Raw genomic sequence first — 57671 nt, 5'->3', positions numbered from 1 at the left:
CGTTAAAAAGTGAGGTTTAATAGTTCTATTAGACCATTGGTAATCATCAAAATCTAATTCTAGTCGCCATTGCCTATTTGCTTCCCAAGCTGCGTGTTCAAAATAATGTTCAATACGCAGAGGATGATGAAATTCATTTTCTTCTAAAATTTGTTCGTATACTGGAACAATAGCACCTTTAATTAAAGGAAATTGTTCTCTCATTAAAGTATTAATTTCTCTATAAAACAGACTTTCTTTTACTAATGTTAATGCTGACATGTTAAATCGTTTTAGTCCAGCTTTTATATACCCAATCATTATTCGTTAAAAGCTGATGCTCTTCACAATCAAAAGTTTCCTGAACAGAAAAAATATCACCCTTGTCCATAGCTTCTTTTGTCCAGATGGAAAATAAATCTGTTTTATCGTGTAATGATTTTAATTGTTCTTTTATCTTTTTAAAGCAATAGATACCACCAAACATCCCATTGCCATAAGGACTATAATTCGAATATTTACAACTTAAACAAGTGTTGATATAAATATGTGCTGGTAATTGGTTTTGTAAAGCTATTAAGGCATCTTCCATCCATTCCAACTTCTTTTCTACAGTAAATTTTCCAAAAGAAGTATGTAATGTCAAACTATTTAATTCATGGTCTAATCCATTGATGGTAGTATCATCACCTACTACTATATAGGCATCTAGATTTTCTTCAAATAGTTCTTTTGAGGTAGTGTTGTAGAGTTTTATTGGTATTGTAATTAAGAATGAACAATTTGTAACATCTCCAGAACCATCTGCTAACATCTGATAATCGAATTTTTCATGATCAATTTTATCAGCGGTTAATTGATCAAAATCAGGTCCGTCAAAATTGATACCTCTAATAGTGGTTACCATCTCACTACCATCAGATTTTATGACGATCTGTTCTGTTCCTCTTTTATCTTGGTATGTAGTTTTGTAATGTCTCATATCTGCTATTTTTCAATTGTAAAAGAAAAACCAATGTCTTTGACGGTGTGAGATGTGTCTGCTGAAACAGCTTTACACTGAAATTCGAACGTAGCTTCTTCCATACCATCTTGTAATGTAAAGCCTCCTAGAATAGTAATAGCATAAATGCCATTTGCTATTTGTATTTTTTGTCGAACTCCTAATTCGGTAGCTTCTTTTAAACGATGTAAACCGCCATCTTCTGCCCAATTCTTTAAATAGGGTACTGTTACTACACAAATTTCATTATGAATAACTTCAAGGATGTATCCTGTTTTTTCGAATACTAACGAACTTGTATCTTCTGTAAACACAGAAGTTTCATTTGTGATGTTAAAAAAAATAGTATACGGTTGATTTATAATACCACCCATCGGAATCATAACTCCTTTTTGAACTGCTACTTCAGCACTTTCATTCGTAGTAAATTCGTTGATAAGATCGTCACCCAAATGATGATCATTTTTAAAACGTAGTAAATTGGTGGGATCTGTGAGAAAAAAATAATCCCAAGTATCATTTAAACATTCCGTAAATTTTATCATAGTGTATCTTAATTAAAACTCGGGCGTCACTTTTCCATTTTTTTGAATTCCTTTTAATATCCAGAATATTCCTGATTTTAAAATATTAACGTTTGTATGGGTAATCTCTTTTTTAATTTTGCGAACTTCATCTACTTCTAATCTTGGATAGGATACTGTATAACGCCCTTCTTCTTCCTGCTGCTGAATAACTACTGATTCTTTGGCTTTGGGCATCTGCACCTCTATCATTGATTCATCTAATTTATGAATCGTAGCTTTCGGAAAATATCCTTTTAACTCTGTAATCAAATGGTCCATAAATTATTATTTATATCCATAAATGGTAAAAACATCTTTTTCTTGCTCAAAAGGGATATTCAGTTTAAGCAGCAATTGATGTATTTCTTCTGTTTCATCTAGAATTTTTGGCGATACCAAACGACCTTGAGGTATTTGATGAGTTCCTCTTATTTCTAACCATTCGATAGTGAAAAAAATAGGTAATCCTTCTTCCCAAAAACTAGACCAGTCACCTTGATATTTTGGAGGACTAGGAAAATCATGAAATGTAAATTGAGCCTTATCCCACTGAATTAATTTTTCGTTATAAGCAGGTGGAAAAGGTAATGTGGCTATACCCTCTTGCAGTTCTAACCATTTGGTATCATTCATTACAGAAGATAGATTTTTACGAGCTACAATTGTTGCTACTTGTTCCTTTAGTTTTATAATATCGATATCGTTTTCTGTGAGATATTTATATTTTTCATAGAGGTTGAACCCTAGCGCATCAACTGTTCTGTACAAGTCATTATTCCTATCATTATTTTCCATTAATCAAAATGATTATTTACTACTCCTGATAATCTAGTATTTTATAACTCACATTTTCAGACTCTATAAATGTCTTTACATCTTCCAGGTATTTCCAAATAAAACCTCCTTCATGTCTGCAAATGTAAATTCCATCATTTTCAAAAGTGATACTAATATTCGGCATCTTTCCTGTGTTGTCAGTCTTTCTGAAATCCCAAAACAGCTTATTATCAAACTCATATTTTTTATCAAATATGTTGTTCTGTTCTAATAATAGTTGAACTTCAGAAATTTGTTTCTGATTCAACTTCACTATTATTTTATATTCGAATCCCATGAATTAATCTCCCAAAGCTTTTAGTGTTATTCCTTTATCTGAAAAATATGCTATTCGCGTTCTAAACTTATGAATAACTTTGGTTTTTTCTTTATCCGTATTTGATTTAGCAGTAAGGATAGTATCTATCATCTGAATAATCATCTTTAGATGTGTTACTTTTAATAGGGTATCTCCATAAGGATCGATAAAAATTCCAGTTTGCTGAGTAAACTCTATAAATACAGATTCCAAATGGCCATATTCAGTATCATTTATCCCAAATTGATATTCATTCGTATCTATTCTATGAAAATCTAGTGCCATACTTATCGAGTAAAGACATTTCGAATTCCGTCAAAAATTTTCCAACAAGTATCTTTGTCCAAACCTTTTGGATGTTCCACTTTCCAATGTCCAATACTTGCTCTTAAGGTATTGTACATACTGAATAATTGATATACTAATTCCTTTGAAATGGTTTTTTTATCCGCATAATAATGTTCTATAGCTCGTAGGGCTTCTATGAATTTTTCAATTCGTTTTTCTTCTACATCAGCACTCATTCTAAATAAGGTATCTAATCCGTTTTGCGAATTATATTCTTTATGTATTAATTTTTTCGCTTCTTCTGCTGTCATTTCCTGATCAATTTATATGCTAGTATGCTCGTTATTAGTAACCCAATAATGGATAACAATCCGTAGACTTCTTTTGCTTGCTCATGATATACGATACCTTCTTCTGAAAAGTAGTTGCCATTTTGATCGTACGGAAGTTTGGCTTTTTCGATATACATCCATATACAGAACGCTGTAATACTTCCTATGATGATTGTGAACATGTAACCTATAGTCTTTTTATTCATATTTTACAGCTATCTTATTTTCTCCCCATCTTTTGTTTCGTTCAATGGAAATTAGCTTTCCCTTGCTGTCATACTGATAACTTTCTAAGGTTTTATCATTCAATGTTTCTTGTATCAAATTACCATGATCGTCATAAATGAAACCTAGATCTTGATCGGAGTAACTAGATTGATGATTAATTTCAATCTTTTTAATTCTATTATCGGTATCATAATTATAGGTTAGATAGGTGTGTTTGAACTCTTTGTCACTCCATTTTTTTACTTCACTTACTTTGTAGATTTGATTATGTTCGTTGTACTCTAAAATGATTTTACTCCGTTTGCTTTGTATGATTTCTGATAGTAATCCTTTGTCGTTGTACTGATAGTCTAATACTTTGGTTTTATTATTGACTTTATTGGAATTGATCTTTTGTATAGAGCATCTTACCAACTTATGTTTATCATATTCATATGTAGAAATGCGATACACTTTTTTAGTGCCAAAATTTCGATTCTTTTTTTCAATCAACTGTCCGTTATCATTGTATGTATATAGCGTATCATCGGTTTCTATTAAGAACCCATGTTTGTTGTATTTATAGAGGTTTTTATCTCCAAAATGATACTCATCTCCATCGGCGATATCATTAGGGCACACTTCTTTATATCCTGTTTTCAACCCTAATTCGTTGTAGTAAACGTTCAAGGAGCAAAGTACAATTCCGGCATCTACATATCTCTGTGTATATAGGTAAGTAGGGAAGGTCTCTGCTGAAATTTCAATTCTTCCAATGATCTCACCACTATAGATAATTTCTTCTACTTCTTTGGGCAATCCATAAGGCGTAGACTTTTTATTTTGTAGGCTAATGATTTGTCGTAGTTCTCCCTGATGATTGTAAAAGTAAATAGAGTCGTTTTGCTTTTTTATAGCAATGCTGTCGTTTTCAAAACGTATAATATCATTTTGGGCCGTACTATTAATAGCGAGCAATAGCAAAAGAATCAAACTTATTTTATATAATACATTTCTCGTCATAATGATATCAGGGTTTATACATCTGTATCGTTTTAAATTCTTTTTGATCATTAAGAATTAATTCTAGCCCCATAAAATTCCATATTCCCGCAGAATTCACTTTGTGATCCTTTGGAAACAAGATGTGATAATATTCTTTGCTAAAATCATTGTATCCGAGGTTATCATCGATCTTAAACTCCAGTTGTAGTTCTTTTTTTAATTGATCAACTGAAATAGTACTACTTTTTCCCATAGCATTGATTACCTTTTGATAATTAGTGATAGTTAACTCTCTATCTTTAATTTTCTTTTTAAGAAAATTGGAATCCAAATAATTTACATATACTACTCCTGTTAGCAGTATTGTTGAAATGGCAAATAAGATTGTTAGTAATTTAAACTTCATTTTTTCCTTTTTTGCTAGTTAACCAATCTGTTATTTTTTGAAATTCTACGGAAGAAAGTTGCTCACCATACACTTCTCTTATAGTTTCTCCAGCTTGCACTTTTTGATACTGAATAGCAAATTGATGATCTGTTGAATTATAGTTTATATATACCATTGGCAAACGGCATCGTTCGTCATAATTTTTACCTAAGGAAAGTCCTAAAGCGTTATGTGATTGACTTGGATAATACATATTCCAAAATCCTAATGTTTTAAACGTATATATCAGATCTAATAAGGGTTGAAATTTTTTATTTTCAACTTCAATCCATAGTGAACACCATTTTACCATGGTTTCCCATTGTACGAGTCGATCTTCGGACTTCATTCCGTTGATGATTTCCGTATAGCGTTCCCTGATATTCATAATTACCTTTGTTTTTGCTTTTTCCAGCGATATGGATTTTCCATTACTAAGCTAAATGATGTCAAATGAAAATCATTAGTGTCTAAATCTTCTAGATCATCTACATTATCAAAAGTTAATTCTATACCACTATTCAATCGCAATAGCACTCCCAGTTCATCTGTTTTCTTTTTAAAGTCAATATGGTGTCGGTTTAGTTCAGTCATCATATACATAAGGTTTAATTTATCGATATCTTCAAAAACCCATTTGTTAAGTTGTATTTGATGACTGCTTTCTAATTTACCTTCATACCAATGATCAGAAAATATGAGATATAATTCTTTATTTTTAAAATGTAGTTCGATACCTCCATAGGTCCAAATGTTTACTTTTTCCGTTAGGAAATCAGCATCATAATCATCTGGATCCGGGAAATTATGGATAATCCATTCTTTGGTTTGTCCTAATTGTAAACAATCGAATTTTCCAGTTTTAAAAAACTCTAACAGATCTATTTCTATGGGTGTTGGTAATTGCATGTCTCTTAAAGCATCAATATTATTCTTTTGTACTAAAGTAAGCATAGCACTTATATCGGTGAAATAGTCAATCAATATTCGCTGAGGATGAATTGATATCTGCGGATTGAAATCCTATTCTAATTTATGATGTCGATCTCCCCAAATGTAAAATGGTGATCTGGGAACTCCCATAAAAACCGCTATTTCTGGTTTCTCTAACTGATCTAAAAAGGCTTCATCTTCAATATTATTACCAGATAGATTTACTTCTTTGATACTCGACAATTTGTTTAAAACATCAACCTTTTTAAGTTCATTGGCATGTAAATTAAGAAGCTCTAAATTTTGTAAATGTTTTAATCCTTCTATATTTTCCAAATAATTTCCGGATAGATCTAATACTCTCAATTTTTGTAATGATTTTAAACTTTTTAGATGATGTAAAGAGGAATCACTAAGGTCTAGCTGTTCTAAATTTGGAGTTCCATCAAATGCATCCTCTGATATAGTGTCACCATTACATTGAATACATAATATTTTTAGTTTCGGTAAATTTTTTAAATGTATTTTAGAAGTATTTTCAATTTTTAAATGTTCTAAATTCGGAAAATGTGCTAATGAGTAAATTTCATAATCCGGTATTACTTCTAATTTCAATGTTTTTAAAGATGGAATAGAAGGTAAGGTATTTACATCAATACTTTCTCCTACTTCTAAATATTCTAGTTGCTGTAGGGTGCTCATATTGGAAATCGTACAATCTCCTAAAAGAGTTAAACTTGTTAGTTGTTTTAGAAACGCTGTATCAATAAATTCATAGCTATCACTTCCACTAAAACTTAGTTCTTTAATGTTTTGTAACGCTTTTAGCGAAAGAGTAATAGTTTCAGTCAGTTCAGGTTCAATACTCACCCAAACAAAGAGTTTGGATAGGCTCGATAAACTCAAAATGTTTTGCAAAGCTTGTAGAGATGTTACTTCCCAAAGCCTTAAGGATTCTAACGCGGTAAAGTCCTTAATAACTTCAATATTCTCAACATTATCTTCATCAATGTCTAATCTTTTTAATTGATGTTTTAAAGGGCTTAATTTTTTAAAATCTCGTAAGCCCTTTTGATGTGGATCTATCGAAAATCCTAATTGCTCTAATGCGCTAAAATGTTTTAGTACTGAACTATCTGTAAATCCAGATTGCTCAAATCGTATCGTTTTTATTTGAGAAGCTATGGGAATGAAATCTTCCAAAAAAACAGAACTATAATGAAATACTAACTTATCTACATTTGAAAAGTAAATTAGAGCATCGTTCATATGACTCACATATTGAGAAAAGCTGATGCTTTGTATATATGGAGCTAAGGATAGAAGGTTGTTTATATCGAATATTGCTTTTTCATTCTCATGATTTTCTCCCACAGTACATTCTTTAATACGAAATGTAGTAGCTGTATCTATAGGAAGTTTTTGATCAATAATTCTGGTTTTAGAATCCATCTCTAACACTTCTAAATAAGGCAATTGTACAAGACTTGCAATACTTCCTATTTGAGAACCATTCAGGTGAATTCCATGAATACCTTCTACTATTGGAAGGAAAAAATCAATATCCTCGAATTCCATTTTGGTAAGTGACAACCAGGTAAAGTTTCTGTCGGCTTGAGGTGTATAGATGACATCTTTTTCAGACGGTTTGATCTTTACATTCGTTAAGCGTAAATCATATAGTTTAGGAAATAAATTGACCTCGTAGAAATTATGAAGTGTGCAATTGGTAATAAACACATTATCTAATTTATGAGCTAATGGAAAAAACATGCTTAGGTGTCTTACTTCCATATTAAGTAGGTTTACTTGCCGTAAATACCCATCGAAATTTTCATGATCAGTACGAGGGTATAATTTATCTAGATCATTAATGACTACATTATCTAATGTAAGATTGCACAACCCTTTAAAAGAATACATAGCCACTATATTATGAACCGTACAATTAATTAGTTTAATGGTATGTAAATGCTCTGATAGTGGGTACAACACATTAATATTTTCAATAACTATGTCTTGTATGACCAGTTCGCGTAGGGTTTGATCTTTTTGCCAAACCCTATAGGTATGCATCTGATCTTCCTTTTTATAATCATATTTTTCTAAAGTAATCCCTAATTGTTCTTCTATATACTGTACTGGGTTGTTCATTTGTTATTTCGAATGTAATATTGGGTTCTCTTTTAGTATCCTAAGTCATCAGACACGAATTCAGCTTTTACATTGCTGCAAATTACCGTGCCATGTAATCCTTCCATACTATCAATTTCAACTTCAATTCCATCTTTATGATTCCGAAAATCGAGTTGGAGTATGATGTTGTTTTGAGTATAACCCTTTAATTCGTTTTCTTTTATACCACATAATGTTAGTTTCATTTTCTTGTTTACATGAGTGAGCTCAATTACTAAGATGATGTCGTTATTTTGTTCTTGAAATGCTACAATCTTATCATAATGACAAGCAGGAAACATTTTTGTTATTTTGATTACTTCTAAGGCTCCTTCAATAGAAGTTAAAGGAGAAAAAAGTAGCTGAGCTTTGATATTACCAATTATTGATTTTTCATACTGTACACTCATATACACTTCTAAGACATTCTTTTCTATAGATTTTAACGTAATGATAAAAGATTGATTTTGAGAATCTCTCGCCATCAATATATCAAAGTTGTTATACGTCAAAACCTCTTCAGATTCATACGTTAAGTGATATGCATCTTGTACTTTGAAACAATCTAAAACTTTTATGTTGCTTTCTTTTGTCAATTGCTTTTTATTTTAAAATAAAGCTCTATTCTTCCTCTTTAAATTCACTTAGCATTAATTGGTATGCAGCTTCTATTCTTTCTTTTTCTTCTTCATTATAAGTGTCTAAACTCACGGTTAGTTCTCTAGCTTTATCTAAAGGAATATTCTGATTCGTTTGCACGAAAGCTACGCATCCTAAAAAGGAAACTCCTTTGTTTTTTAATTCTGAAACTTTTTCAGAAAGAGATTTTACATCTTTATATCTGTATGCGGCGGCTTCTTTTTTTATGTCTTCTAAATTCATGAATTAATATGTATTGGTAATGGTTAATACAAAAGCATTCCTAAATCAGTCCAATTATCATCTTCCGAAACGGTATACTCGAAATCAAAAATTCGAGAACCATCATTTTGCATTTGATGTAGTCTTTTGGTTGCTTTTTCTAAATCATCTACATAGATATCAGTTTTAAAGCCTTTGTATTTGGTTTCAAAACCTCTATCTGCTTTTTTTATAATTACTATATGCGCTACGCATACTTCACGAAGTTTTTCTTTAAAATATGCTTCGACATCATTAAAGCGCATTGTTCGTAAATCAACTTCTTCCGACTGAATGACAAAATGATATTTACAGATGCTTCTAAACTTGTAGAAAGCATAACTAATATCTGTCCAGCAAAGTCTGCTTACTTCTGGATTAGACAAGGTATACATAGCAATATCCTTCTCAGGATAAACGATAGTATGATTGTTTTTAATGGTATCCCAATTTACTTTTAAGTTTTCATTTAATACTTCTACTATCCTTCCAAAACCTATTCGATGCTTTCCTTCATAAAATATAAAACATACGTTTTTACACAACTTTCCTTTAAATATCTCTTTATTGACAATAGAAATTTTGGTCATCACCCCTTTTTCTCCGGGTTGAACGGTGTCCTGATTTACATAGATTTGCTGCCCAGTAGTTATATGATCTGGATATTCATTAAATTTTATATGAGGTCGATAGCCCGATGATACAGCATTTTTTCTACCACTTTCATCAGGATGGAAAAACTTCAATTCTGCAATGAAATCAGTAGTAGAAAAAACAGTCGTATCTTTTATTCTAAAAGAAATGTGTTTAAGATCAAAGATCTGAAAATCATGTATAATCCAATCTTTATGTTCAACACTCCAATTATAAGCATCCAGTTTTTCTGTTATATCATCTAATAATTCTCCAATAACAAAATTATTTACCAGTTCCTCAAATTCGGTTATAATACCGAGTAATTCAGTATCAAAAGAATGAGAAAGTATGATTCCTTGTACTAGGTTATCCGTACGGCTTTCTACTTTAATTTCTGCCTTCTGTTGTTTCGTTATGTCTTGGATGATTAACTTCATTTCTTACAAAACCTTGATGCATACAATTTTAATTTTTCTTGCATGTCTTCATGTAATATTTCCATACTAAAGTTCTTTGTTCCTTCTAATTTAATCATGGTTTTGTCCATAGATTCATCACAGGTATAGATATAGGTTTCATAATATTCATCAGACAATTGTTCGTTTACAAACATCTCTACTTTGAAGGTTACCTTACCATTATCTGGATTGGATACTATTTGGTGTTCAGAATAGGTCATTGCACAACCAGAACCACAAGAAATCACAAAGGAATTATTGGTTTTTTTAGAAGATATTAAAGTAATATTTTGATCATTATAAGAAAACGTATCTGTATACATATTTTCTTTTACACTTCCTCTTCGTGTATTGATGCCTGTGAATTGATAATCTATCTTTATGATTTGCTCTGTTATATCTGTAGTTATATAAATCTCATCAAATGTTGTTTGTATGGTTGCGGTATTGGGTATTGTTGGGCAGCTTTGCAATTTTTTTAATGCTAAGGTGTCTGTTGAAAACCATGTCCTCAAAAATCCAAGATGTTTCTCTGAACATTGATATCCTAATTTTAACTGAGTTAATATTTTACAGTTAAGATTACTTCTGTTTTCATTTGCTTTCCCATCCCATTCGCATTCATTTCCGATAAAAGTTGTAACGTAGCCTAAAGCAGCTCTTTCGGGTTCGGTAATTCTCCCAAGGTATTCATTGTTTAAAACAATGGTGTTAATGTCTGTTCCTAGCGCTTCATCATACAATGTTTCTCTCCATAAAACTTTTATTTTTTGATTGGTGAATTGTTCAGCATTGATTTTTTTGAATGAGATCAAAAATGGTTTTGTGTACGTGATTTCGGGATCTCCTGCTTCTTCTAGGATTTTTAATTCCCATTTGATTTCTAATGTATCTCCTGTAGCAAGTTGAGAAATACCATCAATAGTGTAGCATATGTCTGTCGTATCCTTATTTTTCTTTGCTAAAAAATACCAGTAATCATAATTATCATCAAAGCTTATAAAGTTAATTGTATCAGTATAGGTTTTACCTAATTCAAGATATTCGTTTGGTCTCAGTTTGCTAGATAAGAGGGTAAGACTATCTTCTTTTTTTTCTGGTTCCTCATTGGTCAAGCTATCATTTTTTGTTTGTTCTTTTGTTAACTCTGTATTAGAGGTTTTTTTTTCAGAAGTTTCAGAATTGTCTTTGCAGGCATTCAGACAAATGCATAAAGCAATGATGGTAGGAAAAAGTATTTGTAATTTTATGTTCATGTTTCTTTATTTATATCCATAGATTTTTAATTCAGCTTTAGATGTTTCATATTCAAATAGCTTCCCTTCTTGAAGCTTTTGTTCTAATTCTTCAATATTTTGAAATTCAGTTTTTAATGAAATTAATATCCATTCAATCTCTCTCAATTCGAAAACACCCCAATATTCTTCTATATATTTTTCTTTAATCAAATTATTAGAGTTAGGTATGGAGAATGTTCTAATTTTAGCATCTAAAAGTAGTTTCACTGTACACTCAAATTGAAAATTTATTCCCTTCAATATAGCGAATAAAGCTTTCCATTTTGTTGTATTCATAAAGCTTGCTTTTAGAGCAATTTCTCTTTCTAATTTTTGTTGGTGTTTTTCAGCTTTCAATCTTTTAGTCATTTAAAAACTTCTAGTGTTTGGAGAAGACGTATTCTTATTTCAGTTTTATTTGTCCCTTGAAACAGTCTGTTTCTCCATGGATTTCATCTTTACTGTAATATTTTGTTCTGTATATAAAGGAAGTTTCATTTATCCAATAAAACTCTTTAATAACACAATGGTCATCAATCAGATCAAATTCAGTTAGATATTCAAATTCTCCTTTGACTTTTCTTTGAAAAAAGTAGGAGATACATTCTTGTCCACCAAAGATTCCATTTAAACGAAGCGTTTTTTGAGGTGAATGTACAAAGTAATCTGGGTTTCCAATAGTTCCTTCTGTTTCACCAGTTTTAATCGAAAACGTTCTATCACTTGTATGTCCTCCTTCTAATACTAATATATCATATGCTGGATAATATCCAGACCATCCTTTTGAAAAGCCAATTTCCTCAGAGAAGAATTCATTTAGTATAAGCTTTTGTCCGTTACTAATGGTGATACTTTTGATTTGATCTTCTCTTTTGTAGTCCTCATTCTCAAATTGTGTTACCCATTCTACTCGATTCTTTAATATCGTTTTAATCGAATCTAAATCACCAATCTTTTTGGATTTTTCAATTGGTTTTGAAGCCTTTTTAAACAATTCATCATATTCGGTTTTAGGTATTCTTGATGAGTTAATAATGGCATCGTTTTCATTTTTTTTTAGGTATCCATCAAAAACAAACCCTTCTTTTTCGTGAGTGTCAGTTTCTTTAGATATGATATAAGGGTAGTTACTATACTTTATTTTAATCCATTTTCCAGTGATTTCTATTCCATTATCGATAATGGTCATTTCTTTATCTGTATCAGCTATTTTCTGCACTATAACTCCATAGGGAATCTTAGCCATTTTTTTTGCAGATAATTTATTGCTGGAACGTACATTTAATCCACTTTTTGCAGTGACGAAATAATAATCTTGTGCGTTTCCACTCACAAAGAATAGTATTAATAGTGTAATCGCAAATACTCTTATAAATATCATTTTATCTAATAACATATCATTCTTTATAAAACGAATCGATCAAGTCGAACATTTCTTGTCGAGTTGGATCTTCAGGAAATTTTTTGTTTAAAATTTCATGGAAAAATAGTTTATAATCAGAAACTAGTTCATTAAAATCTTCATTAGTCAATTGATCAAAATCTTTTATACTATCAGGAAATGCTCGCGACAAAATTTGGTCATAAATATCTTCTTCTGGCATATGTTTTTGCCAATCGTCTCCTGTGTTTTCCCAAATACTAATCAATCCTAATAGACGTAATGGATCACCTCCTGCAAATTGCCTTGTACCTTTAATAGCCCAAAAATCAAAATTCTCTTCATCCGCATGTGGAAGCACAAATATTTTATAACCTTTGGATTTTACAATGCTTAGTGCCAAATTATATGTATTCATAGCATCTGCTATTTTGCAACCTTTTTCCATTACTAGTTATTTAATCTCGTTTACTATTAACACTGTACTTCACCTGTTTTTAGATTAATCGTTCGTGCTTTTGCATAGGATACCTCCATGTTTTCAAGATCCCAAGTTACATCTACACTAAAAAGTAATACAGAACAATTTTCATTGTCACTACTTTTTCCAATGATAGTGCCTTTAGCATCTTTTAAAACCACAGTAACTTCAGAACTTGTGCCTCCATCGCCAGGCATGGTAGATGAAAAAATATTCGGTTCTTTAGTAATAACTAATTGATACTTCCCATCAGGACTGTAATACGTTCTAACTTCTTTTAAAGCTCTATATTGGTTATAGATCAGCCAAGACGCAGTAAGCAACAAAAAAATCACTAAGAATGGTAGATTTTTCTTATTTAGTTTCATAATACTCGAAAGACTGTTTAAGGTTATATTTTCTTATAATTTCCTTTTCCCAAGAAAGGTACTCCTCTTTAAAATCATTGAAATCACTTGGGATTCCTTTTAACCAATACATATGACCATGAAGACAATTCATAGCCCAATGGTATTCTAATTCATGTCCTAAAAGCTCTACTTCGGTGCGAGATTGAGGAGCTTTTTTTAAAAAAGAAGCATCTAATTTTTCCTGAGCTTCGGCATACGTAACTTTTCCATATTGTACCATAATATGTTTAATCAGTTCGCAGAAAGAGTAATGGTTAAAGATTACAATCTCTTCCTCATCTTCAAATCTCAAGTTATCCTTTGGATGTTCCGATTTCATAATGCTGCCGCTTCTTTAAAAATGTACGCTACTACTTTTCCGTTTTGGTGTGTAATGTTTCCTATGATATTTTCATCTTTTAGTTTTAATTGTAATTGGTTTGCATATGTGTTTTCTATTTCCTTTGCAATAAAATCCACTTGTATAGCATCATTAGATGCTAGTTTCCAATTATAGGTTCCTATTTTGTGATTAGATTCTTTATTACAAGAGGATATTTCCATTTCGGATATATGTATTTGTGTTTCTTCGAATTGAAGTATTAAATAGATTTCACTTCCAGCGCAAGGGTTATCATCTGGAGTTTCCTCATAGATAACACCGACTTTTGCGATCAATTTTTTATGTAAATGATTTTTCATTTTCTGGGAAAATCCAAAAGAAAAACATAGGCCTAATAATATGGTTAAGAGGAAGTTTTTATTTTTCGTAATAGTATATAATAGATTCATTTTTCTTGTTGATATTGTTTTAGTATAATTCGATTTCCCAATCCTCGTACGGAGGTGCTACTTTAAAATTAGGATCACAATAGGATCGAATATAGTCTACAGCTCTTTTTTCAGCATATTTTGCGTTTAGTACGGTACCTTCTGAATCTAATTCAATAACATTAGCGAATATCGCATATGCTTGTTCTATAGCGCTTGGTTCTTCTCCATATAATTTAAGGTAATCAATATCTTTCAATTGATAATGCGTGCCGCTTGCCATAAAATATGCAAAGGTTCGTAAAGCTCCACTAAAGGATTGACTTAACTTCATTTTTTAATTTCTTTATAGATTTTTCCATCAAATTTTAGGACCACATCTTTCTGAGAAAGAATAGAATCAATTGGATTGCATTCTCCATTTTTATCTTCAGCAAAAATGCGTTGTGTATTCTTAGTTTTAATTACTAAATCAAAAAGCTCATTAGTTGTAACGTTGTCAACAACCAATGAATTATCGATTATGTTGAATTGAGCATGACACGAATTAAGATTTACTTCTCCCGTACTTTCGTAAATGGTATAATTATCCAATATTTTTTGGATACCAAAATCATCTTTCATGAAAAGAGATAATGTGGAGGTATTATAAGGATTTGGTTGTGATTGTGTTCTGTGTTTTAGTAGAACACCAAAAGCACTTTTTGATTCGGATAATTTATAATGTGTCGTATCTATAGAAATACCATCAATAAATACAGCATCCGAAAACCAGCCATTTGTTTCTGAACTTTCAAAAAAATTATGAGTAACCTTGCCATTTTTAGGGTTTACAATAACAATATGACTGTTTAATCCATACGCTTCATCGTCATCATCGTATTCTTCAGCAAGCTCAGATAGCACCATAATAAGCTCGTTAATGTTAGCGGAACTAATTTTCGTTCCTTCTAAATGCACTCTAGGTTTTTCTAATCCTAATTGTTGTACTACTTTTTCAAAAAGTTCAGATTCTTGTGATGTTGTATTAACCGAGTTTGTTACTACTGGTTTAATATTACCATTTTCAGTTATTTCAAAAACTTCGATGGTTTCTTTCTTTTCATCCATCCAATCTATATAGGTGGTAGTGATGATGTTGTTTTCAATTTTTGACTTTCTTTGAAAAGCTCCTTCAGCAGTTTCATCATAAGCGATTACTTTAGCATCTATGATGTTTCCATCTATATTATAATTAATGAGCTGCGATTCCATTTCATTTTCTCCCTTAAAAATGACAATCACTGCCGAGTAAAATTCTTCTGAAAATTCTAGTTTGTAAGAAGGAGTAGCTTTATAATTATATCCTTCTTTATAAAAATTAGGATATATTTTATAGAGTTGTAAAGCCGCTACTTCTTCTTTAGTATAAATCTTGAAATCATCCTTATAGCTGTCAAAGGTTGTACTATCAACAATGGGTGTTTTTCTTATAGACAAATTTTTGATAATGCTATGGAAAGTGGGATCTGTAAATGATTTTTGTATAGTTGTTATGGGGGCTTTTTCCACGAGTGTGTCTTTAACTTCACTCTCGGTTTTTGTTTTTTCTTTTGGTTCATCCGTACAACCTAATATTAGAAATATGAATAGTATATAAATAGTTTTCATCGTATATGGTTGTTTACTGAATTGGTTTCTCTTGCTTTTATTTAAATTACATTTTTATTTCTAGAAATTATGTTTTATCATATCTGTTTTCGATACATATCCATTCTCATAATAATCTAGCTTTCCACAAATGCTTGTATTCGTGTTTTTACAATCTGTCATTGTAAATATCGCAAGTTTGTATTGCGGATACATGGATAAATCTTCAACGATCATACCTCCAAGATCTTCTTCATTATCTATGAAATATGCTGTTCCAGAATCTCCAAAAGCTAGAGGATTCCAATTTTTATAGTATGTATAAAAACGCAAGGAATACTGAAAACTATCTTTAAAATCTGTTTTTTGGTGATATTCTATTAAATTTTGTCTCACCACCTTTTTAATAGCCTTGTGTAAACTATCTTTTTCTTCAACAGCGTGTTTCACCAAATATAAATCTGGATATACTTTAGATTGAATAAATTCCATGTTCACAAAAAACATTCGATGGATAACAAAACTTAGGCATATGAATACAACTATCTATGATATTATGGTTACTCTTAGTTTTTTTGCAAAACACCATTTTAATAATCGATACACTAAAAACAGAGATGTCATGATTAGTGCGATCACAAATAAAATGAGTATTATTTCCATCTGATGCTTCTTTGTTTTAGTGCTTTTTCGCTTTATTCTGATCTAATACTAAGGTTTCGATTTTATCTACTATTTCTAGTCTGTTTTTGCTTTCAAAAGAAAATTCTGGCATTAAATTTCCTGGTACTTTTTCAGTTATTTTCTTTTTAGTATTGTACTTTTCAATAAGTTGATAAACTTCCAAAATATAGCTGCCATTAAGATCACCTTTTGGATACCATATCAACTCTATGTTTTTATTAGTTTGTGTATTAGAAATCGATAATAAAGTTGAACTCGAAAACTCATACAAACAATTTTCTTCATTAATATCTTGCTCGTAAAACAAATTCCAATGTACTTTCCATCCTGCTGGGATTCTTAGAGGTTGTAATTTCATATCACTATTTTTAATCCCAAACACGCATCGAAAGTCCGCAATAACCAGTGGCTATATCTAAAACATCATCGGCTCCATCCTGGATAGATAGGTTGTCAGGATTTTCTGTTTTTATTTGGTTTAATAATGCTACAACTTTGTTTTGTGTTCCTCCATTATTTTTATAATTCATCAAAATATCACGAACTTCTTGCGTAAAAGCATTCCCTTGTTTAATATGTTCCAAGAGTATTTTTTTAAGTTGTTCTGTATTCATTTTTTTAGATGACATCTATTACTTTTTCTAATAAAAAGTGGGTGCCTGCCACAATCAATGCGATAAAAAAGAGCAATACCACTCGAACTAACAGAGCGTTCTTATTATTTTGTAATTTCTTTTTTGGATAAAAAATATCGAACAGGATGAAAAAGAGTGCTATAACGATACCCACAGCAAGTCCTACATAAAATAACCCTAAATTATAGAAGATGTATAGTATATATCCTATTCCTTCTTTTGTAATGTTAAAAGGTCCGACAAGAATTCTCATATAACAAATACCTAACATTATGGATATAATTGTCCAAAAAATGTATGCTATTATTTGTTTAAATATCTTCATTAATTGATGTATAGGTAATTTTTCAATCTTTTGTAAAAACGATTTAATAATTGCACATTATTATAAGTTAATCTAGGTTAAGTTATTACTTTACATACAATTGTTTGCAGTTCTTCAAAAACCTTTTTCTGAGAAGGAGCAAGAATAATATCTTTTATTTTTCCCGTCAGTATTTCAATAATATCTCTTCTTACTTTCACACTTTTTCCAAAATATGCGTGCATCATTTTGTTTGGTATAATATAGTTAATTTTAACTTCATTAGTGTTTGTTAAGTAGAGTTTAATAGCATGCATTGCACTTTTTTTGATTACAATGCATTGCGCCATTTGTCCATTTGAATCTCTCCGTACTTCCCAAGAGTCGTATTCTTTTGTAGCACTAAGTGTGGATATCGTCTTTATAACTTCATACAAAGCATCTAAAGAAATGTATTCGTTTGTGGTTGTAATTATTTTTTCCATTTTGAGTTTATTTTAATAATGCATTTCGATTAGGTTTCCATCTAAATCATAGTTGAATCTAAAGTTGGTGTCTCCATCTTTAGGTTTTAGATTCACGTGGTATTCTGTTTTAGAAGCATCTCCATTTTTAGGAAACTTTATAAAAGCTATGTTTAGCAAAGGGTTTTTAATGCCTTTTTCGTTTTGCAATTGGATACTGGATTTTTCGACCAATTCGCCTAGTTTTGGTAGATTGATTTTGTTATTTAATTGAAACATAAAGTCTGCTGCCTTACTTCCTTCTGGTACTTCTAAGGATATTTCAGAGTTTTGTTTCCAAGTAGCTTGTAATAAATTCCATTGTCCCATTTTTAAGGATTCTGGTGCTTTAGTAACTGTAACACTTACAATATTTCCAACAGCTGTATTATGGGTGATAGATAGTTCGGTGAAATAAGCATTGTTGCCAAATTTGTCTTTCAATTCTTTTTCTATGGCAGCAAAACCTTTTTTATCAGTAGTATATTCATCTCCAGATCCACAAGAGATGATTATTATTAGTATAGAAATGATGATAGCTGCATTGTGTATAACTTTCATAGTAGTGTTATTTTAGGTTAACACTGCTAAAAGTATAGTGTAGAGTTGCATTAAAAAATAGAGAATCTATTTTCGCTGCTTTAGAATCTATAAGTGTGGATTTTTATAAAAAATCTGTAAATGTGAGGTGTTAACTTTTATTCCAGCGTAAGAATAGCTCTAGGAACTGTTCTTTTTTTCGAGTGGATACTGGTATCTTTTTTCCGTTTTTCAGATAGATAACACCTGACTTATCATATTTGTCGATAAAATTTAAATTAACAATAAATGATTGATGTGGTCTGGTGAAATGAGTTTGCAAAAGACGCTCCTCAAACTCTTTTAACGTTTTAGAAACCACATATTTTTTGTTATTGTTACAATAGAAAGTGGTGTATCCTTTATCTGATTCACAAAACAAAAGTTCTTCTAGATTTATAACTTGAAAGCTATCGTGTAACGAAAGTATAATTTTGGAGTACTCATTTTTTAAAGCATCTTTGGCAATTTTTAACTGTTCTTTTTGGGTATTGATGGGCAGTTTAGTAACTTTCTCTAGTGCTATTTCCAATTCTTCGATGTCAACAGGTTTTAGCAGATAATCTACAGCTCCAAATTTTAAGGCTTGTAATGCATGTTCTTCAAACGCAGTAATAAAAATAACTTTAAATGACAAGTTTTCCGTCTGGGTTAGGAAATCAAAACCAGTGCCGTCTGTAAGGTTAATATCTAGAAAAACCAGTTCTGGCTTACAGGCATTTGCTACAACTACAGCATCTTTTACAGATCCGCATTCTCCAATGACTTCTACAGGTGTTTCGATAAGTTGCAATAGATTTAATAAGCCTTTTCTGATAAATTCTTTATCTTCTATAATTAGTGCTTTCATAAGTCTATTACTGTTTTATAAGGTATAACCAAAATAACGATTGTTCCTTGCTCATTATATTTCTTTCGATCTTCTATCACTACTGAACCTCGTTTTTTGAATTCTTTGGAGAGCATCTTCAATCGTTCAGAGGTTATGGCAGTGGATACTGAATTTTTATGTTGGTTTGTACTTGGTTCTTTTGCATCGATTCCTATCCCATTATCTATAATTTTGCAAATCAAATCTTCATCTTTATACAATATCTCTACTTCAATGATTCTTTTCTCAGGTTGATTCTCAAAAGCATGTTCGATTGCATTTTCTACAAATGGTTGAATTAACATTGGTGGAATTTGAAATTCAGAGGTATCAATGGTGTCCTCAACATGTATACTATATTGGAATAAAGAATTTTCTAGATTTTGAAGCGCCAAATAGTTTTCTACAGCTTTTAATTCTTCTGAAAGGGAGACTGTTTTTTCTCTAGAGTTTTCTAAGATGAGTCTCATTAGTTTAGAAAACTTAGATAGATAAGTAATTGATTTTTTTTCTTCTTTATCCAAAATCATCCCTTGCAAGACAGACAAAGAATTAAAAATAAAATGAGGAGTCATCTGAGATCTTAATAATTTTTGCTCGATTAGGATGTTTTGATTTTTAGCATTTACATGTCTCAATTTCAAAATGAAGATAATACTTCCTAAAACGATGGATATTAATAGGATGATGATAATCGCGATAAAAGAATTTCGTTGCGATTTCTCTAAATCGTTGGTGGTGGTTTTTACAGTTTGCGTAAGCTTGAGTTCTCTTTTTTCAGCGGATTCTAATTCGTTTTTATATTTGTATTCATACTCTATTTCTGTCATCTTCTGAATATTTTCTCTGTTATAAAGACTATCATCGAGTACTTTTAGTTGTTGGTTGCTGATATACGCTTTTTCGTGCTGTTCTAATTCTTTGTTTATTTTGGAAAGTAATTCATAAGCATTTCTTTCATGAATTAAGAATTTATATTTTTGAGATAGTTGAGCTCCTTTTTCGGCATTAGTTAAGGCTAACTTGTATTTTTTCATATAGTAATATACCAGAGACATACCAATGTAAGATTCAGTCAAATCATATTGCTTTTGGCTAATCGTAGTTATTTTCTGTGCTTCCTGAAAATTAGCTAAAGCCTTTGGATAGTTTTTAATTCCTATATAAGCATGTCCTAACCCATTAAGACTAATTGCTAACTGTTCATTATTTTTAATCGTTCTGCTAAATTCAATAACCTCTGTGAAATAAGGGATTGAGTTCGCAAACTCTTTTTTATCAATAAAGATAGCGGCTATATTATTTTTAATAGCATAAATACTTCTGGTATCACTATTACTATTTTTTATTGCCAGTGCCTGGTTGTAAAAATTTAATGCCTTATCATACAATTTCTGTTGCCTATAAATGTTACCAATGTTATTAAAAGACTTGAAAATGCTGCTGTAATCTTTATTTTTTTCGGCAATTTCTAAGGATTTGTTTTGGTATTCTAGGGCAAGAGGGTAATTTCCTTGATCTTGATATACAATGGCAATTGCATTTAAACAAGTAATGATACCATATTGATTCTTGGTATTGGTATATAGCTGCAATGCTTCTTGAAAATTGGTAAGCGCTTCTTCGTTTTTTCCAGTACTGGAAAAAATACTACCAATATTATAAAGATAATTCGCTAGATTTTTTTTCTCACCAAGTTTCTGATCTATTTCTAAAGCTTTTTCAAAATATTCTAAAGCCGGTTGAAGGTTTCCTCTGTAGTTATTTAAAACTCCCATCGCATTATAACAACCCGCTAATCCTCTTAAATCACCTATTGCCGTATATAGTTCTATAGCTTTTTCATAATTTCCAATAGCTATTTGGTAATTACTTCGTTCCATATAGGTGATTCCCTTCATATAAAAACTACGAGCTTTTCCTTTTGTGGATTGTATTTCGTCGGCTAGTTTTCCAGCTAATTCAGCATATTCTAAAGATGTAGTTGGGTTGTTTCGATAGTTATAATAGGCTAGATTATTTAGTATTCTTACACGAATTGTATCTTTTTGAAGATGAATTTTTAATTCATTTTTCAGACTATCAATAACGTTTTGTTGGGCTTGTATGCTTTTTGGAATAGATACAAGCAGTAAAAACAAAAAGATAATCTTGTAATAAGAATACATAAGTTGTAGATCGTAGTTTTTAAAAATCCTTGAAAATAAAAATACACATAATCTAAATAGCATGGTTGATTTACGTCTATTCCAAATAGAAACAGCTTTTTAGGATACACTAAAAGTTGATTCCCGAACGATTAATTCTGTTTTGATTTCGATAGTTTTTTTTACAATAATATCGTTATCATTTTCATTTTCAATTTCCTGAATGAGATATTTTGTTGCCGTTTTTCCAATAGTATTTCCTGGTTGATTTACTGTGGTAAGATTGGGCTTGATTATGGTTGCGTTTCTAGAATTGCTAAAACCAACAACGGCAATATCCTCAGGGATTTTAATATTAAACTTATTCAGAGTTTGTATGACACCAATAGCAGCACTATCCGTTATGGCGAAAATTGCATCGGGTCTTTTTTTAATACTCAATAAAATATTAGCCATTCTTTTTCCTTGTGTTAAAGAGATGTCATCAACACTAATGATTATTTTTTCATCAACTTCTATTTGATGTTCTTTTAAAGCTCTTAAATATCCTGCATATCTTTTTTCTGAAGTATATGAGAATTCTCTTTCTTTAATGATTGCAATTCTTTTCTTACCTATATTAATGAGATGTTCCACAGCATTAAAAGCAGCTTCTTCATCATTGATGGTAATCTGAGTACAAGGAATTTTATCAGAGACTTTATCGAATAAAATAAGTGGAAGTGTATCTATAATAGGTAAGATATTTCCAATATCTCTGGTCATTTTTGTTAAAGACGCTAATATACCATCTACGCCAAACTGTATCATGGTATGGAACATTTCATTTTGTTTATTGACATCATCGTTGGATTCTGAGATAATAACACGGTATCCTTGTAATGAAGCTTGTTCTAGAATACCTCTAACGATTGTTGCAGTAAAATAATGAGTAATGTTAGGTACAATTACACCAATGATATTTGATTTATGTTTTCTAAATCCTTTAGCGAAAATGTTAGGGATGTAGTTTTTGGATTGTGCAAGCTGTTTCACTTTGACTTTAGTTTCTTCACTTATATCAGGATGGTCATTTAGCGCTCTAGAAACTGTAGAAATGGAGAGGTTTAAAGCCTGCGCTAACATTTTCATGGTGGTGATTTCTTTTTTCATAATGTGGAATTCATGGAATCAAAATGCAAACGTTTGCGAAAACGTTTGCATACAAAAATGATAATTTTTTAGTCTTTTTTATAAGATTATAGCAATAAATTTAAATCATATTTCACATAAACACATTTATAATGAAAAAAGCTATCACTTTATTACTGTGTGCATTTAGCACAATAGTAGTATTCTCGCAAACAGAGATTTCAGGAACTGTTACAGATAACGCAGGTGTGCCTCTTTTAGGAGCGAACATCACTATTTTAGATAGTAATTCAGGAACTGTATCAGATTTTGATGGAAAATTCAGTTTTTCTACAAATCTTACCGGTTCAAAGAAAATACAGGTTTCTTTTTTGGGGTTTAAAACCTATACAGAATCCATTGAGCTTAATGGAACACCAATAATACTTCAAATTACCTTACAAGAGGGTAATACCCTAGATGAAGTTGTACTTACTGCCTCTTCTACGTTTAGATCACAAAAGCAGGCACCTTTATCCATTAGCTCTAAAGGAATAGAAGAAATCACAAAGTTATCAGCCAATAGCCAGGCAGATATCTTAAGAGATGTACCAGGTATTACTGCAGAAGGTGGAGGAGGAGAAACCGCGACGAACTTATTCGTAAGAGGACTTCCTTCTGGAGGTCAGTATGTATTTAATCCATTGCAGTATGATGGAATGCCACTAATCAGCACCTTTGGTTTAAATTCTTCCGCACATGATGTATATGCTAGACCTGATATCGGTTTCAAAGGAGTAGAATTTGTACGTGGTGGTGCTGCCGTACTATACGGTGCTGGATCGGTTGCTGGTATTATAAACTATACAAGTAAAACAGGGGATACGAATGATGAAACTTTAATTAATGTTGAATATGGAAATAGGGGAAGACTAAAAACAGACTTTTATACTGGAGGAAGATTAGGTGGAGAAGATTCTAATACTTATTACGCCTTTACAGGTTTTGTAAGAAAAGATAATGGTCCTATTGAAACTGGATTGGATACCAGAGGAGTGCAGTTTAGAGCGAATATTAAAAAGAAATTTAATAATGGTTCTTTTACAGTGCATGGACAATTTATCAATGATAGAGCACAGTTCTTTTTACCATTGCCGCTACAAGGAGGATCTAGAGAGCGTATTAGAGGAAATGACGGAGATGAAGTAGAACAACTTTTATCAGGAGAACTAGCGAATACTTCTTTTCTAACACCAGGAGGCGTATATCAAAGTCCTATCGATGATGGTGTTTTTACTCGCGGAGGATATCTTTTAGCAGATTTTAATTATAACCTAACCGATAATTTGAAGTTTAAAGCGAAAGCAAAGTATGCTAATTATCAGCACAATTTTGCTTTATATGTAGGAGGTAATGGTAATTTCGGAAATCCAATCACATTGGATAATTATGTGGCTGAAGTTGCTCCTGGCAACACAGGTTTTGATGCTACTTATCAAGGTGGATCTGGAGAGCAGATTAATGGAACCGATTTGGTGGTAGAAAACCTACACGTAGATCGTTTACGACCGATGACCGATTATTCAGGAGAAGCAAACTTAATACTGAAATCAGGCGATGGAAATCATACTTTTACATTAGGTACTTTTCTGGGAAGAACGGAAGCCGAAGATGTGAATTTTCAATACAGAGTACTTTCTGAATTTAATAATAATCCACGATTGGTAAATTTAAGTTATACCGAAGCAGGAGGAGGTAATGTGATTTATTCTGATGGAGGGTTGTATAACAGAATAGGTATGACTGCCAATAATTTTCTAACTCAAAGTAGAACTGCTTTTTATTTTACTGATGAAATGGTATTTGATAAATGGCGTTTTGATGTTGGACTTCGTATCGAAAATACAAAAGGTACTTTTAGAAGAGGAGGATTAGAAGAAACACAGGTATACGAGGATCCTGAGTTAACAGCAGATTTACAAAATGTAAGTTTTGCAGATGGTAGTTTTACAACTGGTGAAATTGATGATACAGCTTGGGCGATTTCTTTAGCTGGATTATATGAGTTGACAGAATCTACTAATCTGTATGCGAATTTTTCTAGAGGATTCTTCTTTCCACAGCAAAGAGGTTTTGCACCTACACCAGGTATTAGAGATACGAATTATGAAGCAGAAACTATTATTCAAGGAGAGTTAGGAGCTAAGTTTGGAACAGGCGCTTTTTCTGGTTCGGTAGCTGGTTACTTTGTCAACCTCAGTGATCGTATCAGAATTGATCAAGCCATATCTGGAGGACAATTAGTAGACCAAGCCAGAAGTGAACAAACAACGAGGACTTTTGGATTAGAAGCTACAGGGCAATACCGATTAATAGATGATCTTACTATTAATGCGACACTTACCTATCAGAATCATGAGATTACTAAAAATGAAACAACAGACTTAGTAAATAATACTACATCTACTATTAATGAAGGAAATGAAATCGGTAGACAACCTAACTTTTTAGGAAGTTTGGGAGTCAATTATGATAATTCCAAGATTGACGCCAATTTTACCTTAAATCATACGGGTGCTAAATTTACCGATGATTCTAATAACGTAGAACTAGATGCTATTTCTATAGTAAGAATTGGAGGAGGGTATACTTTCGAAACGCAAAATTCGAACTCTATAAGAGTTGGACTTTCTGTATTTAATTTGTTCGATAGTGATGGACTGACTGAAGGTAATCCTAGAGCGGGAATAGCTGGGCAATCGGCAGATGGGGAATTTTTCTTTGGAAGGCCTATTCTACCACGTAGATTTTTCCTAACCGCTACCTATAGTTTTTAAACCATTTAATGAATTTATGATAACTAAGACATCACTTGTAGCTCACTGCAAGTGATGCACTTTTATTAATCCACAAGAATTGTTATGAAACCATTAGAGAAAAAAGCAATTGAAGTTTTGAACAAAAACTGGAAAGGTAACTTTAGTATACCATGCGAGAATTTATATCCTTTTCAGTGGTTTTGGGATTCCGGTTTAATTGCAATTGGCTTTGCGCATTTTGATATGTCCAAAGCGGAAAAAGAAATTTTTACATTACTAGACGCGCAGTGGGATAATGGTTTTATTCCGCATATCGTTTTTCATAGTGAAACGGATTCGTATTTTCCTGGAGCTGATTTTCATCACTCAAGTTTGCATCCACAAGCATCCAAAAAATATAAAACCACAGGGATGACCCAACCTCCGGTAACAGGATTTGTATTGGAGGAATTATATAGAATTAGTTCTGATAAAGAAGCGACTCTTAATTTTATAAAGACGGTTATTGATAAAGTATATTTTAATCATGAATATTTTTATAATAACAGAGATCCTAAAGATGAAGGATTAATTTATATATACCATAATTGGGAATCAGGAACAGATAATTCTCCGATCTGGGATGATATTTGGGAGACTATGAATCCTCCAGAGTACACTTTTGAAAGAAGAGACACTACACATGTAGATGCATCACAAAGACCTTCGAAGAGAGAATATGATCACTATTTACATATTATAGAAATAGCAAAAGAGCATAACTATAATGACCAAAAAATTGCAGAGCTATCGCCATTTTTGGTACAGGATCCACTATTCAATGCTTTATTAATAAAATCTAATGAGTCCTTAATTAAGTTATATCATCTTATAGAGAATAATGAGGAAAAAATTAAACAATTACATAACTGGCAGAGCAAGGCGATACATTCATTCAATACAAAATTATTTGATGAAGAAGTTGGGGCATATATACATTATGATCTAAGGAATGAAAAGCCTCTTAAATATTTGTCTTCATCGTCATTCTCACCTCTGTTTGCAGGTATTCCGAATAAGCAAAGAGCTACTTCTATGATCAAGTTAATGCTGGATAAATTTGGAGGTGATCATCAATATTTATGCGCTTCTTTTGATCCCACTAGTGATCGGTTTAATCCTAAGAAATATTGGAGAGGACCTGTGTGGATAAATCTAAATTGGATGTTATATCGTGGGGTATCAGAATATGAATATGTTGATGTTGCGGAGCGTATCAAAAAGGATAGCATTGAAATCATAGAAAAGAATGGATTCTATGAATATTTTGATTCTAGAAAAGAAATCCATGAAAAAGAAAATGCAGGATATGGCGGTAACAATTTTTCTTGGAGCGCGGCATTGCTTATTGATTTAATTCGTTCGTAAAGATCATTGAAATTAAAAATGGGAAAATGTTAGATTTTTCAAAAGACTATATACTAGAAAATGATACGGTAAGATTGTCTCCGTTACAAAAGAAACATGTAAAGGAGCTTTCTGTGCAATCAAACGATCCTGATATCTGGACTTATTTGTTAGAAAAAGGAAGAAGTTTTGAGCAATTAGAAGTATATGTTTCTCAGGCTTTAGAGAATAGAAAGGTCTCAAAAGAGTATCCGTTTATAGTATATGATAAAATCCAAGGTAGATCGGCAGGAACAACTAGATTGTATGATTATTCCGAACAGTTAAAGATCATCAAATTGGGGCATACATGGTATGGTAAAGATTTTAGAGGGACTACGGTAAATAAGAACAGTAAGTATCTGTTACTAGAATTTATTTTTGAAAATTTAGAAGTAGAGCGTGTTGGATTTGGTGTGCATGAAGAAAATCAAGTAAGCCTATCTGCATTAAAAAGTTTAGGTTGCATAGAAGAAGGGGTGTTACGAAATTTTATCCCTTCTTTAGACGGAACAGGAAGAACTGATATTGTTTTATTGAGTATTTTGAAAAGTGAATGGATGCATTCTATAAAACCTGAATTACGTAAGAAGTTAAATATAAAAGCATAAACTTATGAATTATATAGATTACATCATTATAGTTGTTTATTTACTGGCTTTTTTGGGAATAGGATACTTTTTTAAGGAAAATAAGAATTCTAAGGATTACTTTCTAGGAGGACAATCCATGAGTTGGTTTCCTCTTAGTTTGTCTACGATGGCCACACAGTTGTCCGCCATTAGTTTTATTTCTGCGCCAGCATTTGTGGGTTTAAAAGAAGGAGGAGGATTGCAATGGTTAACATATGAGTTTGGAGTTCCATTAGCAATGGCTTTTTTGTTGGTTGCTATCATCCCTTCATTATATAATTCTGGTATTGTTAGCGTTTATGAATTTTTAGAAAAACGTTTTGATGCTTCATCCAGATTGTTAATAAGTTTTGTATTTCAGATAAGCAGGTCAGTCGCAACTGGTGTTATGGTGTATACCATGGCACTTATCTTACAGGCTACGATAGGGATTGATTTCTGGATTTCTGTATTGTTAATTGGTATCATAACAATGATTTATTCGTTTCAAGGAGGAATGAAAGCTGTGATTTGGGGAGATGTCATACAGATGTGTATTTTGTTTTTTGGGATCATTGTTTGTTTAATATATGGTATAAGCGAATTAGGAGGTTTCGAAAACTTCTTAACTCATGTCGATAAGGATAGGCTAACTGCAGTTGACTTCTCGAAATGGGGTTTCAATAATGCCGATAAAAATGACGAATTTGGTTTTTGGCCTATGGTGATAGGAGGGATCTTTTTATATGCTTCTTATTATGGGACAGACCAAACACAATCTCAGCGATTACTATCTGCTAAAGGGATGCCTACTATAAAAAGATTATTATTGGCTAATGGATTACTTCGGTTTCCAGTTACACTTACGTATTGCTTAATGGGATTGGTTCTAGGAACTTTATTGATCCAAGATATAGGTTTTCAGGAGCTAATGGATGTTGTCTATCAAGATAACATCAGTAGTTTAGAAGGGAAGCGTGCAGATCTAATGGTACCAGTATTTATTATAAAATATCTTCCTAATGGTATTATAGGAATTCTAATTGTGGCCATTATGTCTGCAGCCATGTCATCTTTAAGTTCTACTGTAAATTCATTATCGGCAGTCACTTTAGAAGACTTTATAAAAAGGTTTAAGCCAGATATGCCAGATAAGAAATATGTTACGTATTCTAGATTGCTCTCAGTTTTCTGGGGATTGGTATGCTTGTTTTTTGCATTTTTTGCTGGAAACATTGAAGGTACGGTAATCGAAGTGATTAATAAGATTAGTTCTATATTCTATGGACCTATTTTGGCAGCATTTATATTAGCAATTCTTACGAAAAAGACGCACGCAATTGGAGCTAATATTGGTATTGTAGCAGGGGTGCTTTTTAATATGTTGCTGTGGTTATATGTGCCTGAAGTATTTTGGTTTTGGTGGAATGCGATAGGTTGTATTGTTACTATCGTTGTTGGATATACTTTAAGCTTGGTGATAAATGGAACCCAAAAAGAAGGTTTAAAGGTTGTATTCTACAAAGAAGGGAAACGTGAAGTTATCATACTTTTAGTGTATTTTGTAATTATATGTCTTTTAGCATTATCTATTGTTAAGATTTTAAGCTAATTTGTTTACTATGAAGATAGTTTTAGCACCAGATAAATTTAAAAATTCACTAACAGCTATGGAATTTTGCTTGGCTGTAGAAAGAGGTATTAAATCAGTTAAATCAGATGTAGATATTGTAAAATTACCATTAGCTGACGGCGGAGATGGCACGATAGAGGTGGTGAACTATTATTTAAACGGAGAAACGGTAACCATAGAAGTAAATGATCCTTTTTTTAAGCCTATAAAAGCATCCTATTTATATTCAGAAACTAGCCAAACTGCATTTATCGAAATGGCAGAAGCTTCAGGAATGAAGTTATTGAAAGAAGAACAGTTTGATTGTAAAAATGCAACGACTTATGGTACTGGAGAAATGATTTTAGATGTCATAAATAAAGGAGCGACTAAGGTGATTTTAGGATTAGGAGGCAGTGCTACAAATGATTGCGGTATTGGTATGGCGGCTGCTCTTGGATATCAATTTTTAGATAAAAAGAATCAACCACTACAACCAATTGGAGCGAATTTATCTAAAATAGCATCGATCAATACAGATGGGGTTACACCTAAATTAAGTCACGTACAATTTCAGATTGCTTGTGATGTAACAAATCCATTGTATGGAAAAAATGGAGCCGCATTTACTTATGCTGCGCAAAAAGGAGCAAATTCACAGGATATTGAAATGTTAGATAAAGGATTACAAGACTTTTCGGTAGTGTTACGTGCTGTTTTTAATGTAGAACCACAATCTGTACAAGGAGCTGGTGCCGCTGGTGGAATGGGAATTGCGTCTAAAGTATTTTTAAAAGGAACCTTAGAACCTGGTATTGAGTTAATCAAAAAACTTGCAGGATTTAATGAAAAAATAGAGGATGCAGATTGGATCATTTCTGGAGAAGGGAAGTTAGATGATCAAACACTATTAGGTAAAACAATTCAAGGAGTTACTACGGCAGCAAAAGATAAAAATATTAAAGTAGCAGTTTTTTGTGGCATAATTGAACTAAATGAAGATAATGTCACCAATTTCAATATTTCGTATGTAGATGAAGTCATAAAATATGCTACAGGAATAAAAGATGCAATGAGTAATGCAGATCACTATTTAGAAGAAATCGCTAAAAAGTTTATGAGTAAATTTTAGGAAGATAGAAGAAACCGTACTCTTTTATAAAGAAGTCTGTTGGTGATTTTTATATAGGTACTTAGTTGAATATTTATTCAATGTTAGGGAATACAATTTTTACACTTACCTGTTAAGAGTAAGGCTGCAGATTCTATATTGTACTTATAAACTTCAGGAATGGAAATACTAATGGGCAAACACTCAGTTTTACCACATTCATTACATTGAAAATGTGGATGAATATCCGAAGGATTTGTATGTGAGCAATGAGTCAATGCATACCATCTAAGTCCATCTTTTCCAATAAAGGAATGCAAAGTACCTTCAATTTCTAGACGATCTAGAATGCGGTATACAGTGGATTTATTCATTTCGGTTTTGAATTGCTCCACCAATGCTATCGTAGAGATAGCAGTTTCGCACTGATCAAAAGCGTGAAGTAATCTATTCACAGATTTAGTTTTTCTAACTACTCCCATAGAAACAAATTTATCGCAACTAAGTTGCACTAGCAAATTTTTTTTGATTACTTTTGCGACTTGGTTGCAATAATGTATGTTTGATTTGTGTGCATTCGCAGCTGAAAAGTCAACTTTTAAAGATATTCTTTGGACTTATTTATATATGTATCGAATCGAAAAAATAAACTATTCCGACTGGCTTGGAGTTACGACAAGTAGTCTTTGTGCAGTGCATTGTACATTAACTCCTTTGTTTTTTGCTACCAGACCAATTTTGGAGAGTACACTCGATAAGCATGGTCATGGAGCCGGTTTCTGGACATTACTGGATTATCTTTTTTTAGGGTTAAGTTTAATAGCGGTTTGGTATTCTGCTAGGAATACCACTCATAGAGTAATTAAATGGATTTTTTGGGCAGCATGGAGTGTTTTTACAATTGGACTTCTATCCGAGCTTTTCCATATATCATACGGAAAATGGTTGATGTATGTTGGATCTTTTACATTAATAGGAATGCATTTGTATAATCTTTTTAATGTTAAAAAAGTAAAGCATGAAAGTACTTCCAAAAAGTTGTAGCCCCTCTAGTATTGTCAATAAATACAGACAAGTTACATTTATTATAATTTTTAAATTCCTGAGTGTTTAAAATTCTAAACACTCAGGAATTTAGTTTTTATGGTATGTCGATTATGTTTACTCTTACCTTATTTAGTATGATAAATCAAGCTTTGCAGATACCTTTAATTCTTTTAGATCATTTTATTCTTTGATAAATAATGAACTTTTACCTGATACTTTAATTAAATATTGACCTGATGGTAATTCCGAGAGCTCTAACCTTTCCTCTTCATCAGATGCTATTATTGATTTTCTCTTTTTTCCTGAAAGATCATACACGATTATAGATTCTCCAGATTTTACTCCAGAAATAGTTAAAAAGTCGCTAGTAGGATTTGGAAAAATCGTTAAGTTTAAACTCTGAGTAAATCTTTTTTCACATTCTAATTCTAGAATTAATTTTGGAGGATTGGTATTTTCCTTTGAAGAAAAGGAAACGTCGTTTCCACCTTTTTGTTTTATAATAAGAGATATAGTCTTTCCTGGGGTGATATTGGATAGCGTCCATTGGTAGGACTTTTTTAATTTATAAAGCGTATTAAGAGACCCCAATTTTGTTTTTATATTCGGTTTATTAGTAGTAGAAAGAGTTGTTTCTTTCCAATTGTTTGAATCTCCTTGATAGACTTCGATCAATCCATTTCCACTATCCGAGGATACAGTAAGCTCTAGTTTAGCGCTTTTTACCTTTTGTTTTGTAGAAGAAGGAAACGAAAACTTAAGATAGGAAACTCTTCTACTATCTTCTACTCGAAGTTCTCTCTTGTTATATCGAGCAGTGCCTTGGAGATAAGCGTCTTCTGAAGCTTTTAAAACTAAAGCATTATTGCAATCTTCTTCTTCATTCTCATCTCCGTCAGTATTATCTCCATCAGAATCATCTAATACTATAGGATAAAAAGTATCACCGATTGGAGCTTGGTTTCGTAATAATCGTGGTTCTGAATACTGATCAAAAACGAACACTTTATCATCACCGCTAAAGCGTTCTGAATTTCCTCTTCCACGGGTTATATTATTAAAAACTATATTGTTTGGGCCTGGTTTTTTATGTCCATATTTTGATCCACCAGAGGCAAAAGCTGCCCATGATCTCCATCTTAAACTGGTAATCGTATTGTTTTCTACCAGATTATAACCCTTGTCACCATTATGAAAATTAACATCTACTTCTATCTTACATTGAGTTACTACATTATACTTAGCATTTTGCTGAATAGTAAAATGTCTAATCCTTCTTACTTTCTCGTAGGCAAAAAGGTTATAATCTCCACGGATATCATAGTATCCATTACCTCCACCACCTTTATTGTAACAGGCGTCTATAGTATTATTTCTGCAGGTGATGTGATTTCCCCATATCTCTAGAGGATCTGAGCCAGAATTTTTAAACGTACAATTATCGATCCAGCAGTTTTTGGATTTGCGGGTCATTCGAACAAAAGAAACGTACATGTTTTTTTCTCCTGCGGGATCATTACTAAAACAACGACTCCCACAATAACGATTAAGATCTACATTGCGATCATCGAAAAGTGTTATGGATTTAGGAGGTATATATTCGAAAGTTAAATCCTCTAAACCAGATTTTTGGATATTATCGAATGTGAATACTTGCTCATCATTGTCACGTCTTGATCTAATGGTAACTTCTAGTAATACTTCATTTTTGTTTTCACCTCTTAATATTACATTTGATTTTAGATGTATTGGACGATCTATTGAATAAGTTCCCTTTTTTAATAAAATAACACTGGGCGTTCCATTAGTCTCTATATCATCAATAGCGTCTTGGATGCCTTCAGAATCTGTTGGAGTCAATAAAATCTTTATGGGTAATGTATTTCTTAGTGGAATTCCACCCTCAACACCCGCTTTTTGCCATTCTCGCATAAACGGATATTTTGGATCATTTCTGGAGTCATCGAATGTAACCGCAGGATCTCCGATAGATTTTTGGCTATAAATTTTTACAGTCGGTAGAATTAGTATTATGATGGCACATGCCAACATAACATAATGGAGATTAGTTTTTTTCATGAGTTAAGTTTTTAAATGTTTAAGTGTAGTAATTTTTGTTTCTCTTTCTATTGTTACTTATGGTATAAGAAAAACAGAGAAATGAAACAATGGTATTCGTAAGTTGTTTTACTACTTTTTATATAGTACAAACAAGTAGTTAACATCAGTACAGATATATTATTCAAAGACTTTTTTGAATATCAAGATGTAGAAAATAATTAATACCGTTTCTAAGATATAATGTCTGGAAAAAGTAAACTTCTAAAAATTAGAAGTCTGTAAAAATAATTCTTAAAATAATAAGCAGAAACGAAGATGGTCTGTTAATTGGGCAGTATCGTTTATATTCTATTGATATCAATCAAGTAGAAGATTTATATCATTTTATTGGATCATAAGCGTCTTGATGCGAATTATAATAAGAGTACTTTTTGATGTGAAATTTTTTGCGAGTTAAGTTCATTTTTTCGAATTTAAGAAGGTTAATAGGTTGGGAGGGAACCAATTTTTGATAGGTTTAAAATTAGTGTATTTGCCTTTTTATCAAATACATAAAATTATCCATCACTTGTTCTTTTTTAACCTCTTGTTTTTTATCTCTTAGAATGTAATGAAGATATGGTGTTCTAAATGTTTAGAATGAACTTATAAAATAATTAACGATTGAAACATGTTAATCGGGGAATGTAAGCGAATGATTTAAATTCCTGAGCATTTTCCGCTCAGGAATTACTGTGAGTCTTTATAACGCTTCTTGTATGTCTATAAGTAAAGAATAAGAAGGTACATAGTTTTGAACTTTTTCAAAATTTATAGTAGTTTTTAGTTTCTTTTGAACTAATACGTTTTTGAAATAGCCTTTGCAGCTCCCATTTTCTGAAGTCTCTGTATAATTGGTTCCATAAATAACATCTACTCTGTGAATTCCTTCAGGGATGTTTTTTACTTTATGGAATTGAGAAGGCTTTAAGTGAACTGTTCTAATCGTTTCTGATGTTTTTGTGTTTACAATATAAATAAGAGCTTCAGTAATGTCATTGGTTTTGATTTTTAGGTAATTATCTAAGCCTTTATCATATTTTGATTGTTTATTAATACAGGTAGGTTCTGGATCAGATAAAGTGATGTTGTTTGCTATCTCGTTACCAATAGTTACACTATTAAATGCTAGTATTGCACATAAAAATGGTAACAGAAGTAAGGCTTTAATTTTTTTGATGGTTAGTTGATTACTTTTTTTAATCATGATTACATTTTTTAATTAATAAATAAATGGAGTAAATAATCGGACCAAAGATTTTACTAATGAAAAATAACTCCTCGTTAAACTAAATCCTTAGTTCTAAAAGACAAATATAACTAAATTTTTAGTTTGAACTAATTTTTTAGTTTAAAAAAATGAGCGATAATGTATTTTCGTAAATATTTTAATTGCTTATCTGAGGATAGGAGCAGCGTGAGATATAAACCTCCGTTAAGCTTATAAATAAAAAATCCATACTAGAATTAGTATGGATTTTATTTGGAGATATAAAGTATTGTTGGGAAAAATCGGTATTTGGTTCTTTAATCATTCGAACTTCCATTTCGATATTTATCCATACGATCGATATCATATTTTTCGAACTTTCTTTTTAGTAACCACAAGGGACGTTCTAGTGTTAGTTCCCATTCAAATATTTTTTTGAACATTGTTTTTACTTTTTCAGGGTAAACATTCACTAGATTCTTTTGTTCTGAGATATCATTAGATAGATCGTAGAGTTCTGCCAATCTATCGGGATATCGAATCAGTTTAAAATCACCTTCTCTTAATACAGCTCTAACATCTTTTTTCCAGTATAATTCTTTATGAGGTCTAGCTGTTTCCTTTTCATTTATAACAAAAGGAAGTAGATCAACGCCATCAATATCAGTAAGGTCTTTAATATTTCCTCCACCTGCTTTATAAAAGGTAGGTAATAAATCTAAAGTACTAACAGGATAATGATAGTGCTTGCCTCTTTTAATTTTATCTGGCCAGCTTAAAACAAAAGGTACTCTTAAACCTCCTTCTAAGTGATTTGATTTTGTCCCACTTAATGGCCTGTTATCAGAAGCATTTTTGTCGGTAGGTCCACCGTTATCATTAGAAAATACTACAATGGTATTTTGATCTAAACCAAGTTCCTTTAGTTTATCCAAAACTCTACCACAGGCTCTATCCATAGCTAGTGTCATTGCAGCAAGTTCCTTTCTTTTTCCGGTAAGATTAGGAAATTTTGCTAAGTCTCCTTTTGTTGCTTCCATTGGTGTATGTACAGCATTAAAAGATAACATCACGAAAAAGGGCTTATTTTTGTTAGCCTCAATAAAGTTTATAGTTTCATCTGCCAAAGCATCTGTTACATAGGTTTGAGGTTCTTCATAACTTCTAAAACCACGTTCTATTTTTTTGTCGTGATGAATGCCAGCTAAATTATCATATTTGAAATAGCTCCGGTCTCCACCTCTAAAACCATAGAACACATCGAATCCTCTTTTTAATGGATGATATCGATCTGCATCTCCTAGATGCCATTTTCCAAATAACGCATTGGTATATCCAAGTCTTTTCAAATAATCTGCCATGGTTACTTGATCCAAAGGTAATCCCATGTCGTCACCTAATAAAGCAGAGTTTTCGCTCATATATCCTGGCACGTTGATTTCTTCATATCCAAATCTTTGTTGATATTTCCCAGTGATAAGACCAGCTCTAGAAGGTCCACAAGTAGCGTCGGTTACATACCCTTGAGAAAAAACAACTCCTTTTTTTGCCAGTTTATCTAAGTTTGGTGTTTTCATGACCTTACTCCCTTGAAAACCAAAATCAGCGTACCCAGCGTCATCTGCAAAAAATAATATGATGTTTGGTTTTTTTTGCGCTTCGATCAATTGTATCGATAAAATGGCAATTAAAAAAAAGAACTTGTACTTCATGTAGCAATTATTAAATTTTGAAATTTACAACGTTTTTTGGTTTTGGTGATATGTAAAATGTTAACTTAAAAAAGTTCGACATAGCTTGTGTATAACCTGAAAGCTGTTGATTTTAGTATTTTTACAATTATTGGGAGCAAAATAAAAATAACGATGATTTGTAATGAAAATACTCGCTTCAGGTATGATTTCCTCTTCCAAAGAGAAAATGAACTTAGTTGAGTCACTATGCCGAACTTTTACAGAATTATTTAATTAATAGTCTTTTAGAAATAGTACGAGTACCGTTTTGTATTTTCAAAAAGTAAATACCTTCTTTCAATCTGCTCACATCTAGAACAACTTCATTTTCTGTAATTGATTGAGGTGTTAAAACGACACTACCAATCATACTAATAACGGTTACTTTTGTATTAGTTTCATCAAAATCATCCAATTCTATTGTTACAATATCTTCTGCAGGGTTTGGATATATCTCAATATTTGATTCATTAATTCGCGATGTTGTAGATTTAACAGGAACTAGTTTCCATTGGGTTCGATTATTAATCTCAGTATTAGGTCTTAGTTCTATTACACTATTGTTTTTATTTGTTTTAGGTCTTAGGTATTTCCCAGAAGCTCTATTACGTAAAAAAACAAAACTGTTATTAGAAGGTATTTCTTTCCATTGTGTCCATGCACCAGTAAATGTATTGGGTTGTTGCTCTAAAATGTTTCCATCCTCTCCGTTCGCTCCTTTTGGTCTAAAATATTTTTTTGTTTTAACATTTTGGAAATAGAACCAACCATTATCACCATTTACTTTTTTCCATTTCACCCAGTTACTAATATTACGTGCAGGAGATAACTTGATTTCCGAACCGTTTTGATTATTAACAGCTCTAAGCTTTTTACCTGTTGCTCTATGTACAATGAAAAACTCTCCTGTAGGGTTAGGAACGTCATCTGTAGGATTAACTATTACGCTTACGGATGCTTCAGTTTTTTCCGCTTCATCATCATAAGCGATCACTCTTATGTTTCGATTTCCTTCAGCAGCATTTGTATAGGTGAATTGATATGGAGCACTTGTTTTTGTATCTAACAGTTGATTGCCATCATAGAATTCTACTTTAGAAATACTTCCATCAGCATCTGAAGCTTCCGCTCTAATGATAATTTCATCTCCGAAATCGAATTGTTGATTAGCGTTAGGACTTGTAATTGTAAGTTCTGGAGGAGTGTTGTTATCAGCGTTAGTTTTGTTCCAAACTCTAATGTAATCAACATACATAGATTCAGGTAATTCTCCTAATTGCTGTCTTGCTCTCTCTGCTAAAGTCTGTAATCTTTGATTGTTTGGATAATCGCCTTGTGGATCAAATGAGGTAAATGCATTACCACCAAAGTCTACAAATGGTACTCTCATACCTAAAGACATAATTACTCGTAACGGCAATTTACCCCAATGTGTATTTTTCAAAGTTTTTCCAACTTTTTTACCATCTACAAAGAAATGAATTTCATCACGCGTAATTTCACAACCATAGGTATGCCAACCTTTGCGAGGATCAAAACCCAGAGGGTATTTGTTTAATTGCTCGTCAGGGTTTTGTTTCGGTCTTACCCATCTTCTTCCGTTACCATTTTTGAAAGCAATGTGTAGGTTAGATTCTGTGTCTTCTACACCATCCTGAACTCCATTATAAAAATCGTGTTGTTGTAATTCCTGGATATCAATCTCAGTATAAATTACACCATCTTCTGCAGGGTTGTTATCAAAGAATTTGCTGTACAACCAAAAGGCTGGACATAATCCTCTTGATTTATCAATACCACCATTAAAAGGATGTGGATCTACATTGTCAATATCAGCTCCTCTAATAACAGCTTCAATATATCCTTCGAAATTTGGAGGCAATGATTGTTTAGACTGAAGACATCCCGCATTGTAGAATTTACCATTTACAGCAATGGATGTTCCATTAGGATTTACTCCATTGTATCGTGCTGTGATTTTAGCCGAACCTCTATTAAAATAATCTCCTCTGGATACATTAGAGCTATTAGTTAAATTCCAAGCCGCAATGTTGGGTAAGTTATTATTTTGTTCCCATTTTCCGGACCAATTGATACCACCGCTATTAAACTCATCAGACATGTCTTCTATTAAGGTAAATACATCATCAGGATTAGTAGTTATTACTGGTTGCCCGTTTGTTGGAGGATTATTATCTGTAGAATTAATAGTAATAATTACTGATTCTTCAGCTTTTTCTCCTTGATCATCATAAGCGATGACTCTTATATTTCTGTTTCCTTGGGGAGCTCCTGTATACGTAAATTCATAAGGAATAGCCGTTTTGGATCCTAATAATTGATTACCATCATAGAATTCTACTTTGGCGATACTTCCATCAGCATCAGAGGCTTCTGTAGTTATGATTATTTCTTCTCCTTGCTCGAATTGCTGATTTGAAGAAGGACTTGTAATTGCAAGTTCTGGAGGAGTATTTGTATTAGAACTTGTTTTGTTCCATACTCTTACATAATCAACATACATGGATTCAGGCAATTCTCCCAACTGTTTTCTAGCTCTTTCTGCAAGAGTTTTTAGACGTTGATTATTTGGATATTCTCCTTGTGGATCAAATGAAGTGAATGCATTTCCTCCGAAATCTACAAATGGTACTCTCATACCTAACGATAGAATTACTCGTAAAGGTAACTTACCCCAATGAGTGTTTTTTAAAGTTTTACCGACTTTTTTTCCATCTACAAAGAAATGAATTTCGTCACGTGTAATTTCGCATCCATAGGTATGCCAATCCTCACGAGGATCAAAGCCAAGAGGATATTTGTTTAATTGTTCATCAGGATTTTGTTTTGGTCTTACCCATCTTCTTCCGTTACCATTTTTAAAAGCGATATGTAAGTTAGATTCTGTGTCTTCAACACCATCCTGAACACCATCATAGAAATCATGTTGTTGTAACTCTTGTATATCGATTTCTGTGTAAACAACTCCTCCATCAGCAGGGTTGTTATCAAAGAATTTGCTGTATAACCAAAAGGCTGGACATAATCCTCTTGATTTATCAATACCGCCATTAAAAGGGTGTGGATCTGGATTGTCGATATCGGCTCCTCTAATAACAGCTTCAATATATCCTTCAAAATTAGGAGGCAATGATTGTTTAGATTGAAGACATCCGGCATTGTAAAATTTACCATTTACAGCAATGGATGTTCCATCAGGATTTACCCCATTATATCGTGCGGTAATTTTAGCAGAACCTCTATCGAAATAGTCTCCTTGTGATACGTTGGAGCTGTTGGTTAAATTCCATGCAGCAATGTTTGGGAGGTTATTATTTTGTTCCCATTTTCCAGACCAATTAATACCTCCAGTTTCAAATTCATCAGACATATCATCCACTAAGGTAAATACATCATTGGCATTAGTAGTTATTGCCGGTTGTTGCCCATATAATTGTAATATAAGCAGGCATAACAGCATCGTTGTAATAACATTTTTTTTCATTTTGTTGGTTGAGTTTGCATTAAATATTAGCGCACAAATCTAAATCAACTATAACGTTATAGTGAGTTCCCAATTAACCAGTTATTACATTATTTTAACCCCTTTGTATTTTTGACTATTTTAATTGGTGTGAAGGAGTTTTTAAGTCTTCTATTGATTTAAAAAATTAATAAGTGTAGAATTTAAAAACAGTTTGACTTCTATATGGATCTTCTGGATACGTTATGCTTTTAGGGGCGTTATCCAGATTTGGAGCATTCGGATATCTATGAGTTTCACAACAGAATCCAGTAAATTTTCCATATTGATCTCCGTTTTCGCGTTTTAATTTATCCGAAATATAATATCCTGTATAAAATTGCATTCCTGGTTCTGTGGTGGAAATATCCAATGCTCTTTTGTTGGATGGGTGAAAAAAAGTAGCCACTTTATGAAGTAAAAAATTATTATCAAATAGATAATAATGGTCATATCCTTTTTCCAAAAACTTCATAGCATCTCCTAATAGTTTTTCTTCCCTAAAATCTCCAGGTTCTTGGTTTAATAAAATTTTATTTCCGTTTGCAATCCCAAAAGTATCTAGTTCTAAAATATGATCTGAATTAATCTGTACTTTATGATTAGCAATATCTTCTTTAAAACCAGATAGATTAAAATAGGTATGATTCGTTAAAGATATTGGAGTAGTTTTATCGGTTTCCGCATAGTAAGAAATGCTTAGTTCATTTATATTATTTAGCTCAAATCTCACTTCAATATTTAAGTTGCCTGGATATCCTTGCTCCAAATGATAACTTTTTAATTTCATTGTTACACAGGAGCTATTTTTATTAGCTTCATAGGATGCTTGCCATATTTTTTTATCAAATCCATTAGTTCCTCCATGTAAATGATTTCCTCTGTCGTTTTCTGGTAAGTTGTATATATTTCCTTCTAATTTGAAACTACTTTTTTCAATTCTAGAAGCGCATCTTCCTATAGTGGCTCCGAAATAAGGATTATTAATTAAATATTCTTCTGAGAAATAGTTTTTTACAGAGTCAAAACCGCAGGTTATTTCTTCCAGATTCCCTTTGTGATCCGGAGTGATGATCGAGGTTATGGTTGCGCCATAGTTTGTTATTTTAATAGAAACATTGTTGTCATTTGACATTTCAAATAAATAGATTTCTCTACCTTCTCTGAAACCAATTATGTTTTTTTCGATACGCATTTTGACTAGTTTAATTGTACTTTAGAAAAATTGACGTTTAAATAATATCTCGAAGATGTATATCGGTAATAATTTTAATCTACAACTGTAGCTTAATATTTGTTTTTTCAATGATACTAGGAATACTAATTAGATCGGATTAAAGAGTTAACTTAATGCAGTTAAAGGTTAATTTATGAGCTTTGGGGTCTATCGGCAATAATTACCTTCGTTGGATGTATTATTTTGAATATAAATTTTTCAAAAGAAAAACCACACAAAATGTTTATTCATGAGATTACTTCATCTTATCATAGTATTAGTACTACTTATTAGTTGTAAACAAAAAGAAACTGTAGAAAAAGATATCCAACAAAATACAAGGCCGAATATTTTGTTTATCGCGATAGATGATCTTCGTCCAGAACTTGGGTGTTATGGATCTGATATTGCTATTACACCAAATATAGACGCTTTAGCTGCTAATGGATTACGTTTTAATAAGGCTTATACACAACAGGCTATTTGCAGTCCTTCTAGAGCAAGTCTGATGACAGGTGCTAGACCAGAGACGATTGGTGTCATAGAAAATTATGCCTATTTCAGGGATTTAAATCCTGATATCGTTACATTACCACAACATTTTAAAAACAATGGATATGAAACTATTCAAATAGGTAAGATTTATCATAAACCATCATTTAGTGACGCTAAACTTTCTTGGAGTAAGGAACCTGCAACGGAAAGAATGAAGTTTAAAAGAGAAATAACACCTGGAGGTTTTGCGCTTTTTGAAAACCAAAAAATGTATCAGGAAAACAAAGCTGATATGATTGCAAAATACGGTAAAGATGCTGCTAGTAAGGGTCTAGGAAAAGGACCAGCATATGAAAAAGCTGATGTTCCGGATTATTTTTATGAAGATGGGTATAATGCCTTATTAGCGACAGAAACCCTTGAAGAATTGAAGGGAAAAAGTCATGAAAAACCTTTCTTTTTGGGAGTTGGTTTTAAAAAGCCTCACTTAGATTGGTTGGCTCCCAAAAAATATTGGGATATGTATGACCCAGAAAAAATTAAACTTTCTGCACAGACTAAAGGTCCTGAAAATGGTGCAGAGATGGGATTACATCCATCATTCGAATTACGAGTGAGAAGTGGTATCCCTAAAAAAGGAAAGATTAATGACTCGTTAGCCCGAGTATTAAAGCATGCATATCTAAGTTCTGTTACCTATATCGACGCTCAAGTAGGTAAAGTAATTCAAACTTTAGAAGAACTAGGCTTAAGAGAAAACACTATTATTTTGCTATGGAGTGATCATGGATGGCATTTGGGAGAGATGGGAATTTGGGGTAAAGCTACCAATTATGAAATATCCACACGAGTTCCTATGATTATAAGTTCACCTAATATGCTAGATAGTAGTAAGGGGAGATCCACGGAAGCATTGGTAGAGTTAGTAGATATGTACCCCACCCTTGTGGAGTTAGCAGGTTTAGAAAATCCCGAACATCTAGAAGGACAGAGTTTTGTTCCACTAATAAATAATCCTAACAGATCATGGAAAAAAGCAGCCTTTAGTCAGTTTCCTTCTCCAGCTTTACGAGAATGGGCTGCCAATCCACTATCGCAAGGTATGAGAGAAACATATTTTGGTCCTTTGATTATTGATGTAGAGGAACGTATTAAAAAACAACAAAAAGAAAAATGGGATAGAACACTATTTGAGGAGAATCTTATGGGGTATTCTATGAGAACTCAAAAGTACCGATTAATCGCATGGAAGGATTACAAGGACAAGAATAAAGCTCCAATATTCGTGGAATTGTATGATCATATAAATGATCCTGAAGAAACCATGAATATCGCTATGGAAAACCCAGAAACTGTTTCAGTACTATTAAAGCAACTGGAAGCAGGGTGGAAAGGAAACCAAGCTAATGAATGATGAAGGGTAAAAACATCGAACGAACATCTCTGATAATTTGAAATAGATCCATACATTTGAGAGCTAAATTGAAGTTTTGATATAGAAATATGAAACTACAATTGTTTGATATTCAAAAAATCAAATATGAAATAAACCATGATAATAAGGTAATATCCATAGAAATGATTATTGGTGAATTCCATCTGACAATTGAAGAAAAATAAAATATAAACAGATGAAATTGAAATTATTTTTTGGTCTAATATGTATGTCTCTTTTATTTGTGTGTCTTCAAACAAGCTGTAAAAGAAAGACAAAAGATTCTGATATAGACCGTTCTTCAGAGATAAAAAATCAAACAGATGATTATCAACATCTAGATTTAATTACCGATTTGCCTGAAAATGTTACCATTCCTAAAGGAATGAAGTGGATTCCTGGAGGAATTTTTTATCAAGGTGCGGTAGATAGCGATATAATGGCAATGAATCATGAAAAACCTAGACATAAAGTTGCTATACACGGTTTTTTTATGGATTCTGTAGAGGTTACTAATGCCCAATTTAAAAAGTTCGTCGAAGAAACTGGATATATAACACTTGCCGAACGACCAGTGGATTGGGAGGAATTGAAACTACAATTGCCTCCAAATACTCCAAAACCTCACGATTCTGTTTTACAGCCTGGTTCTCTAGTATTTAAAAAAACAAAATCATCGGTTACAAATTTTAGGAATTATTCTCAATGGTGGTATTGGAAAATTGGAGCGAACTGGAAACATCCGTCTGGTCCTAATAGTTCTATTGATGGTAAAGACAAACATCCAGTGGTACATATTGCTTTAGAAGATGCACAAGCATATTGCGAATGGGCGAACAGACGCTTACCTACAGAAGCTGAATGGGAGTATGCTGCGCGAGGTGGAAAGGAGAATATGATTTTTTTCTGGGGAAATGATAAATCAAAGTTAACAGCGTATGCAAATACTTGGACAGGAGAATTTCCTGTTTACAATGATCGTGCTGATGGGGCAGAACATCTAATGGAAGCAGGGAAGTATCCTTCTAATGAATATGGTTTATATGATATGGCAGGGAATGTCTGGGAATGGACAGAAGATTGGTATAATACTGAATATTACAAGAGTTTTGGCGATCAAGATCTTTCGATTAACCCGAAAGGAGCTATAAAACCTTTAAATCCTTCGAATCCCTATGCTTCTGAAAAAGTTATAAGAGGTGGATCTTTTCTATGTAGTGATTCCTATTGCGCTAGTTATAGATTATCAGCAAGAATGAATGCTGCTCCAGATTCTTCTACAGATCACATAGGATTTAGAACTGTGGTTAGTATAGATCAACTTTTGTCTGGAACAAATTAGTAAAGTTCTATGTGGATATATCATAAAACACCTTACTAGAGACATTAATAGTTATAGTTTTATTGATATTTTTATAACGTTTTTAATTGTTTTTTAACGGTTGAATTATCAACTTCTCAAAGAAAGATAAGATAGTGCTTGCTTGAGGTAAATGAATTTCATTAGCTGTTACATTTTTGAAATAATTTTACACAATAATTAATTGCAATGTCGACTTGCTCAAAATCTTATTTAACACAAACTTATATTAACTAAAGTCGTAAGTACAGAAAAAACTTTTCATAGCAAAGTGTAGAGAATGTACAATTCTTAACACTGATTACTTTCCTTGTTTATAAATGATCATATTTAAAAACTTGATTTTCAAATTAATATGAATTTGAAATAGACAATCTATGCTTTGTTTAAAGATTTGCGACACAAAATTTTGAAATGATGAATATCAAATCAATTATACAAAAAACTTGCTTTTTAATTATCTTTTTAGGACTCGCTAGTTGTTCATTTGATAATATAGAAGAATACGAATCTCAAGAAACTATTAGTCAAGATTTAGATGGAGATAAAAGTCCGCCAAATTTTAATTCAGGAAATTTTTATACACCTCCACCACCGAATATAAAAAGAGTGCGATTTGATGGTAGTACGAGTGCAGAACTAAATCTTTTTATCAATCGAAATAAAAAAGACGGAGCAATTATAGAAATTCCACGGAACACTTATACTTGGGGTAAAGTTGTACTGAAATCCAATATACATTTAGAAATTGCTGCTGGTACCATTATTAAACCAGATATGAATAGGGGAGCTATTTTTAATATTGGAGCAAGTAAAAATGGTGCTCGTCTAGAGAATGTTAGTATCGTTGGTAAAGGAGGTAGATTTACCATAGATATGTGTGATGCTAGATTTACGAACCAATTTATAGCGGCAGCCCGAGTTGGGAGGGTAGACAATTTTAAATTATCACGTTTTAATATTAAAGATCGTAGAAGTATTTTAAACTCAATTCTTATGATCCATGTTTCTGGTGCATCTGAAAGAAAACCTGGAGCTAAAAATGGAATCATTGAAAACATAAGTCAAACCGGTTCTCATACAGGTTATGGGTTAGTTCAGACCTACAATTGCAGTAATATATTATTTAAAAACCTTCGATGTGAAGGAGGAATTACATTACGATTAGAGACAGATGATAGATCCATGAAAAATGATGTTAAAAATGGAACAAAAGATGGAGGTGTGGAAGATATTTTTGCAGATGGTATTCATAATAGTAGAGGTTTGTCTTCTTTGATGTTGTCTCCTCATTTTGCACAGAATGGAAAAGTGAAGGCTAGACGAATTACCAGTACAAGTTCTGGTTTTACTATTAGATATGACGAAGGAACACTAGCTATTTTTGATTCACAAAGAGCATTTCCTCTTACAGATGCAGGAAGAACGCAGTTCCAAGATTTCGTAAAAGCTCAGTTTGCAGGATTTACCGGTAGAGCTTTTAGAGAAAATGCTTTTAAACGTAATAATGGCACACAATGGGCAGTGAATTTATCACCAGAAATTTTAGATTATCCTAATAGATCGGGTTATATCACCAGTCAAATAGGAAATTTGAAAGCTGGGAAGTTTGAAAATCCAACTGCAAGTAAAGTGGTAGCTAATTATGGAACCAAAGCTAAGCTAAAACAAAAGCACTTAAAGTTTGTTCCTTGCAATCAGTGGAATAAGATGACAGATCCAGGAGCCAGCTATGGGTTATTTAAAGGATTTGAATACATAGGTCCTTCTGCTGGAATAAGTATAGGTGATGGAGTGAGAATAACTGGACAGAAATGGAATAATTTTCCAGATGGATTTATTCAGAATGTAAATGATAGTACACAACCTAAATGTGCTAATAGCCCAAGTAGTATTCAAGCAGCTACAGGAAACTATCCAGATTGTAATTAAAGTAGAGTTTATGTAAATGACAAAAAGGCTGTTTAAAAAATTTAGACAGCCTTTTTTATTACTGGAATATTCTGAACTATATCAAAAATACTTTCATAAAACTTGAATAATAGAACAAGTTTAAGATGATGATGACTTTCTTTGCAGTTTACTATGAATTTCTTCTAAGGTCATATTTTTGGTTTCTGGTAAAAATTTATAGAGAATAATCAAACCTATACATACGATAACGGCATAAAATATGAAGATGGTGCTAGCTCCCATATTGCTTAGTTGCCATGGAAAAAAGAATTGTACTAACGCACTTACCGTGCTAGATACTAAAGCAAATAATGGTATTGCAATTCCACGCAAATGTATTGGGAAAATTTCTGAAAACAATACCCACATAATAGGACCAATCGAAAAATTGAAGGCAGCTACAAAACTTAAAATACCTAATAATATTAACAGTACGTTTAAGTGTGCAGATTCTTTTAATAAACTACCCGAATTATCACGTGCAGCAGCTACACCTATAACTTCTTTGATAGCTTCTTTGAATTCGATATCACTAGTATATTCTTTTCCAATTAATACTTGTAATTTTTCTGCTTCCGGAATGTTACCCATTTTAGCTACCGACTCTTCTGTAATCGTATATGTTGCCTGATTAAAACCGTAAGCACACATTCCTAAACTTATAATAATCCAACAGAGACCACCAATAACCAAAGGACGTCTTCCAATTCTATCAATTAACACTAAAGAAAAAATGGTGGCTAATAGTCCTATAATACCTAGCCATATAGCACTAGCAAATGCGCCATCGGTTCCTAATCCAAGCTGCTCGAACATCGTAGAGGCATACGTCATAATCGCATTTATACCTGTGGACTGCTGCACTATGGCCAAAGTAAGACCAATGATTAAAATGACTCTCATAGGCTTACCAAAAATCTCTGATAATTGAGATCCTACAGATCTGTTTGTATTAGAAATAGCTACACTTTCTTTCATTTCAATAACATGACTTTCGATTTCTTCTGCTTGGTATACTTTTAATAAAGACTTTTTTGCTTCTTCGATTCTATTTTTATAAATCAACCAAGCAGGGCTTTTTGGAATTTTAAATAATAATACAAACCACAACAAGGCTGGGATAATTTCAATACCTAGCATCCAACGCCATCCTGTTTCATTTAACTGTATGGTCTGCACCCATTCAGCGTCTGAAGACATTTGTTGTAAAATCCAATAATTGATAAAATATGCTGCAGAGAATCCTATTCCTATATTAATTTGCAGCATAGAGACCAATTTACCTCTCTGATCTGCTGGTGCAATTTCTCCCATATACATGGATGCCAATGTTATAGAACTAAAGGCTAAACCTCCTAAAAATCGAGCAGCAAAAAGGGTAGTAAAAGAAGTTGCCAAAGCCGATCCAATAGCAGAAATGATATAAAGCAAGGCTATTATCTGTAAGGTGGTTTTTCTTCCGTATTTATTGCTAGACCATGCTGATAAGGGTAACGCAATTAACACTCCTAATCCAGGTCCAAAACCTATGGCGCCTACTTCCCATTCATTTAAATTAAATTCTGAAGTAATAAACTTAAATCCTCCTGAGATAAGTGCTGCATCCAAACCAAACACAAATCCTCCTAATGCCACAATTGTCGCATAGATATAAGCATTTCTTTTTTGCTTACTCATAATTAGTTTTTTGTAAAAAGTTTTATTTATTCTCGTTTTTGCCAAACGCGAACATAATCTATTTTATAATCCACAATTCCGTCCTCTTTCTGATTTGCAGGACTGTTTGCTTCTAATTCTTCTTTACTTTTAGGATATCCATGCCAATGAAAAATCTCCATATCTAACCACAAATGTATAGGAACGGTAGCTACATATCCTTTATAATTTTTATCAACTTCTCTATTGGCTATTGCCCAATCCGTTACTTGTGCTGCACTGACTTTAGAAATTAACTTTCCGTCGACATAATAGGTAATTCCTTTTTCATTCCATTCAAAACCATAGACATGAAAATCTTCAGCCATTCTAAAACCAAGATCTTTATGCTCTGTATAGGTAGGTTTTCCCTTTAGATGTTTCCAATCACGAATAGACCACCATAATTCACTATCTAGATGTTGTTTTTCTGGTCCAATTCCATCACCAAAGGACTCGAAAAAATCCATTTCTATCTTATTACCTGTGGACCAAAATGCACTGGTAACCTGAGTATCTGCTGATTTACTCCGAATTTCAATATATCCGTATTTAAATTCTCGTCTACCAATAAAACAGGCGGTGGTAATATTTTCATAAGGCATGGGATCACCAAAAAAAGGAACTCGTATTTCATCACTAAAAGGGAAGTTAGGTTCCCATCGTATTTCAAGGTTTAAAATACCATCCTCTAAACGATAATTTCGACCAGAAAACTGCGAAGGAGCTCTTCCTTTCCAAACCTTTTTGTTGGGTTTGTCAGGGTGTTTATAAAATGGTTTTCCATCTTTAAACTTCCCGACGATATACCACTTTTCTTCGTCAATTTCCGTGTCGTTAAATTCATCACTTACCTCAGTATTTAATGACCAATTCCCCTTATTTTCCAGATCAGATAATGGAAATACAGTTTGATTTTGGGCATAAATACTGTAAGTTAAACCTACCCATAAAACACTAAGTACTTTTGTTTTCATTGATCTTATTTGCTTTCTGAGATATGTAAAAGCAACACTCCCTTAGAAGAGAGTTTAAAGTTCGCATCTAATTCCTGACCATTAAGCATATTTTTTATACTGAAAAAAGTATTGTTATCATCACTAATTTTTAAATCAGAGGTGGTTTTTCCTAGATTGATAATCGTCATGATATATCCTTCTCCCTTCGGATTTTCTATAATTCTCCATGTACAAGTTTTGTTATTCGTGCCATTATTTTCAGAAAGTTTGATGTTAGATATTTTATCAGTAACCGAAATCATGGCTAATTTTTTAAAACTATCAAGATTGTTTTCTTCTGTATAAATAAGTTTTCCAGTACCTGAGGATAATTGCTTGTTGCGTAACTGCCCATATTCGTTTTTTGATAAACTGTTTGAACTGTCTATAATAATAGTTCCTCCTTGGTCTAAATAGCTTTGTAGCGCATCAAATTCTTTGTCGGTTACAAATTCAGTTTTGTAGACAGCTATAACATCCCAGTTAGAGTGATCTTGTTTTGTAATGATCTTTTCAGTGGCAAAACCAATTGCTAACCCTTCGAAGTACAAAGATTCATATAATTCAGAATGTTCTGTCATATGATGTTTTTTATTGATAGCCGATGTTTCGGAATGGAATAGTCGTAATGGTCTTCTTTGATCTCGTAATGCTAGTATTTCTTCAGAAAAACTATTTAAATCATACATCACCTGAGAAACTTCATTTACTACATGAGGCTGCATATTTGCAGAACCCGCATAAGAACCTGCTAATGCTGGATCAAAAAAGTTTAGTTCTCCTTCTAATCGATCTTCTGGAGAACCATCTGCATCTCGCGCCCAAAACCAGGACATACTAGCATCCATTCCATGTAATGTTGCTAACCAAAAACTACTACGCACATAATCAATTGGAGTATCTAATTCTCTCCATCCTGAGGTGGATAAAAAATGCCCCTCAGAATTGATATGAATTTTGTTAGGAGAAACAGATTCCTGGAAATCATATGAATGTGCCAATTCACTCCAGTAGTAGGCATATTTTTCTTCCCACTTTTCTGGTTTTTTAGATCTATAATTTCTTCCTCCAGTAATTTTAGCATCGTCACCGATCATAGAAGTTAATTCTGTTAAGGCCTCGTAATCGATTCCATGAGAACGATAATCATCTACAAACAGTTTTGCCATGATTTTTATATGCGTATCAGCCTCAGGGTTTACGGATCGTAATTCATTTTGTAAAAAAGTAAACCACTCAATTCCTCTATCCATATTATATCGACACCAATCATACCATAATGGAGTGCCACGTTTTGCTTTATCCATTGGAATTTCGACTGTAATTTCTTCAAAACTATTGAAATTACTTTCCCAATTCGTATTTAGTGTTTTGATGTCATTCTTATATTTTTCTGAAAGCCAACTTCTAAATTTATTTAGTGTATAGCTAGAAATTGAATTCATTTCAAGGAATTTGTATGTCCAATGTCCTTTTTCGGAAAACCAATGAGGTTCGTTAGATAAAATATATCCTAGGTCGGTTACTTTTTTACCTTTAGTAACTTCTCCGGTTTTTTTTATGACTTTACTCCAAACTTCTCTTAACAGCGGATTGTCAACATCAAATCCTGTAAATAATGATCTACCTTTTTCAATTTCTGGTTCTTTTTTCTTCATCCAATCAGGAACTCCCATGTTCCAGAGTAGTAGGAAACCAATGTTTGTATCTGGAACTTCAGTGATATAGCTCAATAACTTTTCATCAAAAGTTCCATCTTCATTAAGCATATAGGGGTTACTTGGTCTATCCTTATTTACTTCGTATAAATGACTCCCAGTATGATAAATTGCTCCTAAATGATCATTATAAATATTGGTATCTGTCAATGGCGCTCCAACAGTTTTAGAAAAGTAATCATGCAAAAAAATGGGTCTACCTTTATTTACTAACCTGTTGTCTTCTACTGTAATATTTTGCCAATCTATTTTTTGAGCTGCCTTTCTTGTTATAGTACCATCTAAAAGGTCATTCAAATTTTTAATTCCAATATCTAATATTTCAATTACCTTTTTTCTTTCAAAATCAGGCAATTCATCGGCTAGTTTTACTTTGTCGGTTTCATATTTTTCATAATACCCAAAAAGTTTTTCTACCGCATCATTATTAGTTTCATCCCAATTAGCAAACTTTAGAAATTCTTTAGCAAACCACAAAGTTGTTTCTTCTCGAGTAACATCTATTGCTTTGCTTTTGGCTTTATCCATTAACTTTTCGAGTATTTCTATTTTACTCACTGCTTCTTTTTCATATGTGATTTCCTGTTGCTTACAATTGGAAAAAGAGATTAGTAAAATAAAGAGCGCGTATTTTGTTAAGGCTTTAGGTATTGTTGGTATAAGTATTCTGAAATATGGCACTTTATAGTTGTTTGGCTGTTATGGGAAATAGTTCTTTTAAGAAAAAAAAATCTAAACAAGTTTAATTAATTTTCTATTGTTAAAAATAATGACAGAAACATAAAACGTAACAACGATAATGTCTCTGCCATTATTACAACTCTAGATTACTAACAAAACAATAAAACTTTTAATTTAAAAGATTCGGGTTTTCGTCTACAATTACCTGTGGTAAAGGAGAAAAGTAATTATCTGTACTTAAGCTTCCGCTTATTGTATTCACCTCTTGAAGCAGTGTTCCATCACTTGTCGTAGAAGTTGATGGAGTTCTGTTGGATAAAGCCTGTTCCACACGTTGCATCCTTACCAAATCATTCCATCTTAGATATTCTCCAGTAAATTCCCATTTTCTTTCGGTAAAGGCTAATTCTGCTAGATCTCCTGTAGTAATATCAACATAGGTTAATCCTGGTATTTCGTTTCCTTCTAGATCCAATTGTGGAACAGGACTTGTAACTGGTGTGTTAAATGGTAATCCAGCTGCGCGTCTTCTCACCATATTCAGAGCTTCCCAGGAATCTGTTGTTATATTTCCTGATCTTCCTGAGGCTTCTGCATAGGTTAAAAGGATCTCTGCGTAGCGCATATAAAAATCGTTTCGTTCTGTAAAGTGCCAAGCTCCTGTCATTGGTAAATCTCCTGCAGGACCTGTTATTTTTGCCAAAATAGGGCTTTTCTGAAGCGTAAGATTCTTCCAATCTATATCCATTCTATAGGTAGCCTCTTTTCTAGCTCCCTCAGGAAAATCTTCGAAAAATTTGATTTCTCCATAAGTTTCATCCCATCCTCTAAAAGGTGCTTCACCCGGATAACCAACTCGATTAAATTTTAAGTTTCTAATTCTTGCACTGCTATTATAGGCAATGGTAAATAGAGATTCTGTATTAAATCTATTTTCTAATTTCCACAGATCCTGAAAGTTTTCTACTAAATCAAATCCATGCGCACTACTATCGTCAATAACTTTTTTGGCCATTTCTGCAGCGAGCACATATTTTGATGAGTCATTTAATGGAAAACCTGCCCAATCCAAATAGAATCTTGCTAATAATGCTCTTGCAGAGCCTTTGTTTACTCTTGTTGCTCCGCTGATACCTGCAGATGCAAGTGCTGCATTAATCATCGGTAATCTAGATTCAGCTTCTAGTAAATCTTCTTCAATTTGCATGAAAACCTCTAAGCGCGAAGAAGCGCTTACATTTGCTTCTGGAAGTCTTGATAAAGCTAGCGGAAGCTTTTCATGCGTTCTGGCAAGGTGATAATATGCCATCCCCCTTAGAAAATAAACTTCACCTAATAATCGTGAAAGTTCATCTTGATCTACAGTGTCAAAACCTTGTAAAGCGTCTACTCTGGATAAGATAATATTAGTGTTATTAATAATATTATACATTCCTCTCCAGTTATTTAATAATCTAGCATTGGTAGCACTTACGTTACGTTGGTCAAACTCTCTAAAGTCTCCTTTATTTAATCCAGAATGTGTCGTAATATCATCACCAGCCCAACTTGGTGAGTAAAAGGTTGTAAAAACTGCTGCTGTTCTTACTAAACCATATAGGCCAAAAACACTGGTTTCTAATTCACTTAAGTTTGCAAAAGATTCTGGTGGAACATTAAACTCTGTAAGATCAGGATCTAAATCTGCACAAGAATTTGTCATTCCTATAGATATCATTAGTAGCGTTGCTATAAAGAATCTTGTATAGTGATTTGTTCTTTTATCTTTTTTCATTTTTCATTTTTTAAAATTAAAAATCAAATTTTACTCCTAGTGTGTATGATCTGGGAGTTGGTATTGCTCCAATATTAATACCGGATCCAACATCGGTATTTGCTGAAGATGGATTACCTGGTCTTGATGTAACTTCTGGATCGTAACCACTATAATCTGTTATGATTGCCAGGTTTTGACCGCCAACATAAAATTTAGTTCTTACTCCAAATAAATCTGGTATTGTATATCCTATCGTGAGATTGCTTAATCTAATATAATCCCCATCTTCTACAAACTGACTAGAATTTAGTAGTGGATTACTTCCTAATCTTGGGATATCGGTTTCATTATCAGGTGTCCATGCATTTAGAGCATTAAAAGATAAGTTATCTCTAAAAGCTCCTCGCTGACCATTAATAGCTCCCTCTACTAGATTGAATACTTTAAAACCATGTGCTCCTTGGATAAAGACATTTACATCCCAGTTTTTATATGTAAATGTATTATTAAGACCCCAAGTTGTTTTTGGAATACCACTTCCTAGTGGTTGTAAAACGGGTCTGTTATTTTCATCTAAAACATATCTGGCATCACCAGGACGGAATAGAGGAGTACCATTAGGTCTGGTCGGGATATCATCTGTGCTTTTCCAGGTGCCTAAAAATACAAATCCGTAGAACTGTCCTAAAGGTAATCCTTCTCTTATCACGTTAATAGGGTTAGTAGTACCATCTATTGATTGAATGTTTCCTACAATCTGCTCTTGACCATCATTTAGGGCAATAACTTCGTTTTCTACGTGAGAAAGTGCTAGGCTAGAGTTCCAGATAAAATCTTTTCGAACGATGATATCTCCAGATAAGGTAATATCAAATCCTTCGTTTCTTACTTCACCAACATTGCTGGAAAAATTAATATTAGAATTAGGAAGTTGACTTACCAATAGAAGATCTCTAGTATTTTTTATAAAGTAATCAAAGGACAATGAAAATCTGTTGGATAAACCTACATCAAGACCTGCATTCCATTGTTCGGTAGTTTCCCAAGTAATATTTGGATTTGCAGCTCTTGAAAATCTATTTCCGATTACCGCAGTAACACCATCGAAGGTTACTGCAGGAAATACATTCACAACACCTGCCTGATTAGCAAGTGGAGAAATAAACTGACTTCCTACTTCACCCCAACTTACTCTAAGTTTTAGATTATTAAACTTACTATCCTCTATCAATTTGTTAAAACCATAGGCTAAAGATACAGATGGAAAATATCCAGTTCTATTATCTCTAAGAAATCTAGAGGATTGATCTACTCTTAGAGAAGCAGTTAGGTATAGATCATCATTATAACTATAAGTTGCTCTACCTAAAAAAGATTGGATAGCTGTTTGTCCCCCTCCGTTACTAAATCGTTGATCATCTGGATTCCCCTCATCTCCACCCACAAAGAAACCAGGTATCGATACATCAACTGTGCTGTAAGAGTTGCTTTCAGAACGAGAACCTTGGAATTCATATACAGCAGTAGCATCTATAGCATGATTTCCAAAATCATTTTTGTAATTAAGGATGTTGCTAACTTGGTGATTAGTGATTCTTGTGTTATTGAAGTTTACTGTAGTGTGTCCAACGGCATCCGTTGTAGAATTATCTCCATCAACGATAAAAGATTGTAAGGTATTGGTAATAGTTGCTAATCCCACTACCATATTGTAGGTGAAATGATCAGAGATTTTGTATTTGAAATCAATATTAGCGTTTAGTCGGTCAGAAATAAATTCTCGATTACTTCTATTGAGGGCAGCAATCGGATTTGGTCTGTTGTTCGCAAAAGAATTTAGAGATTCTATATTGTACCCTCCATTTATACCATCATTACCACTGAAAATAGGAGTCGTAGGATCATAAGTGATTGCTCTGGTTAATAAACTACCAGTAACTCGGTCAAAAGAATTCGGATTGTTTATGTCTGTTTCCCTGCTACCAAAAAGATTTACTCCTAGGGATACTCTATCAGAAATATTAGTTTTAATATTAGATCTTAATGAATATCTTTCATAGTCATTAGTGATCACAACTCCATCTTGATCTACATAATTACCTGATAAAAAATAGTTGAATTTATCAGATCCACCGCTAACAGATAGTTGTGTATTTGTTCCAAAAGCTTCTCTCAGAATTGCATCTTCGTAGTCAATTGGATTCGCAGCAAAATTAGCTACTTCCGCATCTGTAAAAATAGGATCATTTCCGTTAAGTACACGCTGCTCATTTTTGAAACGTGCAAATTGTTCAGAATTCAGTCTGTCTATGGATCTCGAAACTTCGGATAATGTCGTAAATGTTTCTAGGCTTATTTTAGTTTTACCTTTCCCTTTTTTGGTTGTTACTAAAATTACTCCGTTAGATCCACGAGAACCATAAATTGCTAACGCAGAAGCATCTTTTAAAACATTAATGGAGGCAATATCTGCAGGATTAATACTTTGTAAATTTCCTCCAAAAACACCGTCAATTACTACTAGGGGAGCATTGTTTCCAGTCACGGAATTTACTCCTCGTACCCTAACTTTTATTTGAGAGCCTGGAATCCCACTAGATTTTTGAATCGATACTCCAGAAACTCTACCTTGTAGTGCTTCTTCTGGACGAGAAAGTGGTTGATTTTCAAAAGATTCTGATTTTAAAGTAGAAAATGATCCTGATAAATCCTTTCTTCTGGCAGAACCATAACCTACCACAACTACATCATCTAATACTTCAGAATCTGATTTTAGTTTTATCGAGATGATTTTTTGTTCTCCAACAAGAATTCTCTGAGTTTCATATCCTAAATAAGAAATAATTAAGACATCACTAATAGATGCCGAAATACTAAATTTACCATCAAAATCAGATACCACTCCTTTATCTGTACCTTCAATCAAAATATTCACTCCTGGCACAGGAATATCTCCTTCATCTACTATCGACCCCTCAATTAATTCTTGAGAATACGTAGTTAACATCCCCAAAAAAAGTATAAAAAATAAACTAGCAAAAGCATTTTTAGCTGATGCGTTAGATGTAATGTTCATAATATATGTATTACTTTATCAAAATGAGTTATTGTGTTTTTATATTATTTTCCCTAAAAAAGTAAAGAATACGGATAAAGATATATTTGGCCTGATATGATCTTTATTTTACTATAATTTTACTTTTTCTAAACACAAGACAAGATTAAATCATTAGAAGAAAACTTGATTAGCATTTTTTAACCCACTTATGCATTATTTTAACCTTGTTCTTATTTTTGCAATTTTAGATAGTGATTTGTGAGTTATTTGTATGATTTTTAACAAAAAAATATTGATATAATTAAACTTTTAGTTTTAATCAGTTCGTAACTTTGTAGCTTACTTATTATTTGAAAAAGTCATATTTCTTTCTCTTTACGTGTAACCCCCAAACAATCAACGTATTCATAATTTATTTTAGTCATGAAACTTACTTATAAAGAAAATGATCTTATGCCGGATAAATCTTTTCTAATCAGAAGAGATACGATTCCTTGTTTAGAGCCAGATTGGCACTTTCATAAAGAGTTAGAACTTATTTATTTTTTAAAGAGCTCCGGAACAAGATATGTTGGCAATTCGATACATCATTTTAATCCTGGAGATTTATACTTAATAGGCAGTAATCTTCCTCATCTATTCAGGAATAATAGTGAGTATTATTCTGAAGATTCGGTAACAGAAAGCGTGGATGTAATTGTTGTGAAATTCGAAGCTGACTTTTTGGGTAGTGATTTTATGGAGTTAACTGAAATGAAAAAGATTAAATCTCTTTTGTATCATTCCAATAGAGGACTCAAATTTTCTGTCGAGGAGAACAGTAAAGTTCAAAATCTTTTTTTGGATTTGGTGGCGAGTGATGGTGTATTTCGCATTACTAAGATTTTAGAAATATTAAATATTTTATCAGAAAAAGAAAATCATCAGTTTTTATGTGGAGAAACACAGGCAGCCTTTTTCCGAAGAGAAGAAAAACAAAAAATTGCTAAAATCATTTCTTATCTGACGACAAACTATCATAAAAAAATAGAATTACAGGAAATAGCTTCTATCGCGCATATGGCTCCTAATTCATTTTGTAGATATTTTAAAAAACAAACACATAAATCGTTTTCCCAATATCTAAATGAAATAAGAATTATCAATGCCTGTAAATTATTAATAGAAGGAAAACTTCAAATTACTACCATTTGTTACCAATCAGGATTTAATACAATTACAAATTTTAATAGACAGTTTAAAAGTATCATGGGAGTAACTCCTTCAGAATATCAAAAGCAGTATCATACTTTTTAATATTCTTGAAACAG

Annotated in this window: 57 protein-coding genes (1 of these 57 only partly in view); 11 read left to right on the top strand and 46 right to left on the bottom strand. The window is 32.5% G+C overall.

The features are described 5' to 3' along the window. The 27 genes from Q1A73_RS06170 to Q1A73_RS06040 all read right to left on the bottom strand — a co-directional run. Window positions 1-261 carry the 5' portion of a hypothetical protein gene (locus Q1A73_RS06170; RefSeq protein WP_299602992.1) on the bottom strand. The gene continues 699 nt to the left of window position 1, outside the view, so the window shows 261 of its 960 coding nt (coding positions 1-261); the start codon lies at window positions 259-261; its stop codon lies beyond the left edge, outside the window. A gap of 1 nt (window position 262) precedes the next feature. Further along, on the bottom strand, window positions 263-961 hold the full coding sequence (locus tag Q1A73_RS06165; protein WP_299602989.1) for a DUF6304 family protein: 699 nt from the start codon (window positions 959-961) through the stop codon (window positions 263-265). A 5-nt stretch (window positions 962-966) separates the two neighbouring features. Continuing rightward, window positions 967-1527, bottom strand: coding sequence for a hypothetical protein (locus tag Q1A73_RS06160; RefSeq protein WP_299602987.1), 561 nt, complete (start codon window positions 1525-1527; stop codon window positions 967-969). A gap of 12 nt (window positions 1528-1539) precedes the next feature. Beyond that, window positions 1540-1827: a hypothetical protein gene (locus Q1A73_RS06155; RefSeq protein WP_299602986.1), complete on the bottom strand. Its 288-nt coding sequence runs from the start codon at window positions 1825-1827 to the stop codon at window positions 1540-1542. A 6-nt stretch (window positions 1828-1833) separates the two neighbouring features. Then, window positions 1834-2343: a DUF6678 family protein gene (locus tag Q1A73_RS06150; protein WP_299602983.1), complete on the bottom strand. Its 510-nt coding sequence runs from the start codon at window positions 2341-2343 to the stop codon at window positions 1834-1836. A gap of 19 nt (window positions 2344-2362) precedes the next feature. Continuing rightward, entirely contained in the window at window positions 2363-2632 is a 270-nt protein-coding gene (locus tag Q1A73_RS06145) for a hypothetical protein (protein WP_299602981.1), read from the bottom strand. A gap of 33 nt (window positions 2633-2665) precedes the next feature. After that, complete coding sequence (locus Q1A73_RS06140; RefSeq protein ID WP_299602980.1) at window positions 2666-2968, bottom strand: hypothetical protein; 303 nt, start codon at window positions 2966-2968, stop codon at window positions 2666-2668. 2 nt (window positions 2969-2970) lie between these two features. After that, a complete protein-coding gene (locus Q1A73_RS06135) occupies window positions 2971-3282 on the bottom strand; it encodes a hypothetical protein (protein ID WP_299602978.1) in 312 nt (103 codons plus the stop codon). Beyond that, a complete protein-coding gene (locus tag Q1A73_RS06130) occupies window positions 3279-3485 on the bottom strand; it encodes a hypothetical protein (RefSeq protein ID WP_299602976.1) in 207 nt (68 codons plus the stop codon). The genes Q1A73_RS06135 and Q1A73_RS06130 overlap by 4 nt, the downstream gene beginning before the upstream one ends. A 16-nt stretch (window positions 3486-3501) precedes the next feature. After that, the gene (locus Q1A73_RS06125; protein WP_299602975.1) at window positions 3502-4533 is read right to left on the bottom strand and encodes an RHS repeat domain-containing protein; all 1032 of its coding nucleotides are present in this window, start codon (window positions 4531-4533) and stop codon (window positions 3502-3504) included. 7 nt (window positions 4534-4540) lie between these two features. Continuing rightward, a complete protein-coding gene (locus Q1A73_RS06120; RefSeq protein ID WP_299602973.1) occupies window positions 4541-4921 on the bottom strand; it encodes a hypothetical protein in 381 nt (126 codons plus the stop codon). Beyond that, window positions 4911-5330 (bottom strand): hypothetical protein, encoded by a 420-nt coding sequence (locus tag Q1A73_RS06115; RefSeq protein ID WP_299602970.1) that lies wholly within the window; start codon window positions 5328-5330, stop codon window positions 4911-4913. The genes Q1A73_RS06120 and Q1A73_RS06115 overlap by 11 nt, the downstream gene beginning before the upstream one ends. A gap of 2 nt (window positions 5331-5332) precedes the next feature. Continuing rightward, window positions 5333-5896 (bottom strand): hypothetical protein, encoded by a 564-nt coding sequence (locus Q1A73_RS06110; protein ID WP_299602968.1) that lies wholly within the window; start codon window positions 5894-5896, stop codon window positions 5333-5335. A gap of 69 nt (window positions 5897-5965) precedes the next feature. After that, entirely contained in the window at window positions 5966-8029 is a 2064-nt protein-coding gene (locus tag Q1A73_RS06105) for a hypothetical protein (protein ID WP_299602966.1), read from the bottom strand. A gap of 32 nt (window positions 8030-8061) precedes the next feature. Then, a complete protein-coding gene (locus Q1A73_RS06100) occupies window positions 8062-8646 on the bottom strand; it encodes an Imm50 family immunity protein (RefSeq protein WP_299602964.1) in 585 nt (194 codons plus the stop codon). A gap of 25 nt (window positions 8647-8671) precedes the next feature. Further along, the gene (locus Q1A73_RS06095; RefSeq protein ID WP_299602962.1) at window positions 8672-8932 is read right to left on the bottom strand and encodes a hypothetical protein; all 261 of its coding nucleotides are present in this window, start codon (window positions 8930-8932) and stop codon (window positions 8672-8674) included. A gap of 23 nt (window positions 8933-8955) precedes the next feature. Further along, complete coding sequence (locus Q1A73_RS06090) at window positions 8956-10023, bottom strand: hypothetical protein (protein WP_299602961.1); 1068 nt, start codon at window positions 10021-10023, stop codon at window positions 8956-8958. Further along, window positions 10020-11300 (bottom strand): hypothetical protein, encoded by a 1281-nt coding sequence (locus tag Q1A73_RS06085; RefSeq protein WP_299602959.1) that lies wholly within the window; start codon window positions 11298-11300, stop codon window positions 10020-10022. Before Q1A73_RS06085 ends, Q1A73_RS06090 begins: the two co-directional genes overlap by 4 nt. 6 nt (window positions 11301-11306) lie before the next feature. After that, the gene (locus Q1A73_RS06080; protein ID WP_299602956.1) at window positions 11307-11678 is read right to left on the bottom strand and encodes a DUF6678 family protein; all 372 of its coding nucleotides are present in this window, start codon (window positions 11676-11678) and stop codon (window positions 11307-11309) included. Between the two features lie 46 nt (window positions 11679-11724). Then, window positions 11725-12717, bottom strand: a complete 993-nt coding sequence (locus Q1A73_RS06075) for an SH3 domain-containing protein (RefSeq protein ID WP_299602953.1) — start codon at window positions 12715-12717, stop codon at window positions 11725-11727. 1 nt (window position 12718) lies between these two features. Next, window positions 12719-13150, bottom strand: coding sequence for a hypothetical protein (locus Q1A73_RS06070; protein WP_299602951.1), 432 nt, complete (start codon window positions 13148-13150; stop codon window positions 12719-12721). A 26-nt stretch (window positions 13151-13176) separates the two neighbouring features. Next, window positions 13177-13551: a hypothetical protein gene (locus Q1A73_RS06065; protein ID WP_299602949.1), complete on the bottom strand. Its 375-nt coding sequence runs from the start codon at window positions 13549-13551 to the stop codon at window positions 13177-13179. Then, window positions 13538-13912 carry a hypothetical protein gene (locus Q1A73_RS06060; RefSeq protein ID WP_299602947.1) on the bottom strand — a complete coding sequence of 125 codons (375 nt, stop codon included), beginning with the start codon at window positions 13910-13912 and terminating at the stop codon, window positions 13538-13540. The genes Q1A73_RS06065 and Q1A73_RS06060 overlap by 14 nt, the downstream gene beginning before the upstream one ends. After that, entirely contained in the window at window positions 13909-14274 is a 366-nt protein-coding gene (locus tag Q1A73_RS06055) for a hypothetical protein (RefSeq protein ID WP_299602944.1), read from the bottom strand. The genes Q1A73_RS06060 and Q1A73_RS06055 overlap by 4 nt, the downstream gene beginning before the upstream one ends. Window positions 14275-14383: 109 nt before the next feature. After that, on the bottom strand, window positions 14384-14677 hold the full coding sequence (locus Q1A73_RS06050) for a hypothetical protein (RefSeq protein ID WP_299602941.1): 294 nt from the start codon (window positions 14675-14677) through the stop codon (window positions 14384-14386). Further along, on the bottom strand, window positions 14674-15993 hold the full coding sequence (locus Q1A73_RS06045; protein WP_299602939.1) for a hypothetical protein: 1320 nt from the start codon (window positions 15991-15993) through the stop codon (window positions 14674-14676). Before Q1A73_RS06045 ends, Q1A73_RS06050 begins: the two co-directional genes overlap by 4 nt. 60 nt (window positions 15994-16053) lie before the next feature. Then, window positions 16054-16464: a hypothetical protein gene (locus Q1A73_RS06040; RefSeq protein WP_299602936.1), complete on the bottom strand. Its 411-nt coding sequence runs from the start codon at window positions 16462-16464 to the stop codon at window positions 16054-16056. 40 nt (window positions 16465-16504) lie between these two features. Between Q1A73_RS06040 and Q1A73_RS06035 the strand changes: the two genes are divergently transcribed. Beyond that, window positions 16505-16639 (top strand): hypothetical protein, encoded by a 135-nt coding sequence (locus Q1A73_RS06035; RefSeq protein WP_299602933.1) that lies wholly within the window; start codon window positions 16505-16507, stop codon window positions 16637-16639. 12 nt (window positions 16640-16651) lie between these two features. Here the strand turns inward: Q1A73_RS06035 and Q1A73_RS06030 are convergent, their stop codons facing one another. The 8 genes from Q1A73_RS06030 to Q1A73_RS05995 all read right to left on the bottom strand — a co-directional run bounded on the left by Q1A73_RS06030 (window position 16652) and on the right by Q1A73_RS05995 (window position 22847). Further along, window positions 16652-17014, bottom strand: coding sequence for a hypothetical protein (locus Q1A73_RS06030; RefSeq protein ID WP_299602931.1), 363 nt, complete (start codon window positions 17012-17014; stop codon window positions 16652-16654). A 10-nt stretch (window positions 17015-17024) separates the two neighbouring features. Beyond that, window positions 17025-17285 (bottom strand): hypothetical protein, encoded by a 261-nt coding sequence (locus tag Q1A73_RS06025; protein ID WP_299602928.1) that lies wholly within the window; start codon window positions 17283-17285, stop codon window positions 17025-17027. Beyond that, a complete protein-coding gene (locus Q1A73_RS06020; RefSeq protein WP_299602925.1) occupies window positions 17275-17544 on the bottom strand; it encodes a hypothetical protein in 270 nt (89 codons plus the stop codon). The genes Q1A73_RS06025 and Q1A73_RS06020 overlap by 11 nt, the downstream gene beginning before the upstream one ends. A 149-nt stretch (window positions 17545-17693) precedes the next feature. Beyond that, the gene (locus Q1A73_RS06015) at window positions 17694-18080 is read right to left on the bottom strand and encodes a hypothetical protein (RefSeq protein ID WP_299602922.1); all 387 of its coding nucleotides are present in this window, start codon (window positions 18078-18080) and stop codon (window positions 17694-17696) included. Window positions 18081-18092: 12 nt separating this feature from the next. After that, window positions 18093-18659 (bottom strand): hypothetical protein, encoded by a 567-nt coding sequence (locus Q1A73_RS06010; protein WP_299602919.1) that lies wholly within the window; start codon window positions 18657-18659, stop codon window positions 18093-18095. A 130-nt stretch (window positions 18660-18789) separates the two neighbouring features. Further along, window positions 18790-19527, bottom strand: coding sequence for a LytTR family DNA-binding domain-containing protein (locus tag Q1A73_RS06005; RefSeq protein ID WP_299602916.1), 738 nt, complete (start codon window positions 19525-19527; stop codon window positions 18790-18792). Then, a complete protein-coding gene (locus Q1A73_RS06000; protein ID WP_299602913.1) occupies window positions 19524-21716 on the bottom strand; it encodes a tetratricopeptide repeat protein in 2193 nt (730 codons plus the stop codon). The genes Q1A73_RS06005 and Q1A73_RS06000 overlap by 4 nt, the downstream gene beginning before the upstream one ends. Before the next feature lie 99 nt (window positions 21717-21815). Then, window positions 21816-22847 carry a LacI family DNA-binding transcriptional regulator gene (locus Q1A73_RS05995; protein WP_299602910.1) on the bottom strand — a complete coding sequence of 344 codons (1032 nt, stop codon included), beginning with the start codon at window positions 22845-22847 and terminating at the stop codon, window positions 21816-21818. A gap of 131 nt (window positions 22848-22978) precedes the next feature. Here Q1A73_RS05995 and Q1A73_RS05990 point away from each other — a divergent pair, with 131 nt between their 5' ends. From Q1A73_RS05990 to Q1A73_RS05970, 5 genes are all read left to right on the top strand, one after another. Next, a complete protein-coding gene (locus Q1A73_RS05990; protein WP_299602908.1) occupies window positions 22979-25642 on the top strand; it encodes a TonB-dependent receptor in 2664 nt (887 codons plus the stop codon). Window positions 25643-25726: 84 nt separating this feature from the next. Further along, window positions 25727-27031, top strand: a complete 1305-nt coding sequence (locus Q1A73_RS05985; RefSeq protein ID WP_299602905.1) for a trehalase family glycosidase — start codon at window positions 25727-25729, stop codon at window positions 27029-27031. Between the two features lie 26 nt (window positions 27032-27057). Then, window positions 27058-27660 carry a GNAT family protein gene (locus Q1A73_RS05980; RefSeq protein WP_299602903.1) on the top strand — a complete coding sequence of 201 codons (603 nt, stop codon included), beginning with the start codon at window positions 27058-27060 and terminating at the stop codon, window positions 27658-27660. A 4-nt stretch (window positions 27661-27664) separates the two neighbouring features. After that, window positions 27665-29272, top strand: coding sequence for a sodium:solute symporter (locus tag Q1A73_RS05975; protein ID WP_299602901.1), 1608 nt, complete (start codon window positions 27665-27667; stop codon window positions 29270-29272). A 10-nt stretch (window positions 29273-29282) separates the two neighbouring features. Then, window positions 29283-30404 (top strand): glycerate kinase, encoded by a 1122-nt coding sequence (locus Q1A73_RS05970; protein WP_299602899.1) that lies wholly within the window; start codon window positions 29283-29285, stop codon window positions 30402-30404. An 83-nt stretch (window positions 30405-30487) separates the two neighbouring features. Here the strand turns inward: Q1A73_RS05970 and Q1A73_RS05965 are convergent, their stop codons facing one another. After that, window positions 30488-30895, bottom strand: a complete 408-nt coding sequence (locus Q1A73_RS05965) for a transcriptional repressor (RefSeq protein ID WP_299602897.1) — start codon at window positions 30893-30895, stop codon at window positions 30488-30490. A 46-nt stretch (window positions 30896-30941) separates the two neighbouring features. Between Q1A73_RS05965 and Q1A73_RS05960 the strand changes: the two genes are divergently transcribed. Next, window positions 30942-31427 carry a MerC domain-containing protein gene (locus tag Q1A73_RS05960; protein WP_299602894.1) on the top strand — a complete coding sequence of 162 codons (486 nt, stop codon included), beginning with the start codon at window positions 30942-30944 and terminating at the stop codon, window positions 31425-31427. Between the two features lie 183 nt (window positions 31428-31610). Here Q1A73_RS05960 and Q1A73_RS05955 read toward each other — a convergent pair whose 3' ends face one another. The 5 genes from Q1A73_RS05955 to Q1A73_RS05935 form a co-directional block, all read right to left on the bottom strand. Beyond that, window positions 31611-33509 (bottom strand): glycosyl hydrolase family 28-related protein, encoded by a 1899-nt coding sequence (locus Q1A73_RS05955; RefSeq protein ID WP_299602891.1) that lies wholly within the window; start codon window positions 33507-33509, stop codon window positions 31611-31613. Between the two features lie 724 nt (window positions 33510-34233). Next, window positions 34234-34737, bottom strand: a complete 504-nt coding sequence (locus tag Q1A73_RS05950) for a hypothetical protein (RefSeq protein WP_299602889.1) — start codon at window positions 34735-34737, stop codon at window positions 34234-34236. 320 nt (window positions 34738-35057) lie between these two features. Then, window positions 35058-36452 (bottom strand): sulfatase-like hydrolase/transferase, encoded by a 1395-nt coding sequence (locus tag Q1A73_RS05945; protein ID WP_299602886.1) that lies wholly within the window; start codon window positions 36450-36452, stop codon window positions 35058-35060. Window positions 36453-36699: 247 nt separating this feature from the next. Beyond that, window positions 36700-39978, bottom strand: coding sequence for an Ig-like domain-containing protein (locus Q1A73_RS05940; RefSeq protein ID WP_299602883.1), 3279 nt, complete (start codon window positions 39976-39978; stop codon window positions 36700-36702). A gap of 166 nt (window positions 39979-40144) precedes the next feature. Beyond that, window positions 40145-41191: an aldose epimerase family protein gene (locus Q1A73_RS05935; RefSeq protein WP_299602881.1), complete on the bottom strand. Its 1047-nt coding sequence runs from the start codon at window positions 41189-41191 to the stop codon at window positions 40145-40147. Between the two features lie 271 nt (window positions 41192-41462). Here Q1A73_RS05935 and Q1A73_RS05930 point away from each other — a divergent pair, with 271 nt between their 5' ends. The 3 genes from Q1A73_RS05930 (at window position 41463) to Q1A73_RS05920 (ending at window position 46434) form a co-directional block, all read left to right on the top strand. Continuing rightward, window positions 41463-43121 (top strand): sulfatase, encoded by a 1659-nt coding sequence (locus Q1A73_RS05930; RefSeq protein ID WP_299602879.1) that lies wholly within the window; start codon window positions 41463-41465, stop codon window positions 43119-43121. 217 nt (window positions 43122-43338) lie between these two features. Beyond that, window positions 43339-44484 carry a formylglycine-generating enzyme family protein gene (locus Q1A73_RS05925; protein ID WP_299602877.1) on the top strand — a complete coding sequence of 382 codons (1146 nt, stop codon included), beginning with the start codon at window positions 43339-43341 and terminating at the stop codon, window positions 44482-44484. 435 nt (window positions 44485-44919) lie between these two features. Beyond that, window positions 44920-46434, top strand: coding sequence for a hypothetical protein (locus Q1A73_RS05920; RefSeq protein ID WP_299602875.1), 1515 nt, complete (start codon window positions 44920-44922; stop codon window positions 46432-46434). Window positions 46435-46554: 120 nt separating this feature from the next. Here the strand turns inward: Q1A73_RS05920 and Q1A73_RS05915 are convergent, their stop codons facing one another. From Q1A73_RS05915 to Q1A73_RS05895, 5 genes are all read right to left on the bottom strand, one after another. Next, the gene (locus tag Q1A73_RS05915; protein ID WP_299602873.1) at window positions 46555-48132 is read right to left on the bottom strand and encodes an MFS transporter; all 1578 of its coding nucleotides are present in this window, start codon (window positions 48130-48132) and stop codon (window positions 46555-46557) included. 26 nt (window positions 48133-48158) lie between these two features. Then, the gene (locus Q1A73_RS05910) at window positions 48159-49127 is read right to left on the bottom strand and encodes a family 16 glycosylhydrolase (RefSeq protein WP_299602871.1); all 969 of its coding nucleotides are present in this window, start codon (window positions 49125-49127) and stop codon (window positions 48159-48161) included. Between the two features lie 5 nt (window positions 49128-49132). Beyond that, a complete protein-coding gene (locus Q1A73_RS05905; protein ID WP_299602869.1) occupies window positions 49133-51547 on the bottom strand; it encodes a hypothetical protein in 2415 nt (804 codons plus the stop codon). 169 nt (window positions 51548-51716) lie between these two features. After that, on the bottom strand, window positions 51717-53321 hold the full coding sequence (locus Q1A73_RS05900; protein WP_299602868.1) for a RagB/SusD family nutrient uptake outer membrane protein: 1605 nt from the start codon (window positions 53319-53321) through the stop codon (window positions 51717-51719). Window positions 53322-53337: 16 nt separating this feature from the next. Next, on the bottom strand, window positions 53338-56379 hold the full coding sequence (locus Q1A73_RS05895; protein ID WP_299602865.1) for a TonB-dependent receptor: 3042 nt from the start codon (window positions 56377-56379) through the stop codon (window positions 53338-53340). 405 nt (window positions 56380-56784) lie between these two features. Between Q1A73_RS05895 and Q1A73_RS05890 the strand changes: the two genes are divergently transcribed. Continuing rightward, entirely contained in the window at window positions 56785-57657 is an 873-nt protein-coding gene (locus Q1A73_RS05890; RefSeq protein WP_299602862.1) for an AraC family transcriptional regulator, read from the top strand. Window positions 57658-57671: the final 14 nt, after the last annotated feature.

It is taken from the genome of uncultured Aquimarina sp. (genome assembly GCF_947492115.1).
Lineage (GTDB): Bacteria > Bacteroidota > Bacteroidia > Flavobacteriales > Flavobacteriaceae > Aquimarina.
Note: the sequence above shows the minus strand (reverse complement) of the source record. Positions and strands in the feature narration are given on the sequence as shown.

Excerpts from the sequence above, each read along its gene's own strand:
- Q1A73_RS06165 (WP_299602989.1), bottom strand. The coding sequence starts at position 961 with ATGAGACATTACAAAACTACATACCAAGATAAAAGAGGAACAGAACAG.
- Q1A73_RS06160 (WP_299602987.1), bottom strand. The coding sequence starts at position 1,527 with ATGATAAAATTTACGGAATGTTTAAATGATACTTGGGATTATTTTTTT.
- Q1A73_RS06155 (WP_299602986.1), bottom strand. The coding sequence starts at position 1,827 with ATGGACCATTTGATTACAGAGTTAAAAGGATATTTTCCGAAAGCTACG.
- Q1A73_RS06150 (WP_299602983.1), bottom strand. The coding sequence starts at position 2,343 with ATGGAAAATAATGATAGGAATAATGACTTGTACAGAACAGTTGATGCG.
- Q1A73_RS06140 (WP_299602980.1), bottom strand. The coding sequence starts at position 2,968 with ATGGCACTAGATTTTCATAGAATAGATACGAATGAATATCAATTTGGG.
- Q1A73_RS06135 (WP_299602978.1), bottom strand. The coding sequence starts at position 3,282 with ATGACAGCAGAAGAAGCGAAAAAATTAATACATAAAGAATATAATTCG.
- Q1A73_RS06130 (WP_299602976.1), bottom strand. The coding sequence starts at position 3,485 with ATGTTCACAATCATCATAGGAAGTATTACAGCGTTCTGTATATGGATG.
- Q1A73_RS06125 (WP_299602975.1), bottom strand. The coding sequence starts at position 4,533 with ATGACGAGAAATGTATTATATAAAATAAGTTTGATTCTTTTGCTATTG.
- Q1A73_RS06120 (WP_299602973.1), bottom strand. The coding sequence starts at position 4,921 with ATGAAGTTTAAATTACTAACAATCTTATTTGCCATTTCAACAATACTG.
- Q1A73_RS06115 (WP_299602970.1), bottom strand. The coding sequence starts at position 5,330 with ATGAATATCAGGGAACGCTATACGGAAATCATCAACGGAATGAAGTCC.
- Q1A73_RS06110 (WP_299602968.1), bottom strand. The coding sequence starts at position 5,896 with ATGCTTACTTTAGTACAAAAGAATAATATTGATGCTTTAAGAGACATG.
- Q1A73_RS06105 (WP_299602966.1), bottom strand. The coding sequence starts at position 8,029 with ATGAACAACCCAGTACAGTATATAGAAGAACAATTAGGGATTACTTTA.
- Q1A73_RS06095 (WP_299602962.1), bottom strand. The coding sequence starts at position 8,932 with ATGAATTTAGAAGACATAAAAAAAGAAGCCGCCGCATACAGATATAAA.
- Q1A73_RS06090 (WP_299602961.1), bottom strand. The coding sequence starts at position 10,023 with ATGAAGTTAATCATCCAAGACATAACGAAACAACAGAAGGCAGAAATT.
- Q1A73_RS06085 (WP_299602959.1), bottom strand. The coding sequence starts at position 11,300 with ATGAACATAAAATTACAAATACTTTTTCCTACCATCATTGCTTTATGC.
- Q1A73_RS06075 (WP_299602953.1), bottom strand. The coding sequence starts at position 12,717 with ATGTTATTAGATAAAATGATATTTATAAGAGTATTTGCGATTACACTA.
- Q1A73_RS06070 (WP_299602951.1), bottom strand. The coding sequence starts at position 13,150 with ATGGAAAAAGGTTGCAAAATAGCAGATGCTATGAATACATATAATTTG.
- Q1A73_RS06065 (WP_299602949.1), bottom strand. The coding sequence starts at position 13,551 with ATGAAACTAAATAAGAAAAATCTACCATTCTTAGTGATTTTTTTGTTG.
- Q1A73_RS06060 (WP_299602947.1), bottom strand. The coding sequence starts at position 13,912 with ATGAAATCGGAACATCCAAAGGATAACTTGAGATTTGAAGATGAGGAA.
- Q1A73_RS06055 (WP_299602944.1), bottom strand. The coding sequence starts at position 14,274 with ATGAAAAATCATTTACATAAAAAATTGATCGCAAAAGTCGGTGTTATC.
- Q1A73_RS06050 (WP_299602941.1), bottom strand. The coding sequence starts at position 14,677 with ATGAAGTTAAGTCAATCCTTTAGTGGAGCTTTACGAACCTTTGCATAT.
- Q1A73_RS06045 (WP_299602939.1), bottom strand. The coding sequence starts at position 15,993 with ATGAAAACTATTTATATACTATTCATATTTCTAATATTAGGTTGTACG.
- Q1A73_RS06040 (WP_299602936.1), bottom strand. The coding sequence starts at position 16,464 with ATGGAATTTATTCAATCTAAAGTATATCCAGATTTATATTTGGTGAAA.
- Q1A73_RS06035 (WP_299602933.1), top strand. The coding sequence starts at position 16,505 with ATGAATACAACTATCTATGATATTATGGTTACTCTTAGTTTTTTTGCA.
- Q1A73_RS06030 (WP_299602931.1), bottom strand. The coding sequence starts at position 17,014 with ATGAAATTACAACCTCTAAGAATCCCAGCAGGATGGAAAGTACATTGG.
- Q1A73_RS06025 (WP_299602928.1), bottom strand. The coding sequence starts at position 17,285 with ATGTCATCTAAAAAAATGAATACAGAACAACTTAAAAAAATACTCTTG.
- Q1A73_RS06020 (WP_299602925.1), bottom strand. The coding sequence starts at position 17,544 with ATGAGAATTCTTGTCGGACCTTTTAACATTACAAAAGAAGGAATAGGA.
- Q1A73_RS06015 (WP_299602922.1), bottom strand. The coding sequence starts at position 18,080 with ATGGAAAAAATAATTACAACCACAAACGAATACATTTCTTTAGATGCT.
- Q1A73_RS06010 (WP_299602919.1), bottom strand. The coding sequence starts at position 18,659 with ATGAAAGTTATACACAATGCAGCTATCATCATTTCTATACTAATAATA.
- Q1A73_RS06005 (WP_299602916.1), bottom strand. The coding sequence starts at position 19,527 with ATGAAAGCACTAATTATAGAAGATAAAGAATTTATCAGAAAAGGCTTA.
- Q1A73_RS06000 (WP_299602913.1), bottom strand. The coding sequence starts at position 21,716 with ATGTATTCTTATTACAAGATTATCTTTTTGTTTTTACTGCTTGTATCT.
- Q1A73_RS05995 (WP_299602910.1), bottom strand. The coding sequence starts at position 22,847 with ATGAAAAAAGAAATCACCACCATGAAAATGTTAGCGCAGGCTTTAAAC.
- Q1A73_RS05990 (WP_299602908.1), top strand. The coding sequence starts at position 22,979 with ATGAAAAAAGCTATCACTTTATTACTGTGTGCATTTAGCACAATAGTA.
- Q1A73_RS05985 (WP_299602905.1), top strand. The coding sequence starts at position 25,727 with ATGAAACCATTAGAGAAAAAAGCAATTGAAGTTTTGAACAAAAACTGG.
- Q1A73_RS05980 (WP_299602903.1), top strand. The coding sequence starts at position 27,058 with ATGTTAGATTTTTCAAAAGACTATATACTAGAAAATGATACGGTAAGA.
- Q1A73_RS05975 (WP_299602901.1), top strand. The coding sequence starts at position 27,665 with ATGAATTATATAGATTACATCATTATAGTTGTTTATTTACTGGCTTTT.
- Q1A73_RS05970 (WP_299602899.1), top strand. The coding sequence starts at position 29,283 with ATGAAGATAGTTTTAGCACCAGATAAATTTAAAAATTCACTAACAGCT.
- Q1A73_RS05960 (WP_299602894.1), top strand. The coding sequence starts at position 30,942 with ATGTTTGATTTGTGTGCATTCGCAGCTGAAAAGTCAACTTTTAAAGAT.
- Q1A73_RS05955 (WP_299602891.1), bottom strand. The coding sequence starts at position 33,509 with ATGAAAAAAACTAATCTCCATTATGTTATGTTGGCATGTGCCATCATA.
- Q1A73_RS05950 (WP_299602889.1), bottom strand. The coding sequence starts at position 34,737 with ATGATTAAAAAAAGTAATCAACTAACCATCAAAAAAATTAAAGCCTTA.
- Q1A73_RS05945 (WP_299602886.1), bottom strand. The coding sequence starts at position 36,452 with ATGAAGTACAAGTTCTTTTTTTTAATTGCCATTTTATCGATACAATTG.
- Q1A73_RS05940 (WP_299602883.1), bottom strand. The coding sequence starts at position 39,978 with ATGAAAAAAAATGTTATTACAACGATGCTGTTATGCCTGCTTATATTA.
- Q1A73_RS05935 (WP_299602881.1), bottom strand. The coding sequence starts at position 41,191 with ATGCGTATCGAAAAAAACATAATTGGTTTCAGAGAAGGTAGAGAAATC.
- Q1A73_RS05930 (WP_299602879.1), top strand. The coding sequence starts at position 41,463 with ATGAGATTACTTCATCTTATCATAGTATTAGTACTACTTATTAGTTGT.
- Q1A73_RS05925 (WP_299602877.1), top strand. The coding sequence starts at position 43,339 with ATGAAATTGAAATTATTTTTTGGTCTAATATGTATGTCTCTTTTATTT.
- Q1A73_RS05920 (WP_299602875.1), top strand. The coding sequence starts at position 44,920 with ATGAATATCAAATCAATTATACAAAAAACTTGCTTTTTAATTATCTTT.
- Q1A73_RS05915 (WP_299602873.1), bottom strand. The coding sequence starts at position 48,132 with ATGAGTAAGCAAAAAAGAAATGCTTATATCTATGCGACAATTGTGGCA.
- Q1A73_RS05910 (WP_299602871.1), bottom strand. The coding sequence starts at position 49,127 with ATGAAAACAAAAGTACTTAGTGTTTTATGGGTAGGTTTAACTTACAGT.
- Q1A73_RS05900 (WP_299602868.1), bottom strand. The coding sequence starts at position 53,321 with ATGAAAAAAGATAAAAGAACAAATCACTATACAAGATTCTTTATAGCA.
- Q1A73_RS05895 (WP_299602865.1), bottom strand. The coding sequence starts at position 56,379 with ATGAACATTACATCTAACGCATCAGCTAAAAATGCTTTTGCTAGTTTA.
- Q1A73_RS05890 (WP_299602862.1), top strand. The coding sequence starts at position 56,785 with ATGAAACTTACTTATAAAGAAAATGATCTTATGCCGGATAAATCTTTT.